The organism is Burkholderia sp. 9120 (genome assembly GCF_000745015.1).
Classification (GTDB): Bacteria; Pseudomonadota; Gammaproteobacteria; order Burkholderiales; family Burkholderiaceae; genus Paraburkholderia.
In genome coordinates, this window is sequence record NZ_JQNA01000001.1 from 402,811 (window position 1) to 460,481 (window position 57,671).

Annotated in this window: 49 protein-coding genes and 5 tRNA genes (2 of these 54 only partly in view); 19 read left to right on the forward strand and 35 right to left on the reverse strand. The window is 63.3% G+C overall.

Features of this window, described 5'->3' with window-relative positions; translation table 11 throughout:
* Both prmB and cls read left to right on the forward strand, forming a co-directional pair.
* Positions 1 to 121, forward strand: partial view of a 50S ribosomal protein L3 N(5)-glutamine methyltransferase gene (gene prmB / locus FA94_RS01720; RefSeq protein ID WP_035546217.1) — the 3' end only. It extends 764 nt beyond the left edge of the window; the window shows 121 of its 885 coding nt (coding positions 765-885); its start codon lies beyond the left edge, outside the window; it ends in the stop codon at positions 119 to 121.
* 235 nt (positions 122 to 356) lie between these two features.
* Complete coding sequence (cls, locus tag FA94_RS01725; RefSeq protein WP_035546219.1) at positions 357 to 1,808, forward strand: cardiolipin synthase; 1,452 nt, start codon at positions 357 to 359, stop codon at positions 1,806 to 1,808.
* A 35-nt stretch (positions 1,809 to 1,843) separates the two neighbouring features.
* Here the strand turns inward: cls and FA94_RS01730 are convergent, their stop codons facing one another.
* Positions 1,844 to 2,323, reverse strand: a complete 480-nt coding sequence (locus FA94_RS01730) for a glutathione peroxidase (RefSeq protein ID WP_035546221.1) — start codon at positions 2,321 to 2,323, stop codon at positions 1,844 to 1,846.
* Positions 2,324 to 2,459: 136 nt separating this feature from the next.
* Here FA94_RS01730 and FA94_RS01735 point away from each other — a divergent pair, with 136 nt between their 5' ends.
* Together FA94_RS01735 and FA94_RS01740 are read left to right on the forward strand one after the other, a co-directional pair.
* Positions 2,460 to 4,403, forward strand: coding sequence for an ATP-binding cassette domain-containing protein (locus tag FA94_RS01735; RefSeq protein WP_035546222.1), 1,944 nt, complete (start codon positions 2,460 to 2,462; stop codon positions 4,401 to 4,403).
* A gap of 115 nt (positions 4,404 to 4,518) precedes the next feature.
* Entirely contained in the window at positions 4,519 to 5,625 is a 1,107-nt protein-coding gene (locus tag FA94_RS01740) for a CaiB/BaiF CoA transferase family protein (RefSeq protein ID WP_051980281.1), read from the forward strand.
* A gap of 92 nt (positions 5,626 to 5,717) precedes the next feature.
* Here FA94_RS01740 and FA94_RS01745 read toward each other — a convergent pair whose 3' ends face one another.
* The 3 genes from FA94_RS01745 to alr form a co-directional block, all read right to left on the reverse strand.
* Positions 5,718 to 5,996, reverse strand: coding sequence for a DUF2866 domain-containing protein (locus FA94_RS01745; protein ID WP_035549064.1), 279 nt, complete (start codon positions 5,994 to 5,996; stop codon positions 5,718 to 5,720).
* A 165-nt stretch (positions 5,997 to 6,161) separates the two neighbouring features.
* On the reverse strand, positions 6,162 to 7,538 hold the full coding sequence (radA, locus tag FA94_RS01750) for a DNA repair protein RadA (RefSeq protein WP_035546224.1): 1,377 nt from the start codon (positions 7,536 to 7,538) through the stop codon (positions 6,162 to 6,164).
* A 40-nt stretch (positions 7,539 to 7,578) separates the two neighbouring features.
* On the reverse strand, positions 7,579 to 8,649 hold the full coding sequence (gene alr / locus FA94_RS01755; protein ID WP_035546226.1) for an alanine racemase: 1,071 nt from the start codon (positions 8,647 to 8,649) through the stop codon (positions 7,579 to 7,581).
* Positions 8,650 to 8,869: 220 nt separating this feature from the next.
* On the opposite strand from alr, the gene lplT reads away from it, so the two are divergent.
* Positions 8,870 to 10,177, forward strand: coding sequence for a lysophospholipid transporter LplT (gene lplT, locus FA94_RS01760; protein ID WP_035546229.1), 1,308 nt, complete (start codon positions 8,870 to 8,872; stop codon positions 10,175 to 10,177).
* Between the two features lie 70 nt (positions 10,178 to 10,247).
* Positions 10,248 to 11,054 (forward strand): bifunctional hydroxymethylpyrimidine kinase/phosphomethylpyrimidine kinase, encoded by an 807-nt coding sequence (thiD, locus tag FA94_RS01765; protein WP_035546231.1) that lies wholly within the window; start codon positions 10,248 to 10,250, stop codon positions 11,052 to 11,054.
* Positions 11,055 to 11,101: 47 nt separating this feature from the next.
* On the opposite strand, the gene FA94_RS01770 is transcribed toward thiD, so the two are convergent.
* Genes FA94_RS01770 through tsaB form a run of 4 tightly spaced genes read right to left on the reverse strand, consistent with a single transcriptional unit; the run spans position 11,102 to position 14,595 of the window.
* Entirely contained in the window at positions 11,102 to 12,112 is a 1,011-nt protein-coding gene (locus FA94_RS01770) for a DUF1853 family protein (RefSeq protein ID WP_035549065.1), read from the reverse strand.
* Positions 12,109 to 13,236 (reverse strand): uracil-DNA glycosylase, encoded by a 1,128-nt coding sequence (locus tag FA94_RS01775; RefSeq protein ID WP_035546233.1) that lies wholly within the window; start codon positions 13,234 to 13,236, stop codon positions 12,109 to 12,111. Before FA94_RS01775 ends, FA94_RS01770 begins: the two co-directional genes overlap by 4 nt.
* Positions 13,223 to 13,717, reverse strand: coding sequence for a ribosomal protein S18-alanine N-acetyltransferase (rimI, locus tag FA94_RS01780; protein WP_035546235.1), 495 nt, complete (start codon positions 13,715 to 13,717; stop codon positions 13,223 to 13,225). Before rimI ends, FA94_RS01775 begins: the two co-directional genes overlap by 14 nt.
* Entirely contained in the window at positions 13,714 to 14,595 is an 882-nt protein-coding gene (gene tsaB / locus FA94_RS01785; protein WP_035546237.1) for a tRNA (adenosine(37)-N6)-threonylcarbamoyltransferase complex dimerization subunit type 1 TsaB, read from the reverse strand. The genes rimI and tsaB overlap by 4 nt, the downstream gene beginning before the upstream one ends.
* 167 nt (positions 14,596 to 14,762) lie before the next feature.
* On the opposite strand from tsaB, the gene FA94_RS01790 reads away from it, so the two are divergent.
* From FA94_RS01790 to aceA, 3 genes are all read left to right on the forward strand, one after another.
* Complete coding sequence (locus FA94_RS01790; protein WP_035549067.1) at positions 14,763 to 15,032, forward strand: acyl-CoA-binding protein; 270 nt, start codon at positions 14,763 to 14,765, stop codon at positions 15,030 to 15,032.
* A gap of 602 nt (positions 15,033 to 15,634) precedes the next feature.
* Positions 15,635 to 17,317, forward strand: coding sequence for a DEAD/DEAH box helicase (locus tag FA94_RS01795; RefSeq protein ID WP_035546238.1), 1,683 nt, complete (start codon positions 15,635 to 15,637; stop codon positions 17,315 to 17,317).
* Between the two features lie 474 nt (positions 17,318 to 17,791).
* Positions 17,792 to 19,099 (forward strand): isocitrate lyase, encoded by a 1,308-nt coding sequence (gene aceA, locus FA94_RS01800; RefSeq protein WP_035546239.1) that lies wholly within the window; start codon positions 17,792 to 17,794, stop codon positions 19,097 to 19,099.
* Positions 19,100 to 19,313: 214 nt separating this feature from the next.
* Here aceA and FA94_RS01805 read toward each other — a convergent pair whose 3' ends face one another.
* Positions 19,314 to 19,748: a universal stress protein gene (locus FA94_RS01805; protein ID WP_035546241.1), complete on the reverse strand. Its 435-nt coding sequence runs from the start codon at positions 19,746 to 19,748 to the stop codon at positions 19,314 to 19,316.
* Positions 19,749 to 19,948: 200 nt separating this feature from the next.
* On the reverse strand, positions 19,949 to 20,851 hold the full coding sequence (locus tag FA94_RS01810; RefSeq protein ID WP_035546242.1) for a LysR family transcriptional regulator: 903 nt from the start codon (positions 20,849 to 20,851) through the stop codon (positions 19,949 to 19,951).
* Between the two features lie 152 nt (positions 20,852 to 21,003).
* Between FA94_RS01810 and FA94_RS01815 the strand changes: the two genes are divergently transcribed.
* The gene (locus FA94_RS01815; RefSeq protein ID WP_035546244.1) at positions 21,004 to 21,819 is read left to right on the forward strand and encodes a haloacid dehalogenase type II; all 816 of its coding nucleotides are present in this window, start codon (positions 21,004 to 21,006) and stop codon (positions 21,817 to 21,819) included.
* 82 nt (positions 21,820 to 21,901) lie between these two features.
* Positions 21,902 to 23,515 (forward strand): malate synthase A, encoded by a 1,614-nt coding sequence (aceB, locus tag FA94_RS01820; protein ID WP_035546245.1) that lies wholly within the window; start codon positions 21,902 to 21,904, stop codon positions 23,513 to 23,515.
* Positions 23,516 to 23,783: 268 nt separating this feature from the next.
* Here aceB and FA94_RS01825 read toward each other — a convergent pair whose 3' ends face one another.
* Positions 23,784 to 24,185: a gamma-glutamylcyclotransferase family protein gene (locus FA94_RS01825; RefSeq protein ID WP_035546247.1), complete on the reverse strand. Its 402-nt coding sequence runs from the start codon at positions 24,183 to 24,185 to the stop codon at positions 23,784 to 23,786.
* 136 nt (positions 24,186 to 24,321) lie between these two features.
* Positions 24,322 to 24,816 carry a ribonuclease E activity regulator RraA gene (gene rraA / locus FA94_RS01830; RefSeq protein ID WP_035546249.1) on the reverse strand — a complete coding sequence of 165 codons (495 nt, stop codon included), beginning with the start codon at positions 24,814 to 24,816 and terminating at the stop codon, positions 24,322 to 24,324.
* Between the two features lie 137 nt (positions 24,817 to 24,953).
* Between rraA and FA94_RS01835 the strand changes: the two genes are divergently transcribed.
* On the forward strand, positions 24,954 to 25,250 hold the full coding sequence (locus FA94_RS01835) for a hypothetical protein (protein ID WP_035546251.1): 297 nt from the start codon (positions 24,954 to 24,956) through the stop codon (positions 25,248 to 25,250).
* Positions 25,251 to 25,252: 2 nt separating this feature from the next.
* Complete coding sequence (locus tag FA94_RS01840) at positions 25,253 to 26,104, forward strand: AraC family transcriptional regulator (protein ID WP_035549070.1); 852 nt, start codon at positions 25,253 to 25,255, stop codon at positions 26,102 to 26,104.
* Between the two features lie 125 nt (positions 26,105 to 26,229).
* On the opposite strand, the gene FA94_RS01845 is transcribed toward FA94_RS01840, so the two are convergent.
* From FA94_RS01845 to gltX, 7 genes are all read right to left on the reverse strand, one after another.
* Positions 26,230 to 26,694, reverse strand: a complete 465-nt coding sequence (locus tag FA94_RS01845) for a GNAT family N-acetyltransferase (protein WP_035546253.1) — start codon at positions 26,692 to 26,694, stop codon at positions 26,230 to 26,232.
* A 181-nt stretch (positions 26,695 to 26,875) separates the two neighbouring features.
* Positions 26,876 to 26,952: transfer RNA gene (locus FA94_RS01850), tRNA-Asp, on the reverse strand.
* Between the two features lie 81 nt (positions 26,953 to 27,033).
* Positions 27,034 to 27,109, reverse strand: a tRNA-Glu gene (locus FA94_RS01855).
* Between the two features lie 61 nt (positions 27,110 to 27,170).
* Positions 27,171 to 27,247, reverse strand: a tRNA-Asp gene (locus tag FA94_RS01860).
* Between the two features lie 100 nt (positions 27,248 to 27,347).
* A tRNA-Glu gene (locus tag FA94_RS01865) sits at positions 27,348 to 27,423 on the reverse strand.
* Positions 27,424 to 27,588: 165 nt separating this feature from the next.
* Positions 27,589 to 27,664 (reverse strand) — tRNA-Ala (locus tag FA94_RS01870).
* Between the two features lie 122 nt (positions 27,665 to 27,786).
* Positions 27,787 to 29,196 carry a glutamate--tRNA ligase gene (gene gltX, locus FA94_RS01875; protein ID WP_035546254.1) on the reverse strand — a complete coding sequence of 470 codons (1,410 nt, stop codon included), beginning with the start codon at positions 29,194 to 29,196 and terminating at the stop codon, positions 27,787 to 27,789.
* Between the two features lie 398 nt (positions 29,197 to 29,594).
* Between gltX and FA94_RS01880 the strand changes: the two genes are divergently transcribed.
* Positions 29,595 to 30,554, forward strand: coding sequence for a patatin-like phospholipase family protein (locus FA94_RS01880; protein WP_035549072.1), 960 nt, complete (start codon positions 29,595 to 29,597; stop codon positions 30,552 to 30,554).
* Between the two features lie 143 nt (positions 30,555 to 30,697).
* Here FA94_RS01880 and FA94_RS01885 read toward each other — a convergent pair whose 3' ends face one another.
* The 6 genes from FA94_RS01885 to FA94_RS01910 form a co-directional block, all read right to left on the reverse strand.
* Entirely contained in the window at positions 30,698 to 31,363 is a 666-nt protein-coding gene (locus FA94_RS01885) for a C40 family peptidase (protein ID WP_035546255.1), read from the reverse strand.
* A 137-nt stretch (positions 31,364 to 31,500) separates the two neighbouring features.
* Positions 31,501 to 33,138 (reverse strand): ABC transporter ATP-binding protein, encoded by a 1,638-nt coding sequence (locus FA94_RS01890; RefSeq protein WP_035546257.1) that lies wholly within the window; start codon positions 33,136 to 33,138, stop codon positions 31,501 to 31,503.
* Positions 33,135 to 34,241, reverse strand: coding sequence for an ABC transporter permease (locus FA94_RS01895; RefSeq protein WP_035546258.1), 1,107 nt, complete (start codon positions 34,239 to 34,241; stop codon positions 33,135 to 33,137). The genes FA94_RS01890 and FA94_RS01895 overlap by 4 nt, the downstream gene beginning before the upstream one ends.
* Positions 34,241 to 35,278 (reverse strand): microcin C ABC transporter permease YejB, encoded by a 1,038-nt coding sequence (locus FA94_RS01900; RefSeq protein WP_035546260.1) that lies wholly within the window; start codon positions 35,276 to 35,278, stop codon positions 34,241 to 34,243. Before FA94_RS01900 ends, FA94_RS01895 begins: the two co-directional genes overlap by 1 nt.
* 61 nt (positions 35,279 to 35,339) lie before the next feature.
* On the reverse strand, positions 35,340 to 37,208 hold the full coding sequence (locus FA94_RS01905; RefSeq protein WP_051980451.1) for an extracellular solute-binding protein: 1,869 nt from the start codon (positions 37,206 to 37,208) through the stop codon (positions 35,340 to 35,342).
* 359 nt (positions 37,209 to 37,567) lie between these two features.
* On the reverse strand, positions 37,568 to 37,915 hold the full coding sequence (locus FA94_RS01910; RefSeq protein ID WP_035546261.1) for a hypothetical protein: 348 nt from the start codon (positions 37,913 to 37,915) through the stop codon (positions 37,568 to 37,570).
* 687 nt (positions 37,916 to 38,602) lie between these two features.
* Between FA94_RS01910 and FA94_RS01915 the strand changes: the two genes are divergently transcribed.
* The 3 genes from FA94_RS01915 (at position 38,603) to FA94_RS01925 (ending at position 43,622) form a co-directional block, all read left to right on the forward strand.
* Positions 38,603 to 39,883, forward strand: a complete 1,281-nt coding sequence (locus FA94_RS01915; protein ID WP_035546263.1) for an MFS transporter — start codon at positions 38,603 to 38,605, stop codon at positions 39,881 to 39,883.
* A 19-nt stretch (positions 39,884 to 39,902) separates the two neighbouring features.
* On the forward strand, positions 39,903 to 42,335 hold the full coding sequence (locus tag FA94_RS01920; RefSeq protein ID WP_035546265.1) for a glycoside hydrolase family 31 protein: 2,433 nt from the start codon (positions 39,903 to 39,905) through the stop codon (positions 42,333 to 42,335).
* A gap of 99 nt (positions 42,336 to 42,434) precedes the next feature.
* Entirely contained in the window at positions 42,435 to 43,622 is a 1,188-nt protein-coding gene (locus FA94_RS01925; RefSeq protein WP_035546267.1) for a porin, read from the forward strand.
* Between the two features lie 99 nt (positions 43,623 to 43,721).
* On the opposite strand, the gene FA94_RS01930 is transcribed toward FA94_RS01925, so the two are convergent.
* The 4 genes from FA94_RS01930 to FA94_RS01945 all read right to left on the reverse strand — a co-directional run bounded on the left by FA94_RS01930 (position 43,722) and on the right by FA94_RS01945 (position 47,479).
* Positions 43,722 to 44,927 carry an aspartyl protease family protein gene (locus FA94_RS01930; RefSeq protein WP_035546269.1) on the reverse strand — a complete coding sequence of 402 codons (1,206 nt, stop codon included), beginning with the start codon at positions 44,925 to 44,927 and terminating at the stop codon, positions 43,722 to 43,724.
* A gap of 102 nt (positions 44,928 to 45,029) precedes the next feature.
* The gene (locus FA94_RS01935) at positions 45,030 to 45,515 is read right to left on the reverse strand and encodes a hypothetical protein (RefSeq protein ID WP_035546271.1); all 486 of its coding nucleotides are present in this window, start codon (positions 45,513 to 45,515) and stop codon (positions 45,030 to 45,032) included.
* A 79-nt stretch (positions 45,516 to 45,594) separates the two neighbouring features.
* Positions 45,595 to 45,912, reverse strand: coding sequence for a hypothetical protein (locus FA94_RS01940; RefSeq protein ID WP_035546273.1), 318 nt, complete (start codon positions 45,910 to 45,912; stop codon positions 45,595 to 45,597).
* Between the two features lie 67 nt (positions 45,913 to 45,979).
* Positions 45,980 to 47,479 carry a hypothetical protein gene (locus FA94_RS01945; protein WP_035546274.1) on the reverse strand — a complete coding sequence of 500 codons (1,500 nt, stop codon included), beginning with the start codon at positions 47,477 to 47,479 and terminating at the stop codon, positions 45,980 to 45,982.
* Positions 47,480 to 47,969: 490 nt separating this feature from the next.
* Here FA94_RS01945 and FA94_RS01950 point away from each other — a divergent pair, with 490 nt between their 5' ends.
* The gene (locus tag FA94_RS01950) at positions 47,970 to 48,983 is read left to right on the forward strand and encodes a helix-turn-helix domain-containing protein (RefSeq protein ID WP_156126489.1); all 1,014 of its coding nucleotides are present in this window, start codon (positions 47,970 to 47,972) and stop codon (positions 48,981 to 48,983) included.
* A gap of 13 nt (positions 48,984 to 48,996) precedes the next feature.
* Here the strand turns inward: FA94_RS01950 and FA94_RS01955 are convergent, their stop codons facing one another.
* The 3 genes from FA94_RS01955 to FA94_RS01965 are packed head-to-tail and all read right to left on the reverse strand — an operon-like array spanning position 48,997 to position 52,569.
* Positions 48,997 to 50,259, reverse strand: coding sequence for a GNAT family N-acetyltransferase (locus tag FA94_RS01955; protein WP_051980284.1), 1,263 nt, complete (start codon positions 50,257 to 50,259; stop codon positions 48,997 to 48,999).
* Between the two features lie 29 nt (positions 50,260 to 50,288).
* Positions 50,289 to 51,557, reverse strand: a complete 1,269-nt coding sequence (locus FA94_RS01960; RefSeq protein WP_231584830.1) for a glycosyltransferase family 4 protein — start codon at positions 51,555 to 51,557, stop codon at positions 50,289 to 50,291.
* Between the two features lie 34 nt (positions 51,558 to 51,591).
* Positions 51,592 to 52,569 carry a GlxA family transcriptional regulator gene (locus FA94_RS01965; protein ID WP_231584831.1) on the reverse strand — a complete coding sequence of 326 codons (978 nt, stop codon included), beginning with the start codon at positions 52,567 to 52,569 and terminating at the stop codon, positions 51,592 to 51,594.
* A 542-nt stretch (positions 52,570 to 53,111) separates the two neighbouring features.
* Between FA94_RS01965 and FA94_RS01970 the strand changes: the two genes are divergently transcribed.
* Positions 53,112 to 53,879 (forward strand): class I SAM-dependent DNA methyltransferase, encoded by a 768-nt coding sequence (locus tag FA94_RS01970; RefSeq protein ID WP_035546275.1) that lies wholly within the window; start codon positions 53,112 to 53,114, stop codon positions 53,877 to 53,879.
* A gap of 136 nt (positions 53,880 to 54,015) precedes the next feature.
* On the opposite strand, the gene FA94_RS01975 is transcribed toward FA94_RS01970, so the two are convergent.
* The 3 genes from FA94_RS01975 to FA94_RS01985 all read right to left on the reverse strand — a co-directional run.
* Complete coding sequence (locus FA94_RS01975) at positions 54,016 to 55,506, reverse strand: mannose-1-phosphate guanylyltransferase/mannose-6-phosphate isomerase (RefSeq protein ID WP_051980452.1); 1,491 nt, start codon at positions 55,504 to 55,506, stop codon at positions 54,016 to 54,018.
* Between the two features lie 223 nt (positions 55,507 to 55,729).
* A complete protein-coding gene (locus FA94_RS01980; RefSeq protein WP_231584832.1) occupies positions 55,730 to 57,169 on the reverse strand; it encodes a lipopolysaccharide biosynthesis protein in 1,440 nt (479 codons plus the stop codon).
* 3 nt (positions 57,170 to 57,172) lie between these two features.
* Positions 57,173 to 57,671: the 3' portion of a DegT/DnrJ/EryC1/StrS family aminotransferase gene (locus tag FA94_RS01985; protein ID WP_035546280.1), read on the reverse strand. Its footprint extends 620 nt past the window's final position; 499 of the gene's 1,119 nt are visible here — the last part of the coding sequence; its start codon lies beyond the right edge, outside the window — the gene reads right to left on this strand; its stop codon occupies positions 57,173 to 57,175.

Here is a 57,671-nt window from a genome sequence, read left to right on the forward strand (position 1 = left end):
GATCGGCAACGAGCGGGCGAATGTCGAAGCGGCCTTCGGCGGCCTCGACCTGGTCTGGCTGTCGACCAGCGCCGGCGACGACAACGTATTCCTGATTCAGGCCGCCGATCTGCCGGTTTAAGTTAGCTTGTCTGAAACGGGCTTGCCCGATCGGGCGAGTCGCGCGGCAAAGCCTGCTTTTGCCGCGCGCCGCCGCGACGTCGCCCCGCCCCGCCGCACCGGCCACCATGGCCGGGATTTCAAAGCGCGGCCTGAACACACCCCAACGCACGCACGTTCGGTAAGATGAGCGCGGTCAGTTATCCGCCGCTCATCCACCCGGCTTGAGCCGCGCTTCGTCAACCCTTCGCCCGCCTATGCAATTCGACCTGCTTCACGTCGGTCCGCTGGTCGCCCTCGCCCACCTTCTCGGCTTGGTCGCGGCGTGCCACGCGATTCTCAACACGCGCACCTCGCAAGGGGCGATCGCGTGGGCCGTGTCGCTGGTCGCGATGCCTTATCTGACGCTGGTGCCGTACCTGTTCCTCGGCCGCAGCAAATTCGCCGGTTATGCCGATGCGCGCCGCGTCGAGAACGAACTGCTGCGCACGCGCGCGCATCCGCCGGAATGGGACACGCGGGCTTCCTCCGCGGGACTGCCTACCCAGGAACTCGGCGCGCGGCTCGTGCATTCGCTCACGCGGCTCGGCGGCATGCCGTTCCTGCCGGGCAATTCGGTGCGCACGCTGGTGAACGGCGCGGCAACGTTCGAAGCCATTTTCGAAGCGATCGAAAACGCGCGTCACTATGTGATCGTGCAGTTCTTCATTGTTCGCGACGACGCGCTCGGCGACATGCTCAAGGACGCGCTGATCGCGAAAGCGCAGCAAGGCGTGCGCGTGTACTTTCTGTACGACAGCATCGGCAGCTTCGATCTGCCGCACCGTTACGTGGCGGCGCTACGCGCGGCCGGCGTGGAGACGCATCCGTTCGCGACCAACCGGCGCTTCGTGAACCGTCTGCAACTGAACTTTCGCAATCACCGCAAGATCGTTTCGGTGGACGGCGAACGTGCGTTTGTCGGCGGCCATAACGTGGGCGTCGAATATCTGGGCGGCAAGCCGCCGTTGTCGCCGTGGCGCGATACACATATCGAAGTGCGCGGCCCGGCGGTCGCCAGCATTCAGTTCGTGTTCACCGAAGACTGGCACTGGGCCACCCAGCAATTGCCCGAATTCGACATGCCGACGGCGCCCCCGGCCGATCAGAGCGAGAGCCCGGGCATGCATTGCCTCGTGGTGCCGAGCGGACCGGCCGACAAGCAGGAGACCTGCGCGCTGTTCTTCGTCGAAGCGATCAACGCGGCGCGCGAGCGGATCTGGATCACCACGCCTTACCTGATTCCCGACGAGGCCGTGTTCGCCGCGTTACGGCTCGCGGTGCTGCGCGGCGTGGACGTACGCATTCTGATTCCCAGCCGGCGCGATCACCGCGTGGTGTTCACCGCGTCGAAACTCTACGCGTACGATTCGGTGCGCGCGGGGATTCGGATCTTCCGTTATCAGCCGGGTTTCCTGCATCAAAAAGTGGTGCTGATCGACAACGTGGCCGCGGCCATCGGCAGCGCGAATCTCGACAACCGTTCGTTCCGGCTGAACTTCGAAATCATGGTGCTGACCGTGGACCGCGGCTTCGCCAAAGAGGTCGAAGCAATGCTGCTGAACGACTTTGCCGAGTCGCGCGAAATCGATCGCACCGAGTACCGGAATGCGAGCGCGTTGCGGCGGGTGTTGATGCATGTGGCGCGGCTGTTTTCGCCGGTGCTGTAGGCGTCGCTTCGGCAACGCCCGCACCACCCAACCCATCACAACTGCTTTTCAATATCCTCGGTGATCGCCTCGGGCTTGGTCAGCGGCGCGTAGCGCTTCAGCACACTGCCGTCACGGCCGATCAGGAATTTGGTGAAATTCCATTTGATCCCTTCCAGACCCAGCAGACCCGGCGCCTCTTCGGTCAGATAGCGGAACAGCGGATGCGCGTTCGCGCCGTTCACGTCGATCTTGTCGAACATCGGGAAGGTCACGCCGTAGTTCTTCTCGCAGAAGCTGCCGATTGCCGACGCATCGCCCGGCTCCTGCTTGCCGAACTGGTTGCACGGAAAGCCGAGCACCGCCAGTCCGCGCGCCGCGTAGGTGTCGAACAGCTTCTGCAAACCCGCATATTGCGGCGTGAAGCCGCATTCGCTCGCCGTGTTGACGATCAGCAAAACCTTGCCTTGATACTGCTCGAGACTCACTTCCTCGCCGCCGAGCTTACGTGCCGAAAAAGAATAAATCGATGTCATGTGTGCTCCCCCGTAAAAGCTGCCAGTCTATGCCAAAAGTCGCGCCGGAACAGTCGGCCGAATGGCCGATCCCCGTTGAGCGCCCGGTGTCCGCGCCGGCAGTCTAAAATAGCGTTTTTCTTCAGCCGGCCTCTTCGTGATCCGCTTTAATCAGTTCAGCCTCGCGCGCGGCACCAAGCCGCTCTTCGACAACACCACGTTCACCCTCAACCCCGGCGAAAAAGCCGGCCTCGTGGGGGCGAACGGTGCGGGCAAGTCGACGCTGTTTGCCGTGCTGCTCGGCGAACTGCATGCGGACGGCGGCGACTTTGCCATGCCGCCCAACTGGCAGATCGCTCACGTCGCGCAGGAAACCCCGGCCGCCGATAAAACCGCCCTCGCCTACACGCTAGACGGCGACGCGGCCTTGCGCGCGATCGAAGCCGCGATTGCCGCGGCCTCCGCCGCGCACGACGGCGCGGCGGAAGGCGAAGCACACGCGGCTTTCGCGGACGCCGACGGCTACACCGCGCCCGCGCGCGCCGAAGCGTTGCTGCTCGGCCTCGGCTTCACGCTCGACCAGACCCGCGAGCCGGTCAGCAGCTTCTCGGGCGGCTGGCGCATGCGCCTGAATCTCGCCCAGGCGCTGATGTGCCGCTCGGATCTGCTGCTGCTCGACGAACCGACCAATCACCTGGATCTGGACGCGATCGTCTGGCTCGAAGACTGGCTGAACCGTTATCCGGGCACGCTGATCGTGATCTCGCACGACCGCGAATTCCTCGACTCGGTCTGCAACGTCACGCTGCATCTCGAACATCAGCAGATCAAGCGCTACGGCGGCAACTACACGCAATTCGAAGTGCTGCGCGCGCAGCAGCTCGCGCTGCAACAGAGCGCGTATGTGAAGCAGCAGCGCACGGTCGAGCATCTGCAGAGCTATATCAACCGCTTCAAGGCGCAGGCCACCAAGGCACGCCAGGCGCAGAGCCGCGTGAAGGCGCTGGAAAAGATGGAAATGATCGCGCCGGCGCACGCTGAGTCGCCGTTCACGTTCGAATTCCGCACGCCCGACTCCGCGCCGAATCCGATGATGGTGATGGAAAACGTGCGCTGCGGGTATCGCAACGAAGACGAAGGCGTCGAGATTCCGATCGTCGAGCACGTCATGCTGTCCATTCAGAATGGTCAGCGCATTGGCCTGCTCGGAGCGAACGGCCAGGGCAAATCCACACTGATCAAGACGCTCGCCGGCACGCTCGCGGCGCTCGGCGGCCACGTGCGCGAAGGCAAAGGGCTGCGGATCGGCTACTTCGCGCAGCATCAGCTCGAAACGCTGCGCGCCGACGACACACCGTTGCAGCACGTGGCGCGTCTCGCACCGGACACGCGCGAGCAGGAATTGCGCGACTTCCTCGGCAGCTTCAACTTTTCCGGCGAAATGGCCACGTCGAAAATCGCGCCGTTCTCCGGCGGCGAAAAGGCCCGCCTCGCGCTCGCGTTGATCATCTGGCAAAAGCCGAATCTGCTGCTGCTCGACGAGCCGACCAACCACCTGGATCTCGAAACGCGGCACGCGCTGACCATGGCGCTCGCGCAATTCGAAGGCACGCTGATTCTGGTGTCGCACGACCGGCATCTGCTGCGCGCCACAACCGACCAGTTCATGCTGGTCGCGAAGCATCGCCTGCAGGAATTCGACGGCGATCTCGACGACTACCGCGACTGGCTGCTGCAACACGCGGCAGAACAGCGCGCGGCGCTCAAGGCAGGCGCGGCGGCAAGCAATGCAGACAGCGGCGCGGACAACGGCGTGAATCGCAAGGAACAGCGGCGTCTCGAAGCGGAAACGCGTCAGAAGCTCGGGCACCTGAAAAAGCCGCTGCAAAACCGCATCACGAAGATCGAAAAGGAAATGGACTCGCTCAACGCGGAGAAGTCGACGCTGGATGCCTTCGTCGTCGATCCGGCCAGTTACGAGCCCGAACAGAAGAGCAAGCTGACGGAGGCGATCCGCCGTCAGGCAGATGTGAACGCGCGCCTCGAAACGCTCGAAGCCGAATGGCTCGAGACTCACGAGGAACTCGAGCAAATCGGCTAGCGGCAGGCGGTTTTCAATCCGCGCCGTTATCGACGGGAGGTTGGCCTTGTCATCCGCGACAGCATCATCCGTGTCATCGTCCAACGCGGCGCCGCCCGCGCTACAAGGACTGCGCGTGCTCGACCTGACGCGCCTGCTGCCCGGCCCGGTCGCCGCGTTGCGGCTCGCCGAACTCGGCGCCGACGTGCTGAAGATCGAAGCGCCCGGCGCGGGCGACCCGACCCGCACGATGATGCAGTCGTCGGGCGACCGGGTGGCCGGACGGCCCGGCGCGTTCTACCGGCTGGTCAATCGCGGCAAGCGCGAGACCCGTCTCGACCTCAAGTCCGACGCCGGCCGCAACGTGTTGCGGGCGCTCGCGGCTGAATCGGACGTGCTGATCGAAAGTTTCCGGCCCGGCGTGATGGAGCGGCTTGGCCTGGGCTACGAAACGCTGCGCGCGCTCAATCCACGGCTGGTCTACTGCGCGATCAGCGGGTATGGCGCGAGCGGCCCGTTCGTCGATCATGCCGGCCACGATCTGAACTACATCGGCTATGCGGGTGTGCTCGAACAACTGGCGAGCCGCGACGGCACGCCGATCCTGCCGAATTTCCAGATCGCCGACCTGCTCGGCGGCGCATTGAGCGCGGTGACGCAGATTCTCGCCGCGTTGTGGCACGTGTCGCGCGGCGGCGAAGGCCGCTTCGTCGACGTCTCGATGACGCATGTCACTCACGCGCACAACATCGTCGCCCAGGTTTCACTCGCCAACGAAGGCGCGGCGCCCGCCGCCGGCGCAGGTCTGCTGAACGGTGGCGTAGCCTGCTACAACCTGTACCGCACGCTCGACGACCGCTGGCTCGCGGTCGGTGCGCTCGAACTGAAGTTTTGGGAAACCCTGTGCATGGCGCTCGACCGGCCTGAATGGGCCACCCGTCACTGGAGCCTCGGTCAGGCGATCGGCGGCCCGGACGCCGCCGCGCTGACGCAGGAACTCGCCGGGGTGATCGGCAAGCGTGCGCTGAAAGACTGGGTTCTGCTGCTGGAGCCGCTCGACTGCTGCGTTTCGCCGGTGCTGACGGCGGCGGAAGCCGCACAGCATCCGCTGTTCAATCCGCAGGCTTACGCGGCGGCGTTGGCGGCCGCGGCGGAGGCGGAGCGCGCCATCGAAGCGAAGAAAAAGAAGAAAGAGCAGGCTGATCTGCAGCCGCGCGTGGAATTACGGCGCGGGTTCAACTGAGCGCGGGTTCGGGGCCCAAGGGGTTTGGGACGCAGGGCGTGGAACCTCGGCACCCGGCACTCCGGACCCAAGGCTCTTATAAACCCCACCCCTCAACGCCGCACCACCGACTGCCGCGGCAACGTCTGACGCGGCGTCTTCTCGTCGTCGTACAGCACGTACTTGCGGCCTTCCACATGACGATTGATCGTGGCGCGCACGTCCGCAGCTGTGGCATCTTCGGCGACTACCCGACGCGAAATCTGCCCGGTGGTGTCGATCCACTCGACAATCCGGCAGGCGCCGCCCCAAGGCTGGCGAATCGGTGCGGAGACGCGGCAGCCGCGCACCTGGATGGACCGATCGACTACGGTTTCACATGACTGTTTCAAGGCGCGATCCTTTTTCTGGCATCTGAAGCGATGCATACGGCAATGCAATACGCTTGCAGCTTAGGAAAAAGGGTTGGCCGGCAGGTTACAGCCAATATGGAGATATTTACCGGCCATTACCGCCAGGCGCGATCCGCACCGCGCCCGCCGGCGCCGGAAGCCCGTCTATTCGAGCGTGCGGACCCGGTCGATCGCCTGCTCGATCCGTTCGACCGCAACGACCTGTAAGCCTTCTATCGGCTGTTTCGGTGCATTGGCCTTCGGAATGACCGCGATGGAAAAGCCCAACTTGGCCGCTTCCTTCAGCCGGTCCTGACCGCGCGGCGACGGCCGGATCTCACCGGCCAGCCCCACTTCGCCGAATACGACGAGGCCTTTCGGCAGCGGCTTGTTGCGCATCGACGAATGAATCGCCAGCAGCACGGCCAGGTCGGCCGCCGGTTCGGTGATCTTCACGCCGCCCACCGCGTTCAGAAACACGTCCTGATCGAAACAGGCAATGCCGGCGTGGCGGTGCAACACCGCCAGCAGCATTGCGAGCCGGTTCTGTTCGAGACCCACCGCGAGCCGCCGCGGATTCGGCGCGTTGGCCGAGTCCACCAGCGCCTGCACCTCCACCAGCAGCGGCCGCGTGCCCTCCTGCGTCACCAGCACGCAGGAACCGGGCACCGACTGCTCGTGCTGCGACAGAAACAGCGCCGACGGATTGGCCACGCCGCGCAAGCCGCGCTCGGTCATCGCGAACACGCCCAGTTCGTTGACCGCGCCGAAGCGGTTCTTGATGGCGCGCACCAGGCGATACGACGAATGCGTGTCGCCCTCGAAGTACAGCACCGTATCCACGATGTGTTCGAGCACGCGCGGCCCGGCCAGCGCGCCTTCCTTGGTCACGTGGCCGACCATGATGATGGTGGTGCCCGACTGCTTGGCGATGCGCGTCAATTGCGCCGCGCACTCGCGCACCTGCGCAACCGAGCCCGGCGCGGAGGTCAGCGCGTCGGAATAGACGGTCTGGATCGAGTCGATCACGGCGACGTCGGGCTGATGCTCGGCGATCGTCGCCTGGATTTTTTCGAGCTGGATTTCCGCGAGCAATTGCAGCTCGCTCGCTTTCGAGCCGGGCTCCAGCAACGAAAGCCGTTGCGCGCGCAACGCAATCTGCGCGGCCGATTCTTCGCCGCTGATGTAAAGCGCGCGTTTATCGGCGGCGATTTCGGCGAGCGATTGCAGCAGCAGCGTGGACTTGCCGATGCCCGGATCGCCGCCGATCAGCACCACGCCGCCCGGCACCAGACCGCCGCCGAGCACGCGGTCGAATTCGCTGACGCCGGTGGAGAAACGCGGCACGTCGGACGCTTCGATGTCGGCGAGGCGGCGCACCGGCGCGCTCTTCGCGAGCGACTGGAAACGGTGCGTGGACGGCGCCTCCGCCACCGATTCGACCAGCGTGTTCCACGCATTGCAGGACGGGCACTGCCCGGCCCACTTCGGCGATTGCCCGCCGCATTCACTACAGATGTACAGAGTCTTGGGTTTAGCCACGCGCGAGATTGCCTGAGTTGCTGTTTTCTGGATTGATGTCTTACTCGGCCCGCACCGGCACGCGCGGCGCGACCGCGCACATCAGCTCGTAGCCGATCGTGCCGCAGGCCTGCGCGACGTCGTCGATCGGCAGCGAGGTGCCCCACAGTTCGACGCGCGAACCGACGTTGGCGGTCGGAATCGGCGTCAGGTCGACGGTCAGCATGTCCATCGAGACCCGCCCGACGATCCGCGTACGCACGCCGTCGACGATCACCGGCGTGCCTTCCGGCGCGACCCGCGGATAGCCATCCGCGTAGCCGCACGCCACCACGCCGATGCGCATCGGCGCACGCGACTTGAACGACGAGCCGTAGCCGACCGTTTGCCCTTCGCTCAGGGTCTGCACGGCGATCAGTTCCGACGCGAGCGTCATGGCCGGCTGCAAGCCCGTGCCCTGGATCGCGGCCGTCACGCCCGACGGCGACGCGCCGTACAGGATGATGCCCGGGCGCACCCAGTCGAAGTGCGCGGCCGGATGCCACAGCGTGGCCGCCGAGTTGGACAAGCTGCGCGCGCCGGCAATGCCCTGCGCGCCGCGCTCGAACGCTTCCATCTGATAGCCGATGCCGCGGTCGCCGTCGGCATCGGAAAAATGGGTCATCAGCGTGATCTGGCCGACGCCCTGGGCGGCGCGCGCGCGCTCCCACGCGGCGCGGTATTTCTCCGGCGTGTAACCGAGGCGGTTCATGCCGGTGTTCATCTTCAACTGGATGTTGACGGGTTTGGACAGGCGCGCCATTTCGAGCATGCGCAACTGTTCGTCCGAATGCAGCGCGGTGGTCAGGCTGTAGCGGTCGATCACGTCGATATCGGTCGGACGGAAGAAGCCTTCGAGCAGCAGAATCGGGCCGGCCCAGCCCAATTCACGCAACTTCACGGCTTCTTCGAGGTCAAGCAAACCAAAGCCGTCGGTGGCGCGCAGACCAGGGAAAGCACGGGCGAGACCGTGCCCGTAGGCGTTCGCTTTGACGACAGCCCAGATCTTGGATTTCGGCGCGTAGCGGCGGGCGACAGCGAGATTATTGGCGAGTGCGGCGGTATGGATCGTGGCTGAAAGGGGGCGCGGCATGGGATATTTTCGTAAAGACGCTTGCGAATCAGCGGCTTACAGGGCGTTTTCAACGCTCGGCAGCCCGCTGGGCGGTGCGATCAAGGATTTTGCTAGTCCGAATCCAGCTATTTTCATGATATAAAGCCGTGCGCACAACCCATTTCGAACGGTATAAGCCCGGACGCCTTCCACACGGCACCGGGGCGGACAGACCGCAGCGAGGACAGCATCGCATCAGATGAAAAAAGGTTTTTACACCATCATGGCCGCGCAGTTTTTTTCGTCGCTGGCCGACAATGCGCTTCTGATCGCTGCTATTGCACTGCTGAAAGATCTTCACGCCCCGAACTGGATGACGCCGCTGCTCAAGTTGTTCTTTGTGCTGTCGTACGTCGTGCTGGCTGCGTTCGTGGGCGCCTTCGCCGATTCGCGTCCCAAGGGGCGCGTGATGTTTGTCACCAACACCATCAAGGTCGCCGGCTGCATCACGATGCTGATCGGCGCGCACCCGCTGATCGCCTACGGCATCGTGGGGTTCGGCGCGGCGGCCTACTCGCCCGCCAAATACGGCATTCTCACCGAACTGCTACCGCCTGACCGGCTGGTCGCCGCGAACGGCTGGATCGAAGGCACCACGGTCGGCTCGATCATTCTCGGCACGGTACTTGGCGGCGCGCTGATCAGTCCGCACATCGCCGCGCCGATCCTCAGGCAGCACATTCCCACGGTCAACACGCCGGCCGAAGCGGCCATGCTGGTGATCATGGCGATCTACATCATCGCCGCGCTGTTCAATCTGCGCATTCCCGACACCGGCGCGCGTTATCCGAAACAGGAACGCGGCCCGATCAAACTCGTCACCGATTTCGCCGACTGCTTTCTCGTGCTGTGGCGCGACAAGCTGGGGCAGATTTCGCTCGCGGTCACCACGCTGTTCTGGGGCGCCGGCGCGACGCTGCAATTCATCGTGCTGAAATGGGCCGAAGTGTCGCTGAACATGTCGCTGTCCGAAGCGGCCATCCTGCAAGCCGTGGTGGCGGTCGGCGTGGCGGCCGGCGCGATCTTCGCCGCCTCGCGCGTGCCGTTGAAGAAGTCGCTGTCGGTGCTGCCGGTCGGCATCATGATGGGTATCGCCGTGATGCTGATGGCGTTCTACACGCGCAGCCTGTTCCCCGTTCATTGGGGCGTGTATTTCGGCCGCGTGCATGTGCCGGGCTACCTGATCGTCGCGTATATTTTCCTGATGATCGTCGGCGGTCTGTCGGGCTTTTTCGTCGTGCCGATGAACGCGCTGCTGCAGCATCGCGGGCACGTGCTGATGTCGGCGGGTCACTCGATCGCCGTGCAGAATTTCAACGAAAATCTCTCCGTGCTGGTCATGCTGTGCCTCTACGCCGTGCTGGTGTGGCTCGACGTGCCGGTCACGGCTGTGATCGTGCTGTTCGGCACCTTCGTCTGTCTGATGATGTGGCTCGTGATGCGGCGCCACCAGGCGAATCAGCGCGAGTTCGACTCGGTCGCGCTGATCGGCGAAGCCAGGCACTGATTCGCAGCGGGCCTCGCTCTCTCGCTAGCGCCCGCGCCTTCCTCGCGCCTTCCTCTTTCCTCGCTTTGCCATGACTCAACCTATTCCGAATGTGCTGACCATCGCCGGTTCCGATTCCGGCGGCGGCGCCGGCATTCAGGCCGATCTGAAGGCTTTCTCGGCGCTCGGCGCCTACGGCGCGAGCGTGATCACCGCGCTGACCGCGCAAAACACGCGCGGCGTCACGGCGATTCACGCGCCGGACCCCGGCTTCGTGACGGCGCAGCTCGACGCGGTGTTCGACGATATCCGCATCGACGCCGTGAAGATCGGCATGCTGGCGAACGCGCCGATCGCGCGAGCGGTCGCGGATGCGTTGCGGCGCCACAAGCCCAAACACGTCGTGCTCGACACGGTGATGATTTCGAAGAGTAATCACGCGTTGCTGCTGCCGGATGCGGTCGCGGCGGTGCGCGACGAACTGCTGCCGCTGGCCGATCTGCTGACGCCGAACCTGCCGGAAGCCGCCGCGTTGCTCGGCGTGCCCAGCGCGACCGATGAAGCCGGCATGGTGGAGCAAGGCGAAGCCCTGCGCGCGCTCGGCGCGCGCGCGGTGCTGATGAAGGGCGGCCATTTGAGCGCGGCGGACAGTCCGGACTGGCTGGTTGAAGCAGGCGGCACGTTGCGTCTTGGCGGCCCGCGTGTGCCGGTGAAGAACACGCATGGGACGGGCTGCACGTTGTCGTCGGCGATTGCGGCGCTGATTCCGCAACGTAGCGATCTGGCGAGCGCGGTGGCCGATGCGAAGCTGTATCTGACCGGCGCGCTGCAGGCGAGCGATCGGTTAGAGGTGGGCAGCGGGGTTGGGCCGGTGCATCACTTTTATCGGTGGTGGTGAGGGATTGGGCGGCTGGGCGCGGCTACGCCCGTTTCTGCTACTAGTTGCTACTGCCGCGCGTAAGCCTGAGCCTGCTCGGGCCATTCGTCCGGCACGATAAAACCGCGCGAACGTTCCACCAGATTGCCCGCGCTGTCCTCGTCGAATGCGACGACCATCGCCGGTCCATGTTGATGCGACGTTTGCGCGGCAAGCGTGTCGGCATCGACAAGCGTCTGTTCTGACGCATCCGCCACATCTGCCTCGTGCTGTTCGTAGCGCCTCGGCGCGAGCCACTCCAGGCGCGGCAACGTCCGCCATTTGCACGCCTGCCCGGCCGCGAAACCCGGCCAGTCGTTGCGCGTCACCCACCACCCTCGCCCATGCGCCGGATCCAGCTCGACGGGATCGAGCGGCGTCTCGCCGTGCCGGTAAAACAGCCAGCCTTTGATGAACATCTGCGGCGTCCACGGCCCCGCGTAGCCGGTCGACGCGAACGCTTCACGCGCGCTCATCGGCAATTGATGATTCAGCACATGCGCGAGCTTGAGATCGAAGCGGTCTTTCAGATTCGGCCCGACGTAGTCCGCCAGCTTGCCGCGCCCCGCGCCGGCATGCAGATAGCACTTCACGGCCAGCTCCCAATGGAGCCGCGCGCCGCGTTGCGTCTGCAGCAGAAAATCGCACTCGCCGAGCGTGATGCCTTCATGCCGCAGCGGCACACCCGCCGCGATCAGCCGCGCCGCCGGTCCGTTCTGCAAGAACCAGCCGAGCAGTCGCTCAGCGTAACGGCCAAGACGCGTGATGCGCGTCGCCGTCAGATCGTGCTGTAGAGGCGCCGGTGCGGCATCGAGGGCGCACAGCCAGGCGACGGTTGCTTCAAACTCCTGACGCGTGTCGAACGGCGTCGCGAGCACGCCCGCCGGTGGTTGCGCGCGCAACAGATCGGCACTCAGCAGCAACCAGGCGAGATCACGCACGGCGGGCGCGCGCAATTGGGTCAGCAGCGTGTCGAGCGTCGCGGCGCGAGCGCCGGGCGCGACGGCGACGTGTGCCGCCGAACCATCGGCGGTCGTCACTTCGGCGGGTCCGCGGGCGCGCCACCAGCCGCGCGCCACGTGTCGCGCGCGAGGCACAGGTCGGCCCACGCCTTCGCCTTATCCGGCAAGCTGCGCAGCAGATATGCCGGGTGATAGGTGACGATCACCGGCACGCCTTCGTATTCGTGCACGCGGCCACGCAGCGACGAAATGCTCGACTCGGTCTTCAGCAGACTCTGCGCGGCGAAGCGGCCGAGCGCGACGATCAGTTTCGGTTTGACCAGCGCGACCTGACGCTGCAGATACGGCTCGCAGCGCGCGACTTCGTCCGGCTCGGGATTGCGGTTGCCGGGCGGCCGGCACTTGATCACGTTCGCGATGTAGACGTTGGTGTCGCGCGCGAGTGTCAGCGAACGCAGCATGTTGTCGAGCAGCTTGCCGGCCTGGCCGACGAACGGCTCGCCCTGACGGTCTTCGTTCTCGCCGGGGGCTTCGCCGATCAGCATCCAGTCGGCGTTGCGATCGCCGACGCCGAACACGGTGTTGGTGCGCTTCTCGCACAACCGGCAACTTTCGCAGGCCGCAACGCGTTCGCTCAGCGCGTCCCAGTCGAGCGTGTGGATTGCCGGCGGTTGGGGTGCTTCGCGGCGAGCTTCGGGCGGCGCGTGTCCGTGCCCGGGCGCCTCGGTTGGCAGATCGTCGAACCACGCGAAATCGTCGTCGGGCGGTGCGTCGAATGAAGGCGATTGTTCAGGGGCGCGCGATTGTGTTGCAGGCCGGGTTGGCGGCTTCGGTTGATGCGGTGTTTCGACGGTGGGCGATTGCGAGCGGGTTTGAGCTTCAGGTTGCGCCGGTTGCATACGGCGCTCGTTTGACCGGCCGTCCTGTACGGGACGCGGTGATTCGCTTGCGCGCATCGGCGCGTCGCGATCGTCGGAGCGATCGCGTGTGGCCGGTTGCTGCGACGGTTGCTGCGACGGTTGAGCCGCGCGGCGCATCTCCGGCTCAACTGCAGCTGCGGCGGCCACATCTTGCCCGCTGGCCGCTTCAGACGCTTCAGACGCTTCTGTCGCTTCAGACGCAACCGGCTGCGCCGCCATTCCGCGACGCACCCACAGCGGCGCGAGGCCGAACTCTTCCAGTACCGAATCATGCAGCGCCATCTGCGCCCTCCGTGGCAAACGAGAAACGCATCACGATGGCGTCCTCCCGGCTGCGATGCCGCGCCGGATAATAATTTTTGCGCCGGCCGATCGACGCAAAGCCGAAGCGCTCGTACAGCCGGATCGCGCGATGATTCGACGGCCGCACTTCGAGCAGCAGGCCTTCGAGTTTTTCCGCGCGGGTAATCCGCACCGCTTCGCGAAGCAGCGCGAGACCGGCGCCGCCGCCCTGCGCGGCAGGCGTCACGCACAGGTTGAGCAGATGCATTTCATCGACCACCGGCATCAGCACGCAATAGCCGATCAGCGCGCCGGTCACATGACGCAGGCAGATGCCGAAATAGCCATTGCGCAGCGAGTCGCCGAAATTGCCACGGCTCCAGGGAAACTCATACGCGATCTTTTCGATGGCCGCGACCTCGTCCAGATCGCCTTCCGTCATCGGCGATATGTAGCGGTCAGCTAGCAACACGCCGCTCATTGGCCGCCCTCGCCCGGCTGGATGTCGTGTGAGGCGTGGGCGCCCTGCGATGCTTGAGTGGCTTGAGTGGCTTGAGTGGCTTGAGTGGCTTGAGTGGCTTGAGCGGCTTGAGTGGCTTGAGCGGCTTGAGCGGCCTTTTCAGCCTTGTCGGCCATCCGCTCCGCCGTGGTCTGCGCGACCTTGTCGCGCACGTATTCCGGCGCGGCCTGATCGGCCGGCACGGTGCGGCCGGCGCGCAACGCACGCAACGCGGCATGCGCGAGCGGCACGGCGTGCGGCAACGCATCGCCGTCGACCGTGCGCGCTGCGGCCACCGCGGGCAGCCGCGTGCCGAACGCGGCGGCGGCGTTGCCGGCCAGCGTGAACGGAACCTCCGGCAACACCAAGCGCTCCGGCGCGTCGAGCGAGGCCGCTTGCAGCGTGCGCCAGTCGCCCTGCGCCTCATCCCACGCGAAGTCGGCCCAATAGATTTCGTCCATGCGGGCATCGAGCGCGGCCAGCACGCGCGTCGCCGACGGATCGCGCAAGCGGGCACTTTCCGCGCAAGCCAGCAGCGTGCTGACCGGCACAACCGGCAGATTCAGGCCGAACGCGAGACCTTGCGCGACGCCGGTTGCCGTGCGCAGGCCGGTGAACGAGCCGGGGCCGGAGCCGAATGCGATCGCGTCGCAGTCCGCCAGCGTCAGGCCGGCTTCGGCGAACAGTTCGCGGATGGCGGGGAGCAGGCGCGTACTGGAGACCGCGCCGGTCTGCTCATGGCGGACCCAGAGGCGGGGTTCGGCATGCGTCTGGCCGGCGACGGCGACGGCGACGGACAAAAGCGCTACCGAACAGAATTCGGTCGACGTATCGAGAGCGAGGAGCACAGTTTGAGTCATGGACCGTATTGTAATCGGCGTGATCGGCGCGGCGCGCGCCAATCTGGTTCGGGTTGGCCCGCAAGCCGGTGGCCGGCGTTTGGAATAAGCCCTCGGGCCGTCGACGGCAGGCAATTGTTATGATCGTCGGCCACCGTAACCCACTCCCGCTACCGGGCAAAACGAACATGACCGACATCACCACCCAATTCGCGCAAGCCCAGGAAGACGTCAAACAGTTGACGGAGCGTCCGGGCAACCTCACGCTGCTGCGCCTCTACGCGCTCTTCAAGCAGGCGACCGAAGGCGACGTCCACGGCGACAAGCCGGGCTTCACCGACATCGTCGGCAAATACAAGTACGACGCGTGGGGCGCGCTCAAAGGCACCACGCAGGACGCCGCCAAGCAGCAATACGCGGAACTCGTCGAATCGCTGAAGAACGGCACGGCGGCCTGACAGCGGTAGCGCGGTGAATCGGGGTCGCCTGGTCGCCTGGCGATCGGGCAGTCGAACAGTCTGGCCGACTGCCCCGCGCCACCGACTGCCCGCGTCGCCGCCCGGCCGCCAATTAGCGCGCCCTCCCGCTTCCCCCTTCGCGTCACTTGCCTGATCCAGCGCCACGGCTAAACGCTGGGCGCCCCGCCCCGCGCCACTTAGCGCGCCCTGCGCAGCCAGAAAAAGCAATTTCTTCCACTAAGAAGTTTCTTAACAGTGGCGCAGTGCAACAAAACCCTATAGAATGCTGCCTGCGCTTCACTGCTCTGCCCGGCTTTCCTCCAGCGGCCTTTGCGGCGCAGCGCCTCGTAGCGTTTAGCTCCAATCCAGTTTAGAACCTGTCCCCTCCTGCCTAGCCCCCTACGGGCGATCATGTCCCAGGCTGGCGGCACGCCGTGTTGGCATGTCGCATCCGATACAGCTTCTAACGAAAAGCTCGCCTTCATTGTCGCGAGCTGCCCCCGTTTTTCGATTTGCTCGCTGCTTCTTTGCTCGCTGAATCCGACGACTTGGGTATGCCGATTGGCGCCGACGTTTTAATTCCCTGTGTACCAAGGATTCTCATGACTTCGAGCAACACCTCCAGCCCGTTGAACGCCATCGCCGATCAAGCCCTCGGTCTCGCCGACGCACCGGAACAAGTCGCAGCCGTCGCTGCCGCTCCGGAAGCCGTCGCCGCTGAAGCCGCTGCGCCGACCGGCCCGACGTTCGCGTCGCTTGGTCTCTCCGCGGATGTCGTCTCCGCGCTGACCGCCGCTGGTTACCAGAACCCGACGCCGGTTCAGCAACGCGCTATCCCCGCCGGTATCGCCGGCCGCGATCTGATGGTCTCGAGCCCGACCGGTTCGGGTAAGACCGCCGCGTTCATGCTGCCCGCCATCGAGCGTTTCTCGCAACTGCAAAAGGCCCAAGCCAGCCAGCCGCGTGAAGCGCGTCCGGCGGCCGACGCCCGCACCACGCGCCGTCCGCAACCGGTTGCCCGTCCGACCATGCTGGTCCTGACGCCGACCCGCGAACTCGCAATGCAGGTCACCACCGCCGCTGCCAACTACGGCAAGCATCTGAAGCGTCTGCGCACCGTCAGCATTCTGGGCGGCGTCGCTTACGGCCAGCAACTGATGCTGCTGGCGAAGAACCCGGAAATCCTGGTCGCCACGCCGGGTCGTCTGATCGACCATCTGGAACGCGGCCGTATCGATCTGTCGCAACTGCAGATCCTCGTGCTCGACGAAGCCGACCGCATGCTCGACATGGGTTTCATCGAAGACATCGAAACGATCGTCGCGGCTACGCCGGCTACGCGTCAAACCATGCTGTTCTCGGCCACGCTCGACGGCAAGATCGGTTCGCTGACGGGCCGTCTGCTGAAGGATCCGGAACGGATCGAAATCGTTCAGCGCCTCGAACAACGCACCAACATCTCGCAAACGGTTCACTACGTGGACGACCGCGATCACAAGGATCGTCTGCTCGACCATCTGCTGCGCGACGAAGGCCTCGACCAGGCTATCGTGTTCACGGCAACCAAGATGGACGCCGACCAGCTGGCCGGCCGTTTGGCCGACGCCGGTTTCGAATCGGCCGCTTTGCACGGCGATCTGCCGCAAGGCGCGCGTAACCGCACGATCAAGGCGCTGCGCGAGCGTCGCGTTCGCGTGCTGGTCGCAACGGACGTCGCCGCTCGCGGTATCGACATTCCGGGCATCACGCACGTGTTCAACTACGACCTGCCGAAGTTCGCCGAAGACTACGTGCACCGTATCGGCCGTACCGGCCGTGCTGGTCGCACGGGTACCGCAGTGAGCCTCGTGCATCACGCTGAACAAGGCGCGCTGAAGCGCATCGAGCGCTTCGTGCGCACCCCGCTGCCGGTCAACGTCGTGGTTGGCTTCGAGCCGCGCAAGTCGGCTCCGGCTGGCGGTGGTGGCCGTCCTGGCTTCGGCGGCCGTGGCCGTCCGGGCGGTGGCAACGGTGGCGGTGCTGGCCGTCGCTTCGGTAGCGGCAGCGGCGCAGGCAAGCCGGCCGGTAACGGCGGCGGCGCGCGCAGCGGCAATGGCGGCGGCTGGGCCGGCAAGTCGGCTGGCGGCGGTTCGCGTGAAGGTGGCTTCGGTGGCGGTTCGCGTGAAGGTGGTTCGCGTGAAGGCGGCTTCGGCGGCGGTTCGCGTGAAGGCTACGGCGGTTCGCGCGACGGCGGCTACGGCGCACGCCGCAGCGACGGCCCGCGTACGGCGCGTCGCGGCAGCTAAGTATTTGCTCGCGCATCGGCATGGCGCGTCACGCTGCTTCAGAGCAGTAGCGCGCTTGCCGGACGCAAGCAATACCAGCAAGTCAGCTTGAAAAAAGACCCGAACGGCCCCGCGCTGTTCGTCAGTCGAGAGAAACCGGTGCTCAGGCGCCGGTTTTTTTTCGCCCGCAATTTGATGGACGCCGAAATTTCACGATGTGGAAAATTTTTTTGCGTCGTAAAAAATCGTGCTGCACGGCACAAGATACCCTATACCAAGATGGGAAAAATCGTTTCTTAATGTGAAACGTTGATTGCAAGCAATTGATTTAAAACACAAATAAATACTCCATAAATCCTCCCACCCGTCTATTGCGCCAGCACCGATTTGCCTAGACTCTTATACAAGACTTCACGAAACGAAACGCCCAACCGGCCAGCCGCTTCGACGAAGACAAGAGTCACCTACCCATTACAGGCAAACCAGGAGCACACCATGACGACGCGCGAAGAACAAGCCAAGCAACTCCAACAGCAATGGGACACCGATCCGCGCTGGAAAGGCGTGAAGCGGACCTACTCGGCGGAAGACGTGATCCGTCTGCGTGGCTCGGTGCAGGTTGACCACACGCTGGCCAAGCGCGGCGCGCAAAAGCTGTGGGAAAGCGTCAACACCGAGCCGTTCGTCAACTCGCTCGGCGCGCTGACCGGCAACCAGGCCATGCAGCAGGTCAAGGCCGGCCTGAAGGCGATCTATCTGTCGGGCTGGCAAGTGGCGGGCGACGCCAACGTGGCCGGCGAAATGTACCCGGACCAGTCGCTGTATCCGGCGAACTCGGTGCCGCTGGTCGTGAAGCGCATCAACAACACGCTGACGCGCGCCGACCAGATCCAGTGGTCGGAAGGCAAGAATCCGGGCGACGAAGGCTATATCGACTACTTCGCACCGATCGTCGCCGACGCGGAAGCCGGTTTCGGCGGCGTGCTGAACGCGTTCGAACTGATGAAGGCGATGATCGAAGCCGGCGCATCGGGCGTGCACTTCGAAGATCAGCTCGCTTCGGTGAAGAAATGCGGCCACATGGGCGGCAAGGTGCTGGTGCCGACGCGTGAAAACATCGCCAAGCTGACCGCCGCGCGTCTGGCGGCCGACGTCTCCGGCACGCCGACCGTGCTGCTGGCGCGCACCGACGCGGAAGCGGCCGATCTCGTGACGTCGGATATCGACGACAACGACAAGCCGTTCCTGACCGGCGAGCGCACGGTGGAAGGTTTCTACCGCACCAAGCCGGGTCTCGAACAGGCGATCTCGCGTGGCCTCGCCTACGCGCCGTACGCCGACATGATCTGGTGCGAAACCGGCAAGCCGGACCTCGAGTTCGCGAAGAAATTCGCCGACGCGATCCACAAGGAATTCCCGGACCAACTGCTGTCGTACAACTGCTCGCCGTCGTTCAACTGGAAGAAGAATCTGGATGACGCGACCATCGCCAAGTTCCAGCGCGAACTCGGCGCAATGGGCTACAAGTTCCAGTTCATCACGCTGGCCGGCTTCCACGCGCTGAACTACTCGATGTTCAATCTCGCGCACGGTTACGCCCGCAATCAGATGACGGCGTTCGTCGAAATGCAGCAGGCTGAATTCGCTGCCGCCGACAAGGGCTTCACCGCCGTGAAGCATCAGCGCGAAGTCGGCACCGGCTACTTCGACGCCGTGACGCAAACGGTCGAACGCGACGCGTCGACGACCGCGCTGCACGGCTCGACGGAAGACGAACAGTTCTTCGACAAGAAGGTCGCGTAAGCAGGCATCGAAGCACGCAACAGCACAGGGAGGAGCACGTCATCGGGCCGCCACGGTTTTCGCCGTGGCGGCCCGGGACCGAAGAATCTGGGAGAGAACAAACTCGCAGCGGCGGAAACAAAGCCAGCGCAATGCATTGTGCGGCGAACAGTCGACGCGCCGGCCTGATCGCCGGCGCGTTTTTTTTCGGCGCTTCGCCCGGCGCAGCGCTTATCTAGCGATACACGATCACCGGAATCTTCGTATGCGTGAGCACCCGCTGCGTTTCGCTGCCGATCAGCAAACTGCCCAGACCGCGCCGCCCGTGCGAAGCCATGAAGATCAAGTCGCAACCGCCGTGCTCGGCCGCTTCGATGATGCCGAGATACGGCGCCGGATGCACGCTCGTGCGGCTCACCACCGCGACGCCGACGCGCCGTCCGGCCAGCTCGACCTCGCGCAGATGCACCCGCGCTTCGCGTTCGCTGCGCTGCAGGAATTCGGAGGGCGGCTCGACCACCACGTCGGAAAACGGCGAGTACGGATATTGCGGCAGACACGCGTAAGCGGTGACTTGCGCGCCGACGGCCTGCGCGAGATCGATCGCGCCGTCGATCGCTTTGCGCGACAGGTCGGAACCATCGGTAGGAACGAGGATGTGCCTGAACATGATGCCCTCCGTCGCCGGCTCAGCGCAGCACGGCGTCAGCGTCCACGAGGCGCGGCTGGCAAGCCGCCTGAATCGATTGTAGGTCGCGGAATCGCGGGTATGGATCGGGCGAGGGTCTGTCCGCATATCGGAAACCCGTTGCGGGCGGCGCCACCACCGCCACTACGCGCACGCACACGCGCGCAACGCCCGCCGCGCGTTCAGCCCCAATAACCGGGATGGCCGTACGTATGCTTGAGAAAGTCGAGAAACAGCCGGACCCGCAACGGCAAATGGCGGCGCTGCGGAAACACCGCGTGAATGCCGATCGGCGGCGCGGCGAATTCGTCGAGCACGCTGACCAGCCGCCCGGCGGCGATGTCCGTGCCGACCTCCCACCACGAGCGCCACGCGAGCCCGTAGCCCTCCAGGCACCACTCGTGCAACACCGCGCCGTCCGAGCATTCCATCGTGCCGGACACCTTGATCGACACGACCTTGTCGGCCTGCTGGAACATCCAGCCGCGCTGCTGGTTGGCGCTCGCGCCGAGCGCGAGGCAGTTGTGATGCGCGAGATCGGCCAGCGTGTGCGGCGCGGCGCGCCGGCTCAGATACGACGGCGACGCCACGCACACGCGACGGTTCTCGCCGAGCTTGAGCGACACCAGCGACGAATCCGGCAACTCGCCGAGCCGCACCGCGCAATCGAAGCCTTCGTTGACCAGATCGACCAGCCGGTCGGACAGATCGAGCGTGATCGACACGTCCGGATGCGCGACGGTGAACGCCGGCACCAGCGGCGCGACATGGCGGCGCCCGAAACCGGCCGGCGCCGACAGCCGCAAATGGCCGCTCGCCTTGACGCCGCCCGCCGACACGCTAGCTTCGGCGTTCTGCATATCATGAATGACACGCTGGCAGTCTTCGAGAAAGGCCGAGCCTTCGAAGGTCAGCGTGATCTTGCGCGTGGTGCGCACCAGCAATTTGACGCCGAGCCGTTCTTCGAGCGCATCGATCCGGCGGCCGATGATCGCCGGCGCGACACCCTCGGCGAGCGCTGCGGCGGACAGGCTGCCCTTGGCCGCGACGGCGACGAAAGTCTCGATCTGCTTGAAACGGTCCATAAGCGGGCAAGGCCGCAGCGAAGCGGGGAAAGTGGTCGGTGCGCGTCAGATTAGGTGTATGAAAGTAAAAGATCAAGTGATCTTTAGCCTCTTTTTTAGCACTGAGCATCACTAATACAATCCGTCCTGACCTCTGATAGGAGTGCACGGCAATGTCGGCCACAACGACACTTTTCCCTAAAGCAGTGATTTTCGACGCGTACGGCACGCTTTTCGACGTGCATTCGGTGATCGCTGCCGCGGAGCAGATGTTTCCCGGCCATGGCGATGCGCTCTCGCAGTTATGGCGGCAAAAACAGATCGAATACACGCAGCTGCGCACCCTCGCCGATCCGGCCGGCTCGCCCGGCGCGCACTATCGGCCGTTCTGGGACATCACGCTCGACGCGCTGCGCTTCGCCGCGAAAAAACGTCAGCTCACGCTGAGCCGCGCGGCCGAAAAACGTCTGATGGACGAATACGCGTGCCTCTCCGCCTTCCCCGATGCCGTGCCGGCGCTGCGCCTGTTGCGCGAGGCGTCGTCCGTGGCCGGTGCGGAAACCGGCGCGCAAGCCAGTCCGCGCGCCGGCCTTGCGATCCTCTCGAACGGCAACCCGCAAATGCTCGACATCGCCGTGAAGAGCGCCGGCATGACGGGCCTGTTCGATCACGTCCTGTCCGTGGACGCCGTGCGCGCCTACAAACCCTCGCCCGCCGCTTATACGCTCGGCACGCAAGCCTTCGGCGCGGAGCCGCGCGAGCTCGTCTTCGTGTCGTCGAACGGCTGGGACGTGGCCGGCGCGACATGGTTCGGCTTCACCACTTTCTGGCTCAACCGGCAAAACGCACCCGTCGAAGAACTGGGCGTCATGCCGCATGGGACGGGCGGAGGCATGCACGATCTGCTCGCTTTCCTGAAAACCCTCGCGTCGCCCGGCCGCAGCAGCGGCCCCGGCAGCGGCCGCACGCGCCACAGCCCTGGCGCATGACGGCTTCCACCGGACCTCACGACGCACCTTAATCGCAATTCAACATTTGCATCTTTGCAATCTGACCGACCAAGGAGAAACCATGGCGAATCCGTTGTCATCGTCGCAGTCTTCACTCACGCTGCCGCAGGGCATGGCCATCACGGCTGAAATCAAGCCGGGCTATGAAGCGATTCTCACGCGCGAAGGGCTTGAACTCGTCGCCGCGCTGCACCGCACGTTCGAGCCGCGCCGTCAGCAGTTGTTGCAGGCTCGCGTGGAACGCACGAAGCGTCTCGACGCTGGCGAGCGTCCCGACTTCCTCGCTGAGACGAAACACGTTCGCGACGGCGACTGGACCATCGCGCCGCTGCCGCAGGATCTGCAGTGCCGCCGTGTCGAAATCACCGGTCCGGTCGAGCGCAAGATGATCATCAACGCGCTGAACTCGGGCGCGGATTCGTACATGACCGACTTCGAGGATTCGAATGCGCCGAGCTGGGACAACCAGATCACCGGCCATATCAACCTGAAGGACGCGGTGCGTCGCACGATTTCGCTGGAGCAGAACGGCAAGTCGTACACGCTGAACGACAAGGTCGCCACGCTGATCGTGCGGCCGCGTGGCTGGCATCTCGACGAGAAGCACGTCACGGTGGACGGCAAGCGCGTGTCGGGCGGGATCTTCGACTTCGCGCTGTTCATGGTGCACAACGCGAAGGAACTGGTCGCGCGCGGCTCGGGCCCCTACTTCTATCTGCCGAAGCTGGAAAGCCATCTCGAAGCGCGTCTGTGGAACGACATTTTCCTCGCTGCGCAGGAAGCCGTCGGCGTGCCGCGCGGCACGATTCGCGCGACGGTGCTGATCGAAACGATCGTCGCGGCGTTCGAAATGGACGAGATTCTGTACGAGCTGCGCGAGCATAGCTCGGGGCTGAACGCCGGCCGCTGGGACTACATCTTCTCGGCGATCAAGAAGTTCAAGGCCGACCGCGATTTCTGCCTGGCCGACCGCTCGCAGATCACCATGACCGCGCCGTTCATGCGGGCTTACGCGCTGTTGCTGCTGAAGACCTGCCATCGTCGCAATGCGCCGGCGATTGGCGGCATGAGCGCGCTGATTCCGATCAAGAACGATCCGGCCGCGAACGAGAAGGCGATGGGCGGCGTGCGTTCCGACAAGGCGCGCGACGCCGGCGACGGTTACGACGGCGGCTGGGTCGCGCATCCGGGGCTGGTGCCGATCGCGATGGAAGAGTTCGTCAAGGTGCTCGGCGACAAGCCGAACCAGATCGGCAAGCAACGCGACGACGTGCTCGTCACGGGAACTGATCTGACGGACTTCCGTCCGGAAGCACCGATCACCGAAGCCGGTCTGCGCAACAACATCAACGTCGGCATTCACTACCTGGGCGCGTGGCTCGCGGGCAATGGCTGTGTGCCGATTCACAACCTGATGGAAGACGCGGCGACCGCGGAGATTTCGCGCTCGCAGGTGTGGCAGTGGATTCGCTCGCCGAAGGGCAAGCTCGACGACGGCCGCAAGGTGACAGCCGAACTGGTGCGCGAGTTGTCGGCGCAGGAGCTCGACAACGTGAAGCAGGCGGTGGGTGGCGATACGAAGCCGTATGAGCGCGCCGCGCAGATCTTCGAAGAGATGTCGACGTCGGAGCAGTTCACCGACTTTCTGACGCTGCCGCTTTACGAGGAAATCTGACGCGGAGGTTAGATGCCTCCGCAACGAACGACGTAGTAGCAAGCCTGCTTTTCTTTCGCGCGTTGCTTGCACTTGTGCAGTTGTACGCTGGTGCACTTGTGTATCGCGCGCGACGCGAAGGCGGCTTGCGTCGCAAGACTGACCGACCGGACGGCCCGACAGGCGTGAGCTTGCCGGGCCGTTTTTTTGGCCCGGTTACGTTGGCGCGTTGCGTCGTGTTGCTTTGCGTTGCGCGCTGCCTACGCGCTACCTGCGCGCGACGGTTCGCTCAGCGCGTGCCGCGGTGCTCCACCCAATCGCCCGATTTAATCTCAGGCAAGCCCTTCACCGCGGCCGGCGCGACCGGATAGAAACGGCAATTCACGACGTTGCCGTCTACCTTCACCATCACTTCGCGCGCGAGGAAACGATCTTCGACGCCCGGGTACACCGCCTCGATTTCATCGAGCACCGCGACCAGTTCGTCTTCGATTTCGTAGACGTCGCCGATCACGTCGACGCCCGCTTCGTCGACCACCAACCCCGGGTACGAACCGAAGTCGAACAGATGGCCACGCACCGTGGCCGTGCCGAGCAGATTCGGCAAGGCAATCTCATTGCGAACCGCGGCGTCGCGGATGTCGTTCACTTCTCCGGCGCACAACGTGCCGTATACAAAGACGGTTTGCATCGTCGTTTGCTCTCCTTGAGTGGGTGGTCGGGTAAGTTCTGTTTGAGGCGCGGTTCAGGGCGTGGTTCAGGGCGTGGTTCAGGGCGTGGTTCAGGCGTGGTTCACGGCCCGCTTCACCGCCCGCTTCAGGCGCGGCTCAGTTCAGCGCCGCGCTGGAAACCAGCACGCCGTCAATGTCCGCGTAGATCCATTCGCCGGGACGCACCAGCGCGCCGGGCAACTGCACCGGCACGTCGCGTTGGCCGCCGCCGAGCTTCTGGCAACGTCGCGGGTTGGTGGTCAGCGCCATCACGCCGACGTCGGCTTCGTTCAACTCCAGCGCGTCGCGCACGCAGCCGTTCACGACGATGCCCGCCCAGCCGTTTTGTTGCGCGATCTGCGCCAGGTTACCGCCGACCAGCGCACACCGCAGACTGCCGCCGCCGTCGACCACCAGCACGCGGCCCGCGCCCTGCTCCTCGAGCGTGGCGCGCACGAGTGCATTGTCTTCGAAGACTTTGAGCGTCACCGCTTCGCCGCTGAAACTCTCGCTGCGGCTGAACAGATGAAAGACCGGCTCGAGCACGCGTAAGACGCCGAGCGCCAACTGATCCTCGTGTGCGTCGCACAAATCCGCGGTGGCAAAGGTCATGGAGTTCTCCTCGAAGGACGGGCAGTCGGGACATTATGCAACTTTGGAGTCTGGGGAAGGTGGGGAATGCGGTGGGGGTGGAGTGACGATCGCGATGGGGGTGCTGGTGGGGCTGGTGGGGCCGCGTATCGCTGGCGGTGGCGCTGGCGCTGGCGGTGGTGCTGGTGCTGGTGCTGGTGCTGGTGCTGGTGCTGGTGCTGGTGCTGGTGCTGGTGCTGGTGCTGGTGCTGGTGCTGGTGCTGGTGCTGGTGCTGGTGCTGGTGCTGGTGCTGGTGCTGGTGCTGGTGCTGGTGCTGGCGGGTGGCGGGTGGCGCTGGCAACAGCACCGCCCTGGTCGCCGCGCCGTCGTTCAGCCGCTTGCTAGTTACGCTACCTGTAGGGTACGGTTGGTAGCCCCGACTCTTTACCGCTCGACTATTCGCATCGAGCCTTAACCATGACTTCGTCCGTCGACTTCGCTCCAGCGAGCTTCGTCCGCTTCGCCGACATTCCACCGGAGTTCCGGCCGAACGACACCCACCCGATCCGTGTGCGCTCGCGGCCGATGTCGTCCGGCTGGCGCATTGCGCGTCATACGCACGCGTGGGCTCAGGTGGCCTACGCATCGCGCGGTGTGCTGCGGGTGGCGACGAGCGGCACGACGTGGATGGTGCCGCCCTCGCGGGCAATCTGGGTGCCGCCGCATGTGGAGCACGAAGTGTTCGCCGTCGAAGATGCGTTTCTGCGCACGCTCTACATCACCGAAAGCACAGTGCCCGCTGGACTCGATACACCGCGCGTGGTCGAAGTCTCCGATCTGCTGCGCGAAGTGATTGCCGCGCTCGATACGCCGGGCATTCCGGCCGCCCGCGAGCAGTTGCTCGGCGCACTCGCACTCGATGAGCTGACGCGCTCCGAGCCGCTGCCGCTGTCCGTACCGATGCCTAACGAAAAGCGTCTGCGCGCGTTGTGCGAGGCGGTGCTCGCGGACCCGACACATGGTGAGTCGCTCGAACAATGGGCCAGCAGCGTGGGCGCGAGTACGCGTACGATCGCGCGGCTGTTTCGACAGGAACTGGGCGTGAGTTTTTCGCAATGGCGTCAGCAGGCGATTCTCGCACGCGCGATTCCGCTGCTGAGTCAGGGCCGGCCGCTTTCTCACGTCGCGCTGGAATTGGGCTATCAGAGCCAGAGCGCGTTTTCAGCCATGTTCCGACGCGCCTTCGGTGAAAGTCCGCGCGCGTTTATCGAACGGGGATCTGAGCATCGCGCCGAAACGGGCGATCACGAAGATAGAGAGACGGATTAAAAGCGGAATGTGAGATCGCGCTGTGCAACGTGGTGCCACGTGGTGCGAGGCAACACGACGTAGAGCGGTGCTACGTGGTGCGATGCGATATGAAGAAAAAAATGCTCAGCAGCAGCCCTACGCCTTCAAACCCGCCGCGCCAGATGACGAATCGCGCCGAGTTGCGCCAGACGCGGCCCGCTCAGCTTATAACCCTTGCGCTGATAAAGCCGCGCGGCCGGATTATCGACGAACACTCGCAATTGCAACTCGTGCAAGCCGCGTTCGCGCGCCCATTGATGAGAGATATCCAGCAGATACGTGCCCGCTCCCAGCCGCCGATGCCCTTCCGCAATCTGCACGTCGCGGATATGCAGCGAATCGCCTTCCTGCGTGATGCGCAACACGCCGATCGGATGGCCGTCCATCTCGAGAATGAAATTCTCCGACTCGCGCCAACTGCCGAGGAACAGATCGCCCCGCCACACCAGATGATGCCGCCGGTAGTAACCGCCCATATTGGCGCGAGTCAGCGCCTCGGCGAATTCGAAATCGTCCATGCTGGCATTGCGCAGATGAAACGGTGACGGAGCTTCGGATGGATCGAACATGGTGGGGCGGCAAAGATGAGTCGGGTCAACGGTAAAACAGGCTGCGCGTGCTGGCAATGGCTGTTTGTCCCGAGCATACCGAGGCGGCGTGGATCGTGGAAATAAATGCGCGCAACAATGACGAGGGATCCGCGCGAGAATAAAAAAAGCCCACTTCTTTCGAAGTGGGCTTTCTTAAATCTGGCGGAGCGGACGGGACTCGAACCCGCGACCCCCGGCGTGACAGGCCGGTATTCTAACCAACTGAACTACCGCTCCAGATTTTCGCACCGCAGCGGATGAGCTAGGCTCACTCGCCGACTGCACCGTTCAACTGCTGACCGAACGACGCCGATGTCTTGGCGTCCCCTAGGGGATTCGAACCCCTGTACTCACCGTGAAAGGGTGATGTCCTAGGCCTCTAGACGAAGGGGACAGCGTACTGCTTACACCTTTAATGAAAAAGCCCGTTCAGGTTTGTATGAACGGGCTTTGTCTGGCGGAGTGGACGGGACTCGAACCCGCGACCCCCGGCGTGACAGGCCGGTATTCTAACCAACTGAACTACCACTCCAGTTTGCCCATCTTGGCTTGCGAGCGTTGGTTTTTTCTCGCAAGCTGCGCTGCTTTACTGCTACTCGAATTACTTCGAACACTAAAGCGACGCTGATGTTTGGCGTCCCCTAGGGGATTCGAACCCCTGTACTCACCGTGAAAGGGTGATGTCCTAGGCCTCTAGACGAAGGGGACATAATCTTTTCAGATCTGTCTTTAACTCGCTGCTAACTTACGCTAACTTCTCAGTTATTTCGTTTCGTCAACTGCGAAGACCGCTATTCTAACTACATAACAACTGTTTGTGAAGTTTTTTTTGCTACAAGTTCCAGACTTCGGAACAACTTCACTCTGCTCTGATGGTGGAGGTAAGCGGGATCGAACCGCTGACCTCTTGCATGCCATGCAAGCGCTCTCCCAGCTGAGCTATACCCCCCTTGCAGAACAGAAACGAGATTCTAGAGGCCAATTTGCGCTTTGTAAAGACCCTTTGAGCAATTGCATGCGACTTTTTTCAGAAGTCGCATGCAAACCCTCTCAAGGTCCGCGCGAACGCGCTTATCCCAGCGCTTTTTCGATACGGCCCACGACGACATCACGGCCAAACAGCATCAACACGCTGTCGATGGACGGCGTATGGGTGGTGCCGGCCACCAGCAGACGCACCGGCATGGCCAGTTGCGGCATCTTCAGCTTGTGCGCGCCGAGCGTGGCCTTCAGCGTGGCGGCGATCGCCTCCCTGGTCCACTCCGCGGTCTTCAGCCCGGCCGCCAGATCGGCCAGTGCCGGACGCACCACGTCGGTGACGTGTTGAGCCAAGGCTTCGGCCTCAGGCGCCGGGGTGCGATAGAACATCGAGGCGTTCTCGGCAATTTCCTTCAACGTCGACGCACGGTCTTTCAGCAAGCCCACCACCGACGTCAGATCCGCGCCCTGCGCCAGCGCGGCTTCGTCGATACCCAGTTCGGCGAAGAACGGCTTGACCAGCTCCGCGAGACGCGCGTTGTCCGCTTCCTTGATGTAGTGCGCGTTCAGCCAGCTCAGCTTGTCGTGGTCGTACTGCGCCGGGGACTTGCCCAGGTGCTCCAGATCGAACCACTCGACGAACTGCTCGCGCGAGAAAATTTCCGCGTCGCCATGCGACCAGCCCAGACGCGCCAGATAGTTGACCACGGCTTCCGGCAGGAACCCGGCGTCGCGATAGGCCATGACGCTCATCGCGCCGTGGCGCTTGCTCATCTTCTCGCCCTGCTCGTTCAGCACGGTCGGCAAGTGCGCGTACACCGGCGGTTCGGCGCCGAGCGCGCGCAGAATGTTGATCTGCCGCGGCGTGTTGTTGACGTGATCGTCGCCGCGAATCACGTGCGTGATACGCATGTCCAGATCGTCGACCACCACGCAGAAGTTGTACATCGGCGTGCCGTCCGGACGCGCGACGACCAGGTCGTCGAGCTCTTCGTTCGATATCTCGATATGCCCCTTCACCGCGTCGTCCCACGCGACCACGCCGGTCAGCGGATTGCGGAAGCGCAGCACCGGTTGCACGCCGGCCGGCGGCTCCGGCAGCACCTTGCCCGGCTCCGGGCGCCACGTGCCGTCGTAGCGCGGCTTTTCGCCCGCTTCACGCTGACGCTCGCGCAATGCGTCGAGTTCTTCCGTGGACATGTAGCACGGGTAGACGAGGCCGGCTTCGCTCATCTGCTGCAGCACTTCGCGATAACGGTCCATGTTCTGCATCTGGTAGAACGGACCTTCGTCGACGTCGAGGCCGAGCCACTGCATGCCGTCGAGAATGGCGTCGACCGCCTCGGTGCTGGAACGCTCGACGTCGGTGTCCTCGATCCGCAGCACGAAGGTCCCTTTCATCTTGCGCGCGAACGCCCACGGATAGAGCGCGGAGCGAATGTTGCCGAGGTGGATGAAGCCGGTGGGACTCGGTGCGAAACGGGTACGAACGGAGGTGGTCATTAGCGGTTACTCGGAAGACAGGCGCCGGCGCCTTGACGGGCCAAACCCGTGAAGCGCGGCAGCGGACCGCGCCCATGCGGCGAACAGACGCCGCGCATGGACACGAAGGAAATAAATACGAGAGCGGAATTATACCTTTGCTCCTCACGTTGCCTGCCCTCGTCCGAATGGCCAACGGCGCGACGACGCGCGCCACCCGAAGCGGCCCTCTGCAACGTTTCATTACCGCGCCGCCGCGCGCCCCACGCTTTGATTTATGATGTGCGCGCGCTGCGACTCGTGATCGAACCACAGCGCATGGAATCGCCGCCGGCGACCCTGTCCGTCTGACTCTACCCGCCTGATCGCGGACCGAGGCCACGCTGTTTGCGTCGCCCGTGCCGTTGCTGGAGAACCCGTTGAAATCCACCCCGCCCCGCCTCGCCCGCCGCAATTTCTCACTGGCCGCCGCTTCCGCCGTGCTGGCCGCCTGCACCACGACCGGCAGCAAGCTCGAGGGCTCGCCGATTACCGCTACGCCGCCCCCCTCCACGCCGCCGCTCGACAAGCCGCAGCGTCCTGTGCGCGTCGCGCTCGCGCTGGGCGGCGGCGCCGCGCGCGGCTTCGCGCACATCGGCGTGATCAAGGCGCTCGAGGCGCGCAACATCAAGGTCGATCTGGTCGCGGGAACGAGCGCCGGTTCGGTGGTCGGCGCGCTGTACGCGTCGGGCATGAACGGCTTCGCGCTCAACAAGCTGGCGCTGACCATGGACGAAGCGTCGATCAGCGACTGGGCCATGCCGTTTCGCACGCGCGGTTTCCTGCAAGGCATCGCCCTGCAGAACTATCTGAACACCACGCTGAACAACCGCCCGATCGAGAAGATGGTCAAGCCGCTCGGCGTGGTCGCCACCGACCTCAACAGCGGCCAGCCGATCCTGTTCCAGCGGGGCAATACGGGCATCGCGGTGCGGGCGTCGTGCAGCGTGCCGTCGATCTTCGAGCCGGTCAAAATCGGCGGCCATGAGTATGTGGACGGCGGCCTGGTGAGCCCGGTGCCGGCGTCGTCCGCGCGCAAAATGGGCGCGGATTTCGTGATCGCCGTGGACATCTCGCAGCGCCCGGAAAGCGGCCAGACCTCCAGCTCGTTCGACGTGCTGATGCAGACCTTCACGATCATGGGCCAGTCGATCAAGGCTTACGAACTCGACAAGTACGCCGACATCGTGATCCGGCCGAATCTGGCCGCCATGAGCGGCAGCGATTTCTCGCAGCGCAACGCGGCGATTCTGGCGGGCGAGGAAGCGGTGGCGAAAATGATGCCGGAGTTGCAACGCAAGCTGGCCGCGGCCCGGCCTGTCGGGCAGGCGATCGGGTAACACGGCGCGGGTCGGGCGGCGCCTTGCCGCCCAGTGGTCGCCCAAACGCCGCCCCAAACCCGCCGCCCAAACGCAAAAAGCCTGCTTCATTCGAAGCAGGCTTTTTTACGAGACCCCAACCACCAAATCAATTCAAAGCAAAATCAGTTGTTTCCGCCAATCGCCGCATTCACACGCTTACGTAGATCCTCGCCGTCCTGGTAGGACGTTTCGATCCGGCGTGCACCGGTGTAGCGCTTTTCCCAGTAGCCGCTATCCATGTCGTCGACGCGGATCGTGCTGCCCGTGGAAGGCGAATGCACGAACTTGTTGTCGCCGATATAGATGCCGACGTGCGAGAAAGAACGGCGCATCGTATTGAAGAACACCAGATCGCCCGGCTTGAGGTCGCTGACGCGGACCTTCTCGCCGACGCGGCTCATTTCTTCCGCACGGCGCGGCAGCGCCATACCGAGCGTGTCCTGGAACACATAGCGGACGAAGCCGCTGCAATCGAGCCCCGAATCCGGCGTATTGCCGCCCCAGCGGTAGCGCACACCGATCATGTTCAGTGCGCCGACCACCACGTCGCCCGCTTTGCCGGCCATGCCGGACAGGAACGATTTGGCGCCGCCGTCGCTATCCGGCGTGCTGGCCTGGGAACTCGGGGAGGACAAAGAATTCGACCCGCTGGGGGTCGAAAGTGAGGCATTCGGATTAAAACTGCTGACTTCGTCGGCGAACGCGCCGGGAGCTGCTGCCATCATGACGCCAATGAACATCCCGGCGACGACGCGCGTGCAAGCCTGGGTAAGGTTTCTGTGCTGCATTGGTCGGTAGTTTTTGCCTAAAAATCAGTGGTCTACGGAAAAAAGTTTGGTCGATACTAGCCAGTAAGTATTCACGTGTCAAAACAAATAGAAAAATACAATCGACACACGCACCCAATTGGTGAAAGGGTGAAAAATCAATGATCAAGCGCTGCTTTCAGCAGCTTTCGAGTGTACGGGTGCGACGGCGTCGCAAAAATCTGCTCAACGTCCCCGCTTTCGACGATCGAACCGTTTTGCATCACCGCGACACGGTGCGCCATGGCCCCGATCACGGCCAGATCATGACTGATGAAAACGAAGCCGAGGTTGTACTTCTGTTGCAACCCGGCGAGTAGTTTCAGCACCTGCTGCTGGATCGACACGTCGAGCGCGCTGGTCGGTTCGTCGAGGATCAGAATGCGCGGTTCGAGCACCAGCGCCCGCGCGATCGCGATCCGTTGCCGCTGGCCGCCCGAGAACTCATGCGGATAGCGGTACAGCACCGTGCGGTCGAGGCCGACTTCGCGCAGCACGGCGACCACCTTGTCGCGCCGCGCTTCCGGCGTCATGGCCGGGCGGTGCAGCGCGAGCCCTTCGCCGACGATCCGCTCGATCGTCTGGCGCGGCGACAGCGAACTGAACGGGTCCTGAAACACCACCTGCATGTTCGAGCGCAACGTGGTCTGTTCCGCGCCGCGATAACTGCCGAGCGCCCTGCCCTGGAATTCGATCTCGCCGTGCGCGGTGCGTTGCAGGCCGAGCAGCGCCATCGCCAGCGTCGATTTGCCCGAGCCGGATTCGCCGACGATCCCCAAGGTCTCGCCCTGGCGCACCGACACGCTGGCCTGCGCGACCGCCCGAAAACGTCCCGTGCGGAACCAGCCGCTGAAACCCGGCAGCTTCGCTTTGAAATCGACCGAGACGTCGCGCGCTTCGAGCAGCACCGGCGAGATCGGCAGCACCGGCACCACCGTGCGCTCGGGTCGGCTCGCGAGCAGCCGCTGGGTGTAGGGATGCTGCGGCGACGCGAACACCTGCTCGACCGGTCCGCTCTCCACCAGCACGCCCTGCTCCATCACCGCGATGCGTTGCGCGAAGTGACGCACCAGGTTCAGATCGTGTGTGATCAGCAGCACGGCCATGCCGCGTTTTTCTGCCTCGTCGCGCTGCAACTCCAGCAGCAGTTCGACGATCTGCGCGCGGATCGTCACGTCGAGCGCGGTGGTCGGTTCGTCGGCGAGCAACAGCCGCGGGCGGCACGCCAGCGCCATCGCGATCATCGCGCGCTGCCGTTGCCCGCCCGACAGTTGATGCGGATAGCTGTTCACCCGCTTGCCCGGCTCCGCGATGCCGGTACGGCCCAGCAGCGCGACGGCGCGCTTGCGGGCCTCGTTGGCCGTGACACCGTCATGCACGACGATGGTTTCCGCAATCTGGTCGCCGACCGTGTAGAGCGGATTGAGCGCCGTCATCGGCTCCTGAAAGATCATCGCGATGTCCGAGCCGCGCAAGCCGCGCATCTCGCGTTCGCTTTTCGCGAGCAGATCCTCGCCGTCGAAACGGATCGCGCCGCTCACCTGCGCGTCGTTCAGCAGACGCAGGATCGACAGCGCGGTCACGCTCTTGCCCGAACCCGATTCGCCGACCAGCGCGACCCGTTCGCCGCGCGCGATCGCGAGCGTGACATCGTTCACCGCGACGGTGTCGCCGAACGTGACATGCAGATGCTCGAGTTCCAGCAGCGGCGGCGTGGCGGCCTGCGCGCCGTTCTGTGTGGCTGGCGTGGCGCTCATTGATTGCCTCCGGCGCGCATCGCATCGGCGATCCGGGTGTCGAGCGCATTGCGCAGCGCGTCGCCCATGAAGGTCAGCAGCAACAGCATCGCGACCAGCACGCCGAAGGTGGACAGCGAGATCCACCACGCGTCGAGATTCGCCTTGCCTTGGGCGAGCAGTTCACCGAGGCTCGGCGTCGGTGACGGCACGCCGAGGCCGAGAAAATCGAGGCTGGTCAGCGCGAGAATCGCGCCGCTCATGCGAAACGGCAGGAACGTGATCACCGGCGTCAGGCTGTTGGGCAACACGTGCCGCCACATGATCTGCCAGCTCGACAACCCCATCGCCCGCCCCGCCCGCACGTAGTCCTGCTGGCGATTGCGCAGAAATTCCGCGCGCACGTAATCGGACAAACCGATCCAGCCGAACAGCGACAGCAGCACGATCAGCAGGAGGAAACCCGGCTCGAAAATCGACGAGAAGATGATCAGCAGATAAAGCTCAGGCATCGCGCTCCAGATTTCGATCAGCCGCTGGCCGACGATATCGATACGCCCGCCGAAGAACCCTTGCACGGCGCCCGCCGCGATGCCCACCACCGTGCCGATCAGCGTCAGCACCAGGCCGAACTCCACCGACACGCGAAAGCCGTACAGCAGCCGTGCGAACACATCGCGGCCGCGGTCGTCGGTGCCGAGCCAGTTATCGCGCGACGGCGGCGCCGGGTTCGGCGCCTTCGAGAAGTAATTCAGCGTGTCGTAGTAATAGCGGTTCGGCGGATACACCGCGAAGTTGCCCGGCGCGTCGAGACGACGCATGACGTACGGATCGAGATAATCCGCGGGCGTCGGAAAGTCGCCGCCGAAGGTGGTCTCGGCGTAGGTCTTGACCATCGGAAAATACAGTTGGCCGTCGTAGCGCACCACCAGCGGTTTATCGTTCGACCACAGCGGGCCGGCGAGGCTCGCCGCGAACGCGACGACGAACACGATCAGGCTCCAGTAGCCCAGGCGCTGCCGGCGAAACCGTTGCCAGACCCGGCGCGCGGGCGAAGGCGAGACGAACGCGCGAGCCGGTTCGGTGCGCGCCGCCGCATCGGTGGAAAGGCGGGCTCGATTCATCAACGCTCCAGTTGTTCGAATTGGATGCGGGGATCGACCCACACATAGCAAAGGTCGGAAATCAGCTTGGTCGCGAGACCGATCAGCGTGAACAGATACAGCGTGCCGAGCACGACCGGATAGTCGCGCCGCACCACCGATTCGTACGACAGCAGGCCAAGACCGTCGAGTGAAAAAAGCGTCTCGATCAGCAGACTGCCGGTGAAGAACGCGCCGATAAACGCCGACGGAAAACCGACAATCAGCGGCAGCAACGCGTTACGAAACACGTGCTTCCACAGCACGCGTCGTTCGGACAGCCCTTTGGCACGCGCGGTCAGCACGTATTGCTTGCGGATCTCGTCGAGGAAGGCGTTCTTGGTCAGCATGGTGACGACCGCGAAGCTGCCCACCACCGAAGCCGTGATCGGCAGCGTGATGTGCCACAGATAGTCGACGATCTTGCCGCCCATGCTCAACTGCGCCCAGTTGTCCGACGTGAGGTTGCGCAGCGGAAACAGTTGCAGGAAGGTGCCGCCGCCGAACAGCACGAGCAGCAGCACGCCCAGCACGAAGCCGGGAATCGCGTAGCCGATCAGCACCACCAGACTCGTCGCGATATCGAACCGCGAGCCGTTGCGCACCGCCTTCGCGATACCCAGCGGCACCGATATCAGGTACGTCAGGAAGAAGGTCCACAAGCCGATGCTGATCGACACCGGCAGCTTCGACACGATCAGCGACCACACGCTTTGATGGCGGAAATAGCTCTGGCCGAGGTCGAAGGTCGAGAAGCGTTTGAGCATCAGGCCATAGCGTTCGAGCGGCGGTTTGTCGAAGCCGTACAGCGCCTTGAGCTGCGCGATCTGCTGCGCGTCGACGCCGGTATGCGCGCGCAGCCCGAATGGCGCGCCGTTTTCCGCGCCCTTGCGCAGCTCGTGCTGCATCTGCTCGACCGGACCGCCGGGGACGAACTGGATCACGACGAAGGTCAGCGTCAGCACGCCGAGCAAGGTCGGAATCATCAGCAACAGGCGTTTGAGGATGTAGCTCCACATGGCGGTATGTCCGGTGCGAATACGGTGAGTGGATCACGCGTCGGCGTGGCGACGTGATCGGCTAGGGCTGCGTTGACGGCGCGGTTTGCGCTGGTTTTTGCGCGTCCGTTTGTGCGGCCGTTTGTGCGGGCTGATACCACCACATCGACGTAATCCAGCCTTCCGCGCCATAGTACAGGGGCAAGGTTTTCGGCCACGCGAGGCCGCGCTTGAACGCCACCCGATGCGTCGCGCTGTACCAATGCGGCACCACGTAGTAGCCATGAATCAGCACACGGTCGAGCGCGTGCGTCGCGTCGAGCAGTTGCTCGCGCGTCTGCGCCTGCACGAGCGCGCGCAGAATCGCGTCGACGGCCGGCGACTTCAGGCCGATCACGTTGTCGGAACCCTGCGTGTCGGCGGCCTTGCTGCCGAAGCGGTCGATCTGCTCCGAACCCGGCACCTGGACGTCGCCCATGCGGATCGTCGTGGTATCGAAATCGAATGCATCGAGCCGCTTCTGATAGACGGCGAAATCCGACACGCGGAACGTCGCCGTAATGCCCAGCTTCTGCAGATTGCGGATGAAGGTCGCGACGATCGGCTCCATCTGCGCGGACGAACCGGAGTCGTCGAGAATCTCGAACTGGAACGGCTCGCCCTTGGCGTTGCGCAACGCGTTGTCGCGGTAGGTCCAGCCCGCCTCCTGCAACAGCGCGCGCGCCTGCAGCAGATTGGCGCGCAACGAGCCCGGCGGATCGGTGTCCGGCTGCTTCGGCGGCAACCCAAACACGGCGGGGTCGAGCTTCGCGCGCCACGGCTCGAGCAGCGCCAGCTCGCCCGGCGACGGCAAGCCCTTGGCCTGCAGATCCGTATTAGCGAAGTAGCTGTCGATGCGCGTGTACTGATTGAAGAACAACTGGCGGTTCAGCCATTGAAAGTCGAGCGCGAGATCGAGCGCCTTGCGCACCCGCACGTCCTGGAACAACGGCCGGCGCAGGTTCAGTATGAAGCCCTGCATGCCGGTGCCGTTATGTTGCGGGAATTCGCGCTTGATCAGCTCGCCGCTGTCGAACTTCTTGCCCACGTCGCGCCGTACCCAATTGCGCGCGACGTATTCGACCAGCGCGTCGTACTCCCCCGCCTTGAACGCTTCGAGCCGCACGGTGCTGTCCAGATACAGCTTGTAGACGATGCGGTCGAAGTTGTTCGTCCCGACTCGTACGGGCAATGTCGCGCCCCAGTAGTTCGGATCGCGTCGGTAGGTAATCGTGCGGCCGCTGTCGTACTGGTCGATCAGATATGGCCCGCTGGCAATCGGCTTTTCGAACGCCATCTGGTCGAACGGGATCCGGCTGCCATCGGGCTTCATGCCCCACTTGCGCGAGAACACCGGCATGCTGCCCGCGAGCAGCGGCAGCTCGCGATTGCGTTGGCGGAACTCGAAGCGGATGGTCTGCGGATCGACCACCACCGCGCGCGTGATCTCGCCGAAATACGATGCGAACTGCGGCGCGGCCTGCGGACTTTTCAGCGTGTCGAGCGAGAACTTGACGTCGTCGGCGGTGACTGGATCGCCGTTCGAAAAGCGCGCGCGCGGATTGATGTGGAAGGTGGTCGACAAGCCGTCGGGGGCGATCGCGATGTCGTCGGCGAGCAGTCCGTAGGCGGACGCGACTTCGTCGCTGCTGCCGATGGTCAGGCTCTCGAAGGTCAGATCCACGCCCGGCGCCGGGTTGCCACGCAGCGTGAACGGATTGAATTTATCGAAGCTCGTGAGGCGGCTCGGGTTGGCCAGCACCAGCGTGCCGCCCTTCGGCGCGTCGGGGTTGACGTAGTCGAAATGCTTGAAGTCCGCCGGGTATTTCGGCTCGCCGTATTGCGCGATTGCGTAGACCGCGTGTGCCGCCGGCGACATCAGCAAACCGCAAAGAGTGAGCACGATGCTCATGGCCGCGACGCATGCCGTGCGCCCTACGCGCAGCGGGCGTGACGCGCCTCGATCCGGCAACGCGAGCGACGATCGATGCGCCATCGGCGGCAAACCAGCACGCGAGAGTTTTTGAATCACGCTGCACCGAAGTGCATGAGGCGTCGGAACTCGGCGCGAGCCAGTTGTCATGGGGGCCTTGACGGTGACGGAACAATTGAAGGGCAATCGCAATGCGAGGGAATTCTACCCAATAAAAGCGCGCCGACCGCAACATCCCGATAACGCACGAGCCAATGAAAAAACCGCCCGAAGGCGGTTTTTCTTTCTACGCCTGGCTCAAGCGCGGCGCGAACCCGGCTTGAAACCGGCGTGAAACCTTAGTGCCAGCCGCGACGATTGTCGTAGTGGTCGCGACCGTAGTCGTAGCGGCCCGGGGGATGACGGCGATACCAGTCATCGCGGCCCCAGTAACGACGGCCGTCCCAGTAGCGGTCGCCATGCCAGCCGATCACGATTGCCGGACCGCCGTAGTACACGGGAGCCGGTTGATACACGACCGGCGGCGGAGGAGGCGGCGGCGGCGCATAGTACGGAGCCGGCGCGACGTACACCGGCGCGGGAATGCCGATATTGACCCCGACGTTAAAGCCACCGGCCATAGCAGCACCTGATGCACCCAACGCGAGAACCCCGATCAGAAGTGGAACAAGACGAGTGGACTTCATGGATCACCCTTTTGATGAATGTGTGTTGTTGGCCGAAATATAGCGCAAGGCTGCGTGCCGCGTATTTCAACTTTGTAATAACTGATGCATAACATCGCAGGCCTCGCGACCTGGTTACGTCTCGTTACATTGGACAAGGTTTTGGTGAAAAACGGCGGCGTTGTAATCGAGTCGCGCGCTGCGTTTTCATCCACGAGCCGGAACAGATGGCAATGGTGTGACTCCATCGCCATGCCCGGCAAATCAGTAGGATGTCGAAGCATATTGGGGGGGGGGTGCGCACCCTCGCCCCCTCGCCCCTCCTCTATCGCTTCCGCGCGCATGCCGGTACGACGACCGCTGTCGCCTGCCCGCCCGCCCAGATCAGATCATCCGTGACCCATCCGCGCACGCCGCCCTCGACCGTCTTCATTCGAAAAACGAACATTCCATGTTCGAAAGAACATCGCCCCAACCTCAAACAGGTCAGCGGTCATCAGACGTCTAAGAAAACATCGCACCGCCGCACCCCTTGTTTTATCGACTATTTCTCACAATTCAAGTGTTAAAACTATGGTTTCCCCTAGTGCCGCTACCGCCATCAAGTGATACGATGACTGACACGAAACGAAGAAAAATGTTCGAATTCGAGCACGCCAGCCCGATCAACGACCAAGCCGGCGTACATCCTGGGTACGGAGACAGATTTTGAAAACAATCATAGGTTTGCGCTGGTGGATCATCGCCCTCGTGTGTATGGGGACGATCGTCAACTATCTGTCGCGCAACGCGCTCGGCGTGATGGCGCCCGAGTTGATGAAGCTGCTGCACATGAGCACGCAGCAATATTCCTACGTGGTCGGCGCGTTCCAGGTCGGCTACACGATCATGCAGCCGATCTGCGGACTGATCATCGACCTGATCGGCTTGCGACTCGGCTTCGCGCTGTTCGCCTGCCTGTGGTCGCTCACCGGCGTGCTGCACGGCTTCGTCGGCAGCTGGCTGTCGCTCGCGGCGTTGCGCGGCTTGATGGGCCTGAGTGAAGCGGTGGCGATTCCCGCCGGCATGAAGGTGGTCGCCGAGTGGTTTCCCAATCGCGAGAAATCGGTCGCGGTCGGTTATTTCAACGCGGGCACCTCGCTCGGCTCGCTGCTCGCGCCGCCGCTCGTCGTGTTCCTGTCGCTGCGCTACGGCTGGCAGAGCGCCTTCGCGGTGACCGGCGCGCTCGGCTTTGTGTGGGCCGCCGCGTGGTATCTGCTGTACCGCTCGCCGAGCGATCATCCGCGCATCGGCCAGGCGGAGCGTGAAACGATCGTCAGCGGCCAGACGCCGGCCACGACCCAGCGCCGTAGCATCCGCGAAGTGCTGCGCACGCGCCGCTTCTGGGCGATCGCGCAGGCACGCTTCTTCGCCGAACCGGCCTGGCAGACGTTCAGCTTCTGGATTCCGCTGTACCTCGCCACCCAGCGTCATATGGATCTGAAGCAGATCGCGCTGTTCGCGTGGCTGCCCTTTCTCGCCGCCGACCTCGGCGGTCTGTTCGGCGGTTATCTGTCGCCGTTCCTGATGAAGCATCTGCGCGTGCCGCTGGTCTGGTCGCGAATCGCGGGCGTCGTGCTCGGCGCGTTCATGATGCTCGGGCCGGCGTGCATCGGCCTCGTCGCGTCGCCGTATGAAGCGATCGCGCTGTTCTGCGTGGGCGGCTTCGCGCACCAGATGATCTCGGCGCTCGTCAACACGCTCGCCGCCGATGTCTTCGACCCCAGCGAAGTCGGCACCGTCGCCGGTTTCGCCGGCATGTCCGCGTGGATCGGTGGCCTCGGCTTCTCGCTGCTGGTCGGCGCGCTGGCCGACAAGATCGGCTACACCCCGCTATTCGGCGCCCTCGGCGCTTTCGACCTGATCGGCGCGACGTTGCTGATCATTCTGATGCGCGGCGTGTCCAGCGACGCGCGTCCGCGGCATGCCGACACCGGCGCTCCCGCCTGACCTCACTCGACGACCCATCATGCGTTCATTGACGAATCTGAAACATCCGCCGCGTTTTTCGCTGTCGTCTCATGTCGACAATCATCTTGTTCTGACGGCGCAGGCGCCATGCCGGATCGAGCTGTTCGTGCTCGCGGAAGACATCATCCGCGTGCTCGTGCTGCCGGACGGCGAGATAAACGGACCGCGCAGTTGGGCCGTCGCTCCCGGCATGGACGACGTCGCGCTCGAAGGCCGCGAGCGCCGCGACGTGAGCGGCTTCACGCCGCCGCCGTTCGCGGTGTCGGACAACGCCGCGCAGCTCGTGGTGGAAACCGCGCGCATTCGCCTGACCGTCACGCTCGACGGCGGCTTCTGCGCGTGGGACATCCTGCACGAGGGCGTGTGGCAGCGCGTGATGAGCGACCGCAAAACCCAGGCCTACAACTTCGGCTGGTGGGACCAGCGCGTTTATCACTACGTCGAGCGGCGCAAGGACGAGATTTACGTGGGCCTCGGCGAGCGGGCCGGCTCGCTCGACCGCGCGAACCAGAGCTACGAGATGCGCAATATCGACGCGATGGGCTACAGCGCGCGCAGCACCGACCCGCTCTACAAGCACATTCCGTTTTACGTGACGTGGCAGCCGGAGACGTCGACGGGATTCGGGTTGTTCTACGACACGCTCGCCGACTGCCGTTTCGACATGGGCCGCGAGCTCGACAATTATCACGGCCACTACCGGCACTTCGTCGCCGAGCACGGCGATCTCGACTACTACTTCATCGCGTCGCCCGGCACGCCGTTGCACGCGGTACGCCGCTTCACGTGGATGACCGGCCGGCCCGCGTGGATGCCGAAATGGGGCCTCGGCTATTCGGGCTCGACGATGAGCTACACCGACGCGCCCGACGCGCAGCAACGCATGGGCGAATTCATCGCGCAATGCCGCGAGCACGACGTGCTGTGCGATTCGTTTCATCTGTCGTCGGGCTATACGTCGATCGGCGCGAAGCGCTACGTGTTTAACTGGAATCACGAGAAGTTTCCCGACATCGACGGTTTCGTGCAGAGCTATCTCGACCATGGCGTGCGGCTGTGCGCGAACATCAAACCGTGTCTGCTGCAGGACCATCCGGCATTCGAGGAAGCCGCGCGCGACGGTCTGCTGATCGAATCGCGCGACGGCGATCCGGCATGGGTGCAGTTCTGGGACGAGGTCGGCGCCTACCTGGATTTCACGAATCCAGACACGATCGACTGGTGGAAGTCGCGCGTGAAAGACAGCCTGCTGAAACACGGCATCGCGGCGACGTGGAACGACAACAACGAATTCGAAATCTGGTCACCCGACGCGATCGCGCACGGCTTCGGCCACGCGTATCCGGCGCATCAGGCGAAGGTGCTGCAAACGCAACTGATGATGCGCGCGTCGCACGACGCGCAGCGCGAACACGCGCCCGAGCGGCGGCCGTTTCTCGTGTCGCGCGCGGGCGGCGTCGGCATGCATCGTTATGTGCAGACGTGGTCGGGCGACAACTACACGTCGTGGGAAACGCTGCGCTTCAATCTGAAGATGGGCCTCGGCCTCGCGATGTCCGGCGTATCGAACAGCGGCCACGATATCGGCGGCTTCTCGGGCCCCGCGCCGGGTCCGGAGTTGTTCGCGCGCTGGGTCGCGTTCGGCATTTTCCTGCCGCGCTTCAGCATTCATTCGTGGAACGACGACGGCACCGTCAACGAACCGTGGATGCATCCCGAAGTCACGCAGCAGGTCGCCGCGCTGATCAAACTGCGCTATCGCCTGATTCCGTACCTGTACGAATTGTTGTGGCAATTGCATAGCGCGTACGAACCGGTGCTGCGACCGTTGTTCGCCGAGTTTCCGCACGATCCGCGCTGTCTGGTTGACGGCGACGACATGATGCTCGGCTCGCAGATGCTGGTCGCTCCGGTGGTCGAAGCCGGCCAGACCACACGCGACGTGTATCTCCCCGACGGCGCGCGATGGGTGTCGTACTGGAGCGGCGAACGCTTCGACGGCGGCCAGACGGTCACGCTGCCCGCGCCGTTCGAGCAACCGGTGGTGCTGCTGCGCGAAGGCTGTGTGATTCCGCTGAACGTCGCGGAACAGCACTTCGGCCACGCTGCCGACGAACGCGCGTTTATCGCCGTGCCGCCCGTCGGCGCCGGCATCGCGCGCGGCGGCTGCATCGAGGACGACGGCGAAAGCGAAGCATGGCGCGACGGCGCGCAAGGCCGCTGGCACGTCACGCTAACCGGTGACGCGAACACGCTGCAGGTGGCGATCGAACGCGAGGGGTGGATGCCGCAAGCGCAGTCGCAAGTCCGCCTGTTTGTGCCGATGAGCGAAGCGCGCGCGATCGTCTGCGCCGCGTCGACCCACGCGACGCTCGTGGCCGATCACACGGCGGACGGTTGGCGCTGCGTGACGATTTCGATCCCGCACTGAGTTCGCACTGAGCACGCATCGAGTCCGCACCGACAACACACAAAACCCAACCCAGCCCGCAGAGCAACGAACACAGACCCATCAGGAGACCTGCAAGCCATGAAGTCACTCAAGCACCCGCGCACCCGCGCCCTCGCCCTCTCGTGCCTGCCGATAGCCGGCGCCCTGCTGTCGGCCGGCGCGTCGGCGCAAAGCAGCGTGACGCTGTACGGTGTCGTCGATAATGCGTTCGCCTATTCGAGCAACCAGCGCGGCCACTCGAACTTCTATATGAGCCAGGGCAATCTGCAGGCGAGCAAGTTCGGCCTGCTCGGTTCGGAAGATCTCGGCGCCGGCACCAAGGCGATTTTCCGGCTGGAAAGCGGCTTCAATTCACTGACGGGCGCGCAGAGCAGCGCGGGCTATATGTTCAATCGACAAGCGTACGTCGGTCTCAGCAACGACCGCTACGGGACGGTGACGCTCGGCCGCCAGTACACGCCTTACTTCCAGATGGTCGGCGCACTCGGACCGACCGGCGTGCTGACCGGTGCGACCGGCGCACACCCCGGCGACCTCGACGCGCTCGACACCACGCTGCGCCTGAACAACTCGGTCACCTATCTGTCGCCGACACTCGCGGGCCTGCAGTTCAGCGCGCAATACGGACTGGGTGGCGTGCCGGGCAGCGTCGCCAACGGCAGTCAATTCAGCGCGGCGATTCGCTACGACTACCAGCCCTTCGCGGTGGCAGCGGGCTACGTGAAGCTGAAGGACATTGCGACGAGCGGCGCGCTCGGCACCTTCGCCGATAACTCGCCCGTGAATAGCGGCTACGCGACGGCGCGCAGTTCGCAACTGTTCGCCGCAGCGGCACGCTATACGCTCAAAGACCTGATGATCGGGATCAACTACTCGAACGTGCAATACGCGCCGGGCTCGGGTTCACTGTTCACCGGCGAGGCCGTGTTCAACACGTATGGCGTGATTTCGACTTACCGGATCGCGCCGGCGGTGACGATCGGCGCGGGGTATAGCTACACGAGCGCCAGCAAGTCGAACGGCATGAGCGACCCGGCGCGCTATCACCAGATTTCGCTGGAGCAGACGTATAACCTGTCGACGCGCACCACGATCTACGCGCTGGAGGCGTATCAGCACGCGCAGGGCAAGACGCTGATCGCGGCCGGCACCACGGGCACGACGATCACCAATGCGGTGGCGGTGGTAGGCGATTCGCAGAATACGACGCCGTCGTCCGGGCCTTCGCAGTTTGTCGGGATGGTGGGCTTGCGGCACGCGTTCTGAGTCGTGCAAAACTGGCGGGCTGTGGGCTGCCGGGCTGCGTGCAATAGCGCCCGTAGCCCGGCGGCAGGTTGTCCGCGTCTTGCTGATCCGGTGTCCGTTCTACGGGTTACGCTGCCAGGGCGGTATCAGATCCTGAAGGACGAGACTGATCGGCTGATCGCCGCCCGTTCTGCTCACGAAGATCGGAACCGTCAACCTGCGCGGCTGTTGAAGCATGGCTCGTATCGTGAATAAGGTCGCGGCCCCGGCGGGAAGACCGCCCACTTTGACAATGACGTCACCGACCCGGATCCCTGCTTTTGCCGCGGGTCCATTCTCCGTCACATCCATGACCCGAAGCCCTCGTGGTTGAGCGAGACCTAACCACATGCCGCTTCGATCATAAAGATCGGGCGCATCGAATACGGCACTCTTCGACAGCCACATCACGCGACGACCATAATCGAAAGAGACCGTAAATCGCTTCAGGATTCCCATGCCGATGCTCCCTGCCCGATCGGCCCGGGTAAAAGCACCGGCCTTCTGAAGCGAGAGGCGCGTGACAGGTGCCGGCACGGCAAGATCGCCGATCGCAAAGCTCGCTGAGCGCCCGACCCTCCCGCGGATCGGCCCGCCACCGCCGTAGCCGGTCATGGCTTCGACGGTCGCCCCCATTTGCTGGTCCAGGCGATGCGCCCGCCAGAAGTCACCGAACAGCGTCAGACTGAACCGGTCACCGGTATCGATCTGAAACTTGGCGGCTATACCCGCGACCGAGGCTTTGACGACAGGCATATCGTTCTCGTCCAGAGAAAACGGAATCGGGATCGCATCCGCTGCCGGCCTGAATTGATCCTCGTCCTGAATGGTCAACTGGCCTTGCGCGGCATCCAGCGTCAGGACGCCTTTGTGGAATATTTCCGCCCCGAGCACACCGTCGACATGCTGAAATCCAATGACGCGGTTAAGTGGGGACGTGTCCATCGTCGGGATGTCCAACGCGCCGACTGAGAACGAACCCACGCTCAGATCGTTCAGGTGAACGATCCTGAACGAGAGTTGTTGCTCGCCGGCACCCGTTCCTGTCCCGGCACCCGTGGGGACAAGCTTCAGTTGTGCCGCCAGCGCGGTACTGACGGTCGAACTGGACGATCCCGTATCCAGGATGAAAGAGAACGGGCCTTTTTCATCGACCGTCGCCGCGATGAAGGGGCGGTTATCGACGATCGAAAGCGGAAACACCTGGGTTCGAGGAGCCTGGTAGGCGAATGCAGAACCGGCGACAGCGCCACCTAACCCAAGCAGCGCCAAACGTACGAGACGCATGTTTGCTCTCCCCTGATCGTCACGAAAGCTGACTGCGGATTGGCATCGTAACTGCAACGCACCCTTACGTCTGTTTCAACCGGCTGCGGCGCCCGACCCGGATCAGAAGCCGCCAGCCCCGATGCCGCCAGGCCCGACGGTGTAATGACCGATAGTTGCGCCTAAGCCACCGGGACCGACCGAGTAATTGACGCTGTCCCCTTGTCGTGCCGGCGACGCCGCACACGTGTTCTTGCCCATGGGCGACAGGCAAGGATCAGGCTTTCCATTACCGAATGAGTTGGCGATGGCATTGTTCCTGGCGATTGCTTTGGCCGCGAACTGTTCCGTGGCCTTGTTTCGCGCTTCGACGACAGCATTCATTTTTTTCGCCCAGGCGTGCGCCTTGGCCTGATCGTGAGAGGCCAGGATTTCCTGGCTCTCCGGAATCATCTTTTCTATCTGAAGGTCGTACTGGATCACCTCTTTCGGCAACTGGCCCGCGCGCACCGAGGCGCGATCATTGTCGATGACCTTGGCCCAGTCCGCCGTGGTCAGTGGCGCATCGGATCGCGCGCCGACCGTGGCCCGGTTTTGCGGCGGCACCATGCACCCCGCCAATGCGGTCGCGATGAACCAGGCTGCGAGACATCGGCATACTGTCGCTGTCATAGTGCCCTCCCCGTCATCACCGTGGATGACATTCCCAGTCGTTGTAGGTGGCCGGATTGATCGGCGTGAGTCCCGGAATCATGAAAACCGTGCACCTGAAGTGCCGTCCTTTGCCGGTCGTCGCGTCGTACTTCACCTCCTGCCCACCGAGCCCGTTCTTTTGTCCGTACTGGATATTGTCGATCGTGATCTCGTCCGACGAACCCAGCCCCAGCGTCTTCGCGGTCGAGTTCTGGACATGGATCATGTTCATCTGCGTGGTCCCGCAGGCCGACAGGATCAGACCGCTGGCGACGATCCCCACGGCGGTTCTGACTGCTTTGTGAATATCCATTTATTTGTTCCCGTTTCTTATTGATTGGGTCGGCGATCGACCTCACGCCGCGTCGCGATAAAGCGGCTTACGAACCCGGCGTATAGAAGCTCGACTGCAGCAGGTCGCCCACGGTGTCGTCCTTGTAAAGCGCCCAGACGAGCGCCGTCAGGCCCGATGCGTTGACCGCCAGCGCGGGCCAGGTCGCATCCTGCGGCTGTTGACCGAACAGCACAGGCGTGCCCCACGCACCGTTCGCGTAGCGGTTAGCGACGATGTCAGTGGAAGTCGCGGTGCTCGAATCCTGCCAGGCCACCGTCGCATTGCCCGCTGTATCGACGGCGATCTCCGGCTGCCGCGCGTTCAACTGGTATACGTGTGCGGTCAGTTGTTGTGTCGGCCCCCAGGCACCGTTCGCATCAGCCACGCTGGCCTGCAACGTGCCGTCCGGCCGGATCCACGTCACGGCCGCAATGCCTTGGTCGTTGATGGCCAGCTGCGGGGAATAACCGGCATCTGTCGTATCGACGAAGGGCGCCACCGGCTGCGCGGCCTGCCAGCCGGTGCCCGCGACATAGCGCTCGGACATCGTCGTGGTGTGCGCCTTGCTGTCGATATCGACCTCACCCCAGACCAGCGTGATGTTACCTTTCGCATCCATGCCGGCGGCCGGCGCGAAGACCGACTTGCCTGATGGACTGCCCGGTTCGAGTACCACCGGATTCGCATTGGCCCAGCCGTTGGACGGGTCGTAGGTTGTCGCCCACAACGCCGAATGCGTTTTGTCCGTCTGCCGCCATGCGAGCACCGCATTCCCCGACGAAGTCACCGAGAGATTCAACTCGACATTGTCGATGCCCTCTCCGCTGACGCCGATAACCGCCCCGGGGCCCGTCTGCACAAGCTGCACGATCTGCTCGGGAGACGACCACATACCGCCGACGGTATAGCGGCTCGTGAAGACGGCCGTATCGGCGACACCGGCCTTCTGCTGCCAGGCGACGATCGCGTTGCCCTTGCCGTCGATCCCCGCTGACCAGGCGTAGCTGGTCTCGTCGGGCGAGAGCTCCACCGCCGTGCCCCAGCCAGTCGCCGGATCGTAGGGCCGCGCCCACAGCCCGTACCCAGTGCCCGCAAGGAACTGTTGCCACAGCGCCACCGCATGACCATCGGCGCTGCCGACCAGCAGCGGCGCACTGGTCCCGGGAGCGTTCATGGCGTACGTGCCGTCGGACGTGTCGACGCGTGTCGGTGTCGCCCAGCCGGTGCCGGGGACATAGCGGCTCGACCACATCTCGTTGCCGAGGGAGCCATTCGGGCCGTTCGTCATCCATAGGGCGAGCGCGTTGCCCTGCGCATCGACGGTCACGGAGGGCAAAAATTCAGGACCCTTGCCGTCCACAGCGGCCGCAGCGGACCAACCCGCCTTGACGGTGCTGCCACCACTCGGGTTGGACGGATTACCCGGCGTCGAGGTCGTGCCGGTCGACCCCGATGCGGGACTGCCCGTCGGGTTGGACACATCGTCGCCGCCACAGGCGGACAACACGAGACAGGTCGCAACCGCAACCGCCGCGATGGATTTCATGGCTATCCCCAGATTAAAAAGGTCATACATCGTGCTGTCGAATCGACACAGCAGCGCACGCACGCCTGCCGCGCCTCTGCTGCGGCAACATTCGACGACGGGTAGGTTGTGCAGGTGATAAAACAATAAGCAATCGGTGGCCCCCATTTAAACAAGCCCACCGGTTATAACAATCCGGCGATGGGTAACTGTTGCCGATTTTATTTTTTGTTAAATCCCACTTTCACAAAACGAGCATTCCAGATAACTGTTAAATCAACGATGGATAATCAGTTAATGCAGGCCACATCTTAAGTTGGCCGCCGATTGGACGGGGTGCCATGGCGTCTCTATTTTGAGTGGATTTGCGTTGCGCGAGAACAGTATCGTCTATGCCACTCGTATAAACCCCGGTTAATTGATTCAGACCGTTAAATGACAATACAGGCAATTTCTCTTTTAACGTTCGACGCCAGTCGCGACTAACGAACGCCGTGCCAGGAGCTGCAACGTGTCCGACCTTTCCCGTTTGAGCATCCGTCGCTTTTCGACGGACTCCGCGCCCGCCGACGAACGTTTCGACGCCTGGGCCGCACACAGTACCTATTGCGATATGGCGACGACCTATCAATCGGCTCTGCCGTTCGACGCCCACCGCGAACGCGTCTCGATCGGCCCGCTGATTCTGGCCGGAAGGACCTGGCGGCACCCCGATCCGTCCGTCGCGTACGATTCAAAACGTACGCCGGCGCGCATCCGTGCCGATCAACGTGACTTCCATAGTTTCAGTCTGCAGATGAGCGGCACGGCCGTGCTGCGATCCGCCGCGTCGACAACGCTCAAGCGGCCCGGGGATCTGTATCTGCTGGATTTCGCGAGCCCGTTCGAGCGCATCATTACGCCAGGGAGCGAGATTTCCCTGTCCGTGCCCAGGGAATGGCTTCCGGCCGACACCGGGAGGTTGCACGGCTGTTCATTGACGCGGGGCGTCGGATCATTGTTCAGCGACTACCTCACGTCGCTGTACAACACCCTTCCCCAACTCACTCGCCGCGACGTACCGCACATTGTTCAGGCGACCACAGCGCTGCTGAAGGCGAGCCTTCAGCCGGAACTGGACACGCTGGTCGCCGCGCAGACACCGATTCGGGATCTGCTGCTTCATCGCGCCCAGCGCTATATCGATGACCACCTGCTCCAACCCGATCTGACGCCCGAAAAGATCTGCAGGGACGTGGGCCTGTCGCGAGCCATGCTCTATCGACTCTTCGAAAGCACCGGCGGGGTCATGCGCGAAATCCGCCACAGACGGCTGCAGCGGGTCTATCAGGTGTTGTCGTCGCCCGCTTGCCCCACGGAATGCATCCGGGAAATCGCATGGCGTCATGGCTTCACGGACGAAAAATACTTCTACCGGATTTTCAGGGCAGAGTTCGGCCATACGCCGCGCGAGACACTCGAACAGCAACGGCGCGAGACACGGACCACGCCATGTGGGGCGCCCCCGTCGCCCCACATGGACTGAATCTCTCCCTGAATCACGGTGTCAGGTCAGATGGCCTGGAGGACGTGCGCAACCCGGCGACCCGTTGAGAGAGCGTCTGACGAAGGGTACTCGCGGAGAAGGCGAGCAGGCCCCAACGCGTGTTCGCGATCTGCATGCTCCACACCGCCGTAAAGTTATCGCGGCTCCAATAGCCCTTGAAGTTCTCCGGCCCCACACCCATGTCGAGATCGAATCCTTGCTCAAACACCCATTTGACACTCGCCTCCATGGCGATGGTGCCCGGGGCGAACTTGCCATGCTTCGGATCGAAGCTTCCAATGACGCCGTCGATGCAACGCTTGCCTAGCCCGAGCACGTTGACGGCGACCGCTGCGCCATCGAGAGACACCACCAGCAGGCGCGCGAGGACGTCATCCTGTCGCTGGTTCAACAAGTCGATGAGGAAATCGCGGTAGTCATTCGAGAACAGCCACTCTCCCTTCTTGCCGACACGATCCGCCCACTCGCGCTTGCACGCCAGCATCCAGTCGACCATCTTTTCGTTCTCGGCTGCGTCGTCGGGACCCAGCACACGTATTTCCACCTCGCCCTGTTTCTCAAGACGACGTTGGCGTGCGCCGGGCTTTCTTCCCGAGAGCATGCCGAGCGAAGCGCAATAGGCACCCCAGTCGTTTTCCGAGCGCAACTTTGCGACTGCGGAAAAATGTTGTCTCGCGACCATGACGCGTCGGTGATGCGACGCAAGGCTGTGCAGATCGGAATTTACGCTGAGGTAAGGCAACAGAATGATGTCGGAATCGCAACGTTGATGCGCTGCGCGCCACAACTGCTCGACGACAGCGAATGTCGAAGGCCCATCCTCCACAAGAACGCTCGTGTGATCGGTGGCTTCAGGACTCAGCGGGCGAAGAACGGTCCAGAAAAATTTCCTGTAGCTCACAAGCGGCCATACGGCGACAAGCCGCCCGTTCTCACGCAAAAGGATAATGCGCAGTTTTCTCGCGCGCGGCCTGGCGATACGTAGCCAGCAAAGCCAGCAAACCGTGAAGGCTTGATGATGGCGGCCGTTTGCTCCCGACCAGAGCGCGTCCCACTCCTCTCGCAACGCGTAGAACTCCGTGGGATTCGTGATTACCTTCAATTGCAGAGTGGCGGCATTCATAAAGGTTCGAGAAATGTTATCCAGATCGATCGGCGTTCGGCAGCGACTGCCGGACACGCCGATCCCCTCGCCACCCGCCAGCCCCTGCCTCGTGCTTGCCTCGGTGACCGCACTCCCTTGCGTCACGAACACGTTGTCGATTGGGATCGACGCACTGTGTTCTAACTCATCCAGACTTCCTCACTCCAACATGCCGCACGCGCACGATATCGTTCGAGCACGCGTTCGAGCGTCGACAAGCGGTCCTCGTCATCGAGGCTCGCAAGACGCCGCTTGCCACGCGCGATCATCTCCTGGCGTAACGCGGGCTGCTCGATCAGCCTGTAGAGCGCGTCCGCCATGCTGTCGGGTCGAGCCAGATCGATCAGGAGTCCCGCGTCGCCGACCTGCTCGCGCAGCGTCTCGAGGTCCGGGTAAAGCACCGGTACGCCCAGGCTGAACGCCTCGAGCGGCGGCAGATTGGTTGGGCCGAAATAGGTGGGCATCACCAACGCGATCGACTGGCGATACAGGTAGGGCACGTCTTCATCCGGAACGAACCCGAGGAAGAACACGCGGTCGCTCAGACCGAGATCGGCGGCGACCGAACGCACATATCGCATATTGCCGAAATCTCTTCCGGTGAAGACAGCGCCTACACGGATGCCGTAGCGAGATTCCAGCATGTGCAGCCCCTTCAACAGAAACACGTGGTTCTTGTGCGACCAGAACTGCGCCGGATAGTAAACGTATTGAAAATCGCGCGGCATGTCGTACTTCGTCCGAACATCGATGAAGTTCTCCGCGTACGCCTCGTCGGAAAGTACGGTGGCGCGCGCAGGCGAGAATGGCATCAAATGCACGCGCTCGCTGTCGACGCAATATCGCCTGACCACATTCTCGCGGCCTGCCCGGGAATCGACAAAGATGCCGCTCGCCTTCTTCAAGGCGGATTCGTAAAGCAATTCGCGGCGTTCGAATTCGTGCCTGATCCGGACTTCGGGAAATTCGACTTCGTCACGATGCGACAGATCCCAAACAGTGAACAGGTAGTTGAATCGGTCGATCTGCAGTGCAAGGTAGGATGGCGTTGTAAAGTACACGATATCCGCGCGCATCAGCGAAAGCAGGCGGTCTACCGAAGTAATCCTGCCCGGTTGCCGCAGCAACGCGCGCGGGCCTCCCAGGTTATAGATCGAACCGAGTCTCGCCGCCAGCCCGCGCAGGCGATGCACTGGAAAGAAGACGGCTTCGATGCCGCTGCGTCGCAAGTCGTCGATATTGGATCGCCGCGTCGCCACGAATTCAACGGCGCAAAGTTCCGAAGGAAGTTTCTTGAGCAGCAACGCAGCGTTCTTGGCCTGCTGATACCCCCCGCCAAAGCCCTGGTCGTAGTCGATGAACGCGACTATACGAATCGATCTTTCCAAGAAACCGTTCAAATTCTTCACTCCGGGCTCCTCATTCTTAATCTCGGCACAACCCTTACCGCGCAAACCGTGATTGCTCGTCCCAGGCCCTTGCCTCCGTCTCCATCGCGGGATCAGCCAGATCGCCGCCTTTCTTTCTATGGCGGAATTCCGTCGCCGACATCGAAAATTGCCTCCTGAACACTTTCGAAAGACGCTCGCCATTGGTCAGTCCGACCCGGCGAGCGATCTTGTCTATGGGCAGGTCGCTTTTGGCCAATAGTTCGCAACTGAGATTGAGGCGCGCTCGCAGAAGATGTTGCGATGGCGTCAGTCCCATCTCACGTTTGAAGAGCCGCAGAAAGTTGCGCTCGCTCATCGCCACCGCCTGCGCCGCGTCGCCTATTGAAATGGGGCGTCCGCAATTTCGCTCGATCCAGCGCGCGGACTCCTGTGCCTTTTCCGCCAGCGTGGTCGCGCCGACCGTGCTGAGCATGGTCGTCAGATGCTGATCATTGGAAGAGGCGAAGCGATCGGCCACCGCGGTCGCGATGTCGTGTCCGAGATCGCGCTTCACGAGCGCGAGCGAGTTGATGAGCGCATCGCCGCGTTCCGTCGACGGCGCGACGTTAGGCGTTTCCGGACTCCAGATAACGCGATCCACTGAAGCCCAGTCACGCCGCGAAATACCCGCCGCCGCGAGAAGCACGTCGCCATTGCCGAGCGGGTTGACTACGCTGCTTTGCGAACATGCGATGGTCAATAACTCGATGAGCCCCTCGTCCGCGGCCGCGCGCATGGCGCCGGTTCCGCCCGCGATATACAGCACGTCGAAGCTTTGAAACCGCTGACCGCCCAGCCGTTCGGTCCACACGCAAACGGATGACGAGCAGGCTATCACGCCACCGCAGGCTGAGACGAGACGGACGCTATACGTCACGTTTCCTCTCAGACTGGAAGACTGAAGTTCGTTGGCAATATGCAGCGCCTCGGCAAGCGTGCCCGCTCCAAGCAGAGAGAAACCGTCGTACAACAGGATGCCGATCAGCTTCACCGCGCGTTCGCCAGGTGGGCGATAGCGGCTGCTGATTGCTGTATCGCCCACGGTCGTCGCGTAAGACATGCTGTCACCTCCCTTTTTCCGGCTTCAGATGCCCTGCCCTGGCAAGCGTTGGAAAACTATTGAAAGCGCACGACTTTGGGAGCTTAGCGTCCGCTTCGACCCATCCTTATGGCAGTGGCGGGCAACACCATGCTTTTGGCCGAGAACGCCATCCCAGGAAAAACTGCCCGGAAGATCTTCTGAACTCGCCGGCGGGAAGAAGAATCACGGCGGCACGCAGTTCGCACCTGGCACCTGGCGTTTCAACCCGGTCGAGATGAATAAGGCCTTCTCATACAGTTGCACGCGCAACAGAGCATCAGACCCGCCAACACCTTGCCGAAATCAGTCATGCGCGTAGCCCTGAACTGCTCGACGGCTACGCTCGGACATGAACGCGCACCGTTGGCATGGCTGCATTCGAAGAAACACCAGCTAGCTCGCGGCACGCGCGGATTTCGGCACCGCGACACGACGAAACATGGAGTCGCTCTATGAGCTTCGGCACGAAATACTCGCGGTATTACGACGTTTTCTATCGTGATAAGAACTACAAAGCTGAAGTGGCGTTTGTCACCGAGTTGCTCGGCCGGTACGGAATAGTCGGGGGTCACCTGATGGATCTCGGCTGCGGCGCGGGACGCCACGCCGAGGAATTCGCAGCCGCGGGGTTCTGTGTTTCCGGCGTTGACCTGAGCGCCGATTTGCTTGCGCGAGCGGACGCCAGGCGCACCACGCTGTCCGGCGCCGTGGCGAAGCGACTGAGGTTCCAGCAAGGCGACGCGCGGACAGTCCGTACGGATGAGCTCTACGACGCGGTGGTCTCGCTGTTGCATGCCGCCAGCTATCAAACGACCAACGCCGACTTCATGGCCATGTGTCACACCGCGGCGACACACCTGCCACGTTCCGGACTATTCCTGTTTGATTGCTGGTATGGCCCCGCAGTCCTCGCGAATCCGCCCAACATCCGCGTTAAACGCGCCTCCCACGAAGAGGCCGATCTGATACGAATCGCGGAGCCCTCGATGCGTCCTCACGACAATACGGTCGCGGTCAATTACACCACCCTGCTGACGGACTGGAAAACGCAATGCGTCGAGACCGTTCTGGAGACGCATGTCATGCGCTATATGTTCCGGCCCGAAGTCGAACTGATGCTGGACCTCAGCGGGTTCGAGGTTCTGGACAGCGTGAAGTGGATGGGCGGCGAGTTGAGTGCCGGCGACCTGTCGGCAACGTTCGTCGCGAGAAAGCGGTGATGCCTCGCCTCGCGTGCCCGCGCGAGCAGCCGCCGCCCCTTGAAAAGCCGCGGCGATGATGATTCGCCTGTCGCGGCTGATGCGACGCAGGAATGCGCAGATCATTGCGCATTAACAGCCCGCAGTTACGGTACGGTCAGATACGGCCGTAGCAGTCGTCGAGACGCACGATATCGTCCTCGCCGAGATAAGTGCCCGACTGAACCTCGATGATTTCGAGTTCCACCTTGCCCGGATTTTCCAGCCGATGTCGCTCGCCAACCGGAATGAACGTCGACTCATTCTCTGATAGAAGAAACTGCTCTTCACCCCGTGTGACGAGTGCCGTGCCGCGCACGACGACCCAGTGCTCCGCGCGATGATGATGCATTTGCAACGACAGGCGCGCGCCGGGCGCCACCATGATCCGCTTCACCTGGAAGCGCTCGCCGTGTTCAATCGAATCGTAATAGCCCCACGGACGGTGCACCTTGCGATGCATCTCGGCTTCGGGCGCGTGCTGTTCGCGAATACGCGCAACCAGTCGGCCAATGTCCTGTGCGTGCGATCGCTCGACGACGAGCACTGCATCGTCGGTGTCGACGACAACGACGTCGGACGTGCCGACGCAGGCGACCAGTCGCCCGCCCTCCGCTCGTGCATAGCTCGACGTCGCCCCTTCGAAAACAACGCGCCCGCTCGCGACGTTGCCGAGTCCGTCCTTCTCATTCGCCTCCCACACCGCGTTCCACGAGCCGAGATCCGACCACCCCGCCACCAGCGGCACGACCACACCCTTGCAAGGCGAGTCGGCTTTGCCGATGTGCCCCATCACCACATCGTCGATGGAATCGGAGGGCACGCGGCCGAACTGGATCGGGCAAGGACGAATGAGGTTGCCGTCCGCCGTTCCTTCCCTGAGCGCCGCGGCGCACCTCGCCTGCATGTCACCGCCGAGACGCTCGAGCGCATCAAGCCACACGCGCGCCCGCACGATGAAGATGCCGCTGTTCCACCAGTAGGTGTTCGACTCGACGTATTGCGCGGCGAGTTCCGCCGTGGGATGTTCAACGAACCGATCGATCGAATAAGCGCCATTCGCAAGCGCCTCGCCGATGCGGATATAACCGATGCCGGTATCGGGCCGCGTGGGCGGAACGCCGAGTGTCACGATCATCCCGCTGTCGGCGTGTTCCGCGGCAACCGCTATGGCCCGATGTAGCGCGCCACGGTCCGGGATGGAATGACACGCCGGCATCGCCACCAGGATCGCATCTTCATCGTCACTGATGGCCGCAAGCGCGGCGAGCGTGAGTGCCGGCGCGGTATCGCGGCGAGCAGGCTCGACGATGATCTTCGCCGCGACGCCGCACAGTCGCGCCTGCTCATCCGTCGTGAAACGATGTGCCTCGCCGCACACGATCGTCGGCTGGTCCTCGACGTCGAAGTCGAAGTCGCCTGCGAATCCCGCCATCCGCGCGACAGTCGCCTGTAACAGCGAGTCATGTTCCAGCACACCGACCAACTGCGGCGGAAACTGCTCGCGCGACAACGGCCAAAGGAGTGTGCCTGACCCGCCTGGGAGAATAACCGGAACAATCCGACGGCAGGACAAGGCAACCGGGACCTCCTCGCTCGCTACGGCCATTGCGCCTTCATAACTCACTACGTTTTGCATGACTGCACTCCGTGATCTCGTGTCGCATCTCATCGTTATCGCCGCGTGCCTTGAATGTAGATGGCATTCAGGTTGGACGACCTGCCTGACCGAATGTGGCAAGACATTGGCGCGAACGGCATCGCGACGTTTTGCAAATCGTTGCGGTCAATAACGCCATCGCCGACCTGTCTTCGGGACAGTCGCCACGTCCTCATGCTGAGCTCGTGCCTCGCTCGCCCGGTGCAACGGTGTGAGCGAATATGCGCTTTCTGAACAGGCTAAGGTAGAAGGTGTAGGACACGACGCTGGCTATCACGGTCGACCACACCACCCATGCGACTTCACCGAAGGTGGAAACCAGCCATAGCTTGAGTGAAAGTGCGATCACGCAGAACGGCACGACGACGACCAGTTGCGATCTCAGTTCTCCGACGCCATTGAGGAACATCGCGAAGGAATTGCCCAGCGCATCGGAAACCGACAGGACCGCGATCGCACAAAGAAGCGCGAATGGAACATTGAGACGATTTCCAACCCATTCCTTCAGCAACCACGGCGACGCTGCCAGTATCAACCCACTGGTCACGATCGCGATCGAGCCGGCACCCAGCATGGAAAACTTCAACGTCATGGATATGAAGCCCCGGTCGTCGCGTGCTTTTGCATCGGCATAGAGGCCCCATAGCGGGACCGTGAGCATCGCAATGCCTACGGTCAGGAATTGGAACAGACGTTGCGCTACCGCCAGTTTCGCGACCTCCGACGCGCCGAGAAACTTTGAAACGATAACGGCATCGAAGCCGCTTGCGCACATGACGCCAATCTGTAAGACAAAGAACAGCGTCCCCATGCGCAGTAGCGTTTTCGAATCGCGCCACATCGTCCCCGGCTCCGCGCGTAACCGGGTTCTGAACAGCCCTCGTCGATTGAGCCGAAGCACCAGGCACAAGCCTATGCCGACCTGCACGCCGTACGTGCTGCACACGAGCCACGGAATCGACACCTGATGTGCCGAACCCCAATACAAAAGCGGCAGAGAGATCAGATACCCGATGGAGTTCACAATATGAGGCTCCCACGCTCGCTGAAGACCGTGGAAAGCCCGCTTGACTCCTCCCAGGGGAATGTTCAGGCACGAAAGACCAAGGAAGATCGTCACGGCCAGGAGCGTCTCGTTGGCGGCGCCTTCGGAAGGGTAGTTGATGAGGGTTCTCAAGTTGACGAAGTGCAGTCCCGCGAACAGGCAGACTGCCGCTAAGGTACCGACCGACACCAGCAGCCACACGCCATGCGTGATCAACTCGCGGATGCGACGGACGTCGTCGTTCGCCCGTGCCGTCGCAACCAGGTTGACCAGCCCGTTGCCAATTCCAAAGTCCAGCATCGATAGCGTGACGGCGAGACTCGAGATCGTCATCCAGACACCGAAGCGTTGCTGGCCGAGGTACGGAAGCGTCCAGGATACCGACGCAATCAGGACGAAGAAAGCCAGACCCGAGCTAAAGACGTTGCAAAAAGTGGTGAGCGCAGCGCGTCGGTAACGGTCCCGATCCCGTCCCTCGGACTTGCCGACGCCGAATGGCAGCATGCCGAAAAGACGCGATGACATGCCGAAAAGTGCACGGCGCGGAGCGGCCGGTCGTTGCATCATCGCCTAGAAAAACCTGGCCAGCAGGTTGCGCACCGCGGCGACCGCGTGGTCCTGCTGCGCTTCGGAAAGCGCAAGACCACTCGGCAGATAGAACCCCCGGCGGCTCATGCGCTCGGCAATCGGAAAACGTTCTCCGTCGAATAACGCCTGCTTGAGAAAAACCGGTTGCTCGTGCATGGGCCAGAAGAAAGGCCGCGTACTGACACCAGCCTCCGCCAGGAGGGAGCGCGCCTCGTCGGCACCAATGGGCAAGCTGTCGTCGAGTATCAGGCCGAAAACCCAATAGACATTGTCGGCATAAGACTGCGTGAGCGGCGCCAGTTCGATTCCCCGGACGCTGTGCAAAAGGGATTCATAGCGCCGTCCCAACTCGCGCTTTCGCGCGATGTGCGCATCGAGCTTCTCGAATTGCGCCAACCCGACTGCGGCCTGGAGGTTGCTCATTCGATAATTCCACCCGAGCTCTTCATGGACGAATCGCCTTTCCGGCTTGAAACACAGG

Coding starts and splice junctions, on each gene's coding strand:
- rimI (WP_035546235.1), bottom strand. CDS start 13,717: ATGAGCGGCGTGTTGCTAGCTGACCGCTACATATCGCCGATGACGGAA.
- FA94_RS01900 (WP_035546260.1), bottom strand. CDS start 35,278: ATGTGGAGCTACATCCTCAAACGCCTGTTGCTGATGATTCCGACCTTG.
- FA94_RS01910 (WP_035546261.1), bottom strand. CDS start 37,915: ATGAAGTCCACTCGTCTTGTTCCACTTCTGATCGGGGTTCTCGCGTTG.
- cls (WP_035546219.1), top strand. CDS start 357: ATGCAATTCGACCTGCTTCACGTCGGTCCGCTGGTCGCCCTCGCCCAC.
- FA94_RS01980 (WP_231584832.1), bottom strand. CDS start 57,169: ATGATGCAACGACCGGCCGCTCCGCGCCGTGCACTTTTCGGCATGTCA.
- FA94_RS01905 (WP_051980451.1), bottom strand. CDS start 37,208: ATGAGCATCGTGCTCACTCTTTGCGGTTTGCTGATGTCGCCGGCGGCA.
- FA94_RS01885 (WP_035546255.1), bottom strand. CDS start 31,363: ATGCAGCACAGAAACCTTACCCAGGCTTGCACGCGCGTCGTCGCCGGG.
- FA94_RS01975 (WP_051980452.1), bottom strand. CDS start 55,506: ATGGCCGTAGCGAGCGAGGAGGTCCCGGTTGCCTTGTCCTGCCGTCGG.
- lplT (WP_035546229.1), top strand. CDS start 8,870: ATGAAAAAAGGTTTTTACACCATCATGGCCGCGCAGTTTTTTTCGTCG.
- FA94_RS01940 (WP_035546273.1), bottom strand. CDS start 45,912: ATGGATATTCACAAAGCAGTCAGAACCGCCGTGGGGATCGTCGCCAGC.
- alr (WP_035546226.1), bottom strand. CDS start 8,649: ATGCCGCGCCCCCTTTCAGCCACGATCCATACCGCCGCACTCGCCAAT.
- FA94_RS01815 (WP_035546244.1), top strand. CDS start 21,004: ATGTCGGCCACAACGACACTTTTCCCTAAAGCAGTGATTTTCGACGCG.
- FA94_RS01920 (WP_035546265.1), top strand. CDS start 39,903: ATGCGTTCATTGACGAATCTGAAACATCCGCCGCGTTTTTCGCTGTCG.
- FA94_RS01895 (WP_035546258.1), bottom strand. CDS start 34,241: ATGAATCGAGCCCGCCTTTCCACCGATGCGGCGGCGCGCACCGAACCG.
- aceA (WP_035546239.1), top strand. CDS start 17,792: ATGACGACGCGCGAAGAACAAGCCAAGCAACTCCAACAGCAATGGGAC.
- gltX (WP_035546254.1), bottom strand. CDS start 29,196: ATGACCACCTCCGTTCGTACCCGTTTCGCACCGAGTCCCACCGGCTTC.
- FA94_RS01840 (WP_035549070.1), top strand. CDS start 25,253: ATGACTTCGTCCGTCGACTTCGCTCCAGCGAGCTTCGTCCGCTTCGCC.
- FA94_RS01945 (WP_035546274.1), bottom strand. CDS start 47,479: ATGAAATCCATCGCGGCGGTTGCGGTTGCGACCTGTCTCGTGTTGTCC.
- FA94_RS01810 (WP_035546242.1), bottom strand. CDS start 20,851: ATGGACCGTTTCAAGCAGATCGAGACTTTCGTCGCCGTCGCGGCCAAG.
- rraA (WP_035546249.1), bottom strand. CDS start 24,816: ATGACCTTTGCCACCGCGGATTTGTGCGACGCACACGAGGATCAGTTG.
- FA94_RS01970 (WP_035546275.1), top strand. CDS start 53,112: ATGAGCTTCGGCACGAAATACTCGCGGTATTACGACGTTTTCTATCGT.
- FA94_RS01890 (WP_035546257.1), bottom strand. CDS start 33,138: ATGAGCGCCACGCCAGCCACACAGAACGGCGCGCAGGCCGCCACGCCG.
- aceB (WP_035546245.1), top strand. CDS start 21,902: ATGGCGAATCCGTTGTCATCGTCGCAGTCTTCACTCACGCTGCCGCAG.
- FA94_RS01935 (WP_035546271.1), bottom strand. CDS start 45,515: ATGGTGCCGCCGCAAAACCGGGCCACGGTCGGCGCGCGATCCGATGCG.
- FA94_RS01845 (WP_035546253.1), bottom strand. CDS start 26,694: ATGTTCGATCCATCCGAAGCTCCGTCACCGTTTCATCTGCGCAATGCC.
- FA94_RS01775 (WP_035546233.1), bottom strand. CDS start 13,236: ATGGCGCTGCATGATTCGGTACTGGAAGAGTTCGGCCTCGCGCCGCTG.
- FA94_RS01925 (WP_035546267.1), top strand. CDS start 42,435: ATGAAGTCACTCAAGCACCCGCGCACCCGCGCCCTCGCCCTCTCGTGC.
- thiD (WP_035546231.1), top strand. CDS start 10,248: ATGACTCAACCTATTCCGAATGTGCTGACCATCGCCGGTTCCGATTCC.
- FA94_RS01930 (WP_035546269.1), bottom strand. CDS start 44,927: ATGCGTCTCGTACGTTTGGCGCTGCTTGGGTTAGGTGGCGCTGTCGCC.
- FA94_RS01730 (WP_035546221.1), bottom strand. CDS start 2,323: ATGACATCGATTTATTCTTTTTCGGCACGTAAGCTCGGCGGCGAGGAA.
- FA94_RS01790 (WP_035549067.1), top strand. CDS start 14,763: ATGACCGACATCACCACCCAATTCGCGCAAGCCCAGGAAGACGTCAAA.
- FA94_RS01805 (WP_035546241.1), bottom strand. CDS start 19,748: ATGTTCAGGCACATCCTCGTTCCTACCGATGGTTCCGACCTGTCGCGC.
- tsaB (WP_035546237.1), bottom strand. CDS start 14,595: ATGACTCAAACTGTGCTCCTCGCTCTCGATACGTCGACCGAATTCTGT.
- FA94_RS01825 (WP_035546247.1), bottom strand. CDS start 24,185: ATGCAAACCGTCTTTGTATACGGCACGTTGTGCGCCGGAGAAGTGAAC.
- FA94_RS01795 (WP_035546238.1), top strand. CDS start 15,635: ATGACTTCGAGCAACACCTCCAGCCCGTTGAACGCCATCGCCGATCAA.